49 protein-coding genes, 2 tRNA genes and 2 pseudogenes (2 of these 53 cut by a window edge) are annotated in these 56,774 nt (G+C 72.0%); 23 read left to right on the top strand and 30 right to left on the bottom strand.

The window, feature by feature from the left end:
* Positions 1-829, top strand: partial view of a GlxA family transcriptional regulator gene (locus ACH4T9_RS02945; RefSeq protein ID WP_396669502.1) — the 3' portion only. It extends 113 nt beyond the left edge of the window; the window shows 829 of its 942 coding nt (coding positions 114-942); its start codon lies beyond the left edge, outside the window; it ends in the stop codon at positions 827-829.
* A gap of 99 nt (positions 830-928) precedes the next feature.
* Here ACH4T9_RS02945 and ACH4T9_RS02940 read toward each other — a convergent pair.
* A tRNA-Lys gene (locus ACH4T9_RS02940) sits at positions 929-1,004 on the bottom strand.
* A 186-nt stretch (positions 1,005-1,190) separates the two neighbouring features.
* Here ACH4T9_RS02940 and ACH4T9_RS02935 point away from each other — a divergent pair.
* Together ACH4T9_RS02935 and ACH4T9_RS02930 are read left to right on the top strand one after the other, a co-directional pair.
* On the top strand, positions 1,191-2,462 hold the full coding sequence (locus ACH4T9_RS02935; protein ID WP_396669501.1) for an Ig-like domain-containing protein: 1,272 nt from the start codon (positions 1,191-1,193) through the stop codon (positions 2,460-2,462).
* 210 nt (positions 2,463-2,672) lie between these two features.
* Positions 2,673-3,971 (top strand): Ig-like domain-containing protein, encoded by a 1,299-nt coding sequence (locus ACH4T9_RS02930; protein WP_396669500.1) that lies wholly within the window; start codon positions 2,673-2,675, stop codon positions 3,969-3,971.
* A gap of 58 nt (positions 3,972-4,029) precedes the next feature.
* Here ACH4T9_RS02930 and ACH4T9_RS02925 read toward each other — a convergent pair.
* The 6 genes from ACH4T9_RS02925 to ACH4T9_RS02900 all read right to left on the bottom strand — a co-directional run bounded on the left by ACH4T9_RS02925 (position 4,030) and on the right by ACH4T9_RS02900 (position 9,713).
* Positions 4,030-4,102, bottom strand: a tRNA-His gene (locus ACH4T9_RS02925).
* 144 nt (positions 4,103-4,246) lie between these two features.
* Complete coding sequence (locus tag ACH4T9_RS02920; protein ID WP_396669499.1) at positions 4,247-4,693, bottom strand: hypothetical protein; 447 nt, start codon at positions 4,691-4,693, stop codon at positions 4,247-4,249.
* The gene (locus ACH4T9_RS02915; RefSeq protein ID WP_396669498.1) at positions 4,690-4,998 is read right to left on the bottom strand and encodes a hypothetical protein; all 309 of its coding nucleotides are present in this window, start codon (positions 4,996-4,998) and stop codon (positions 4,690-4,692) included. Before ACH4T9_RS02915 ends, ACH4T9_RS02920 begins: the two co-directional genes overlap by 4 nt.
* Complete coding sequence (locus ACH4T9_RS02910) at positions 4,955-8,932, bottom strand: toxin glutamine deamidase domain-containing protein (RefSeq protein ID WP_396669497.1); 3,978 nt, start codon at positions 8,930-8,932, stop codon at positions 4,955-4,957. The genes ACH4T9_RS02915 and ACH4T9_RS02910 overlap by 44 nt, the downstream gene beginning before the upstream one ends.
* Before the next feature lie 17 nt (positions 8,933-8,949).
* Complete coding sequence (locus ACH4T9_RS02905; RefSeq protein ID WP_396669496.1) at positions 8,950-9,294, bottom strand: hypothetical protein; 345 nt, start codon at positions 9,292-9,294, stop codon at positions 8,950-8,952.
* 5 nt (positions 9,295-9,299) lie between these two features.
* Positions 9,300-9,713, bottom strand: a complete 414-nt coding sequence (locus ACH4T9_RS02900; RefSeq protein WP_396669495.1) for a YbaB/EbfC family nucleoid-associated protein — start codon at positions 9,711-9,713, stop codon at positions 9,300-9,302.
* 86 nt (positions 9,714-9,799) lie between these two features.
* On the opposite strand from ACH4T9_RS02900, the gene ACH4T9_RS02895 reads away from it, so the two are divergent.
* Positions 9,800-11,029: an SUKH-3 domain-containing protein gene (locus ACH4T9_RS02895; RefSeq protein WP_396669494.1), complete on the top strand. Its 1,230-nt coding sequence runs from the start codon at positions 9,800-9,802 to the stop codon at positions 11,027-11,029.
* A gap of 2 nt (positions 11,030-11,031) precedes the next feature.
* On the opposite strand, the gene ACH4T9_RS02890 is transcribed toward ACH4T9_RS02895, so the two are convergent.
* The gene (locus ACH4T9_RS02890; protein ID WP_396669493.1) at positions 11,032-12,471 is read right to left on the bottom strand and encodes an aldehyde dehydrogenase family protein; all 1,440 of its coding nucleotides are present in this window, start codon (positions 12,469-12,471) and stop codon (positions 11,032-11,034) included.
* 142 nt (positions 12,472-12,613) lie between these two features.
* Here ACH4T9_RS02890 and ACH4T9_RS02885 point away from each other — a divergent pair, with 142 nt between their 5' ends.
* The 5 genes and pseudogenes from ACH4T9_RS02885 to ACH4T9_RS02865 all read left to right on the top strand — a co-directional run.
* Positions 12,614-14,050 carry a gamma-aminobutyraldehyde dehydrogenase gene (locus tag ACH4T9_RS02885; protein WP_396669492.1) on the top strand — a complete coding sequence of 479 codons (1,437 nt, stop codon included), beginning with the start codon at positions 12,614-12,616 and terminating at the stop codon, positions 14,048-14,050.
* 3 nt (positions 14,051-14,053) lie between these two features.
* Positions 14,054-15,325: a 4-aminobutyrate--2-oxoglutarate transaminase gene (gene gabT / locus ACH4T9_RS02880; RefSeq protein ID WP_396669491.1), complete on the top strand. Its 1,272-nt coding sequence runs from the start codon at positions 14,054-14,056 to the stop codon at positions 15,323-15,325.
* Between the two features lie 149 nt (positions 15,326-15,474).
* Entirely contained in the window at positions 15,475-16,755 is a 1,281-nt protein-coding gene (locus ACH4T9_RS02875; protein ID WP_396669490.1) for a GAF domain-containing protein, read from the top strand.
* Positions 16,756-16,796: 41 nt separating this feature from the next.
* Complete coding sequence (gene adh / locus ACH4T9_RS02870) at positions 16,797-18,302, top strand: aldehyde dehydrogenase (RefSeq protein WP_396669489.1); 1,506 nt, start codon at positions 16,797-16,799, stop codon at positions 18,300-18,302.
* Positions 18,303-18,416: 114 nt separating this feature from the next.
* Positions 18,417-18,521 (top strand): annotated as a pseudogene (locus ACH4T9_RS02865) (DUF779 domain-containing protein); the annotation flags it as partial.
* A 99-nt stretch (positions 18,522-18,620) separates the two neighbouring features.
* On the opposite strand, the gene ACH4T9_RS02860 reads toward ACH4T9_RS02865, so the two are convergent.
* The 8 genes from ACH4T9_RS02860 to ACH4T9_RS02825 are packed head-to-tail and all read right to left on the bottom strand — an operon-like array spanning position 18,621 to position 26,143.
* Positions 18,621-18,932 carry a helix-turn-helix domain-containing protein gene (locus ACH4T9_RS02860; protein WP_396669488.1) on the bottom strand — a complete coding sequence of 104 codons (312 nt, stop codon included), beginning with the start codon at positions 18,930-18,932 and terminating at the stop codon, positions 18,621-18,623.
* On the bottom strand, positions 18,929-19,324 hold the full coding sequence (locus tag ACH4T9_RS02855) for a type II toxin-antitoxin system RelE/ParE family toxin (protein ID WP_396669487.1): 396 nt from the start codon (positions 19,322-19,324) through the stop codon (positions 18,929-18,931). Before ACH4T9_RS02855 ends, ACH4T9_RS02860 begins: the two co-directional genes overlap by 4 nt.
* A gap of 38 nt (positions 19,325-19,362) precedes the next feature.
* Positions 19,363-20,565, bottom strand: coding sequence for a saccharopine dehydrogenase family protein (locus ACH4T9_RS02850; protein ID WP_396669486.1), 1,203 nt, complete (start codon positions 20,563-20,565; stop codon positions 19,363-19,365).
* Positions 20,565-21,986, bottom strand: coding sequence for an NAD(P)/FAD-dependent oxidoreductase (locus tag ACH4T9_RS02845; RefSeq protein WP_396669485.1), 1,422 nt, complete (start codon positions 21,984-21,986; stop codon positions 20,565-20,567). The genes ACH4T9_RS02850 and ACH4T9_RS02845 overlap by 1 nt, the downstream gene beginning before the upstream one ends.
* Positions 21,983-22,876, bottom strand: a complete 894-nt coding sequence (locus ACH4T9_RS02840) for an ABC transporter permease (protein WP_396669484.1) — start codon at positions 22,874-22,876, stop codon at positions 21,983-21,985. The genes ACH4T9_RS02845 and ACH4T9_RS02840 overlap by 4 nt, the downstream gene beginning before the upstream one ends.
* The gene (locus ACH4T9_RS02835; RefSeq protein ID WP_396669483.1) at positions 22,876-23,790 is read right to left on the bottom strand and encodes an ABC transporter permease; all 915 of its coding nucleotides are present in this window, start codon (positions 23,788-23,790) and stop codon (positions 22,876-22,878) included. The genes ACH4T9_RS02840 and ACH4T9_RS02835 overlap by 1 nt, the downstream gene beginning before the upstream one ends.
* The gene (locus ACH4T9_RS02830; RefSeq protein WP_396669482.1) at positions 23,787-24,953 is read right to left on the bottom strand and encodes an ABC transporter ATP-binding protein; all 1,167 of its coding nucleotides are present in this window, start codon (positions 24,951-24,953) and stop codon (positions 23,787-23,789) included. Before ACH4T9_RS02830 ends, ACH4T9_RS02835 begins: the two co-directional genes overlap by 4 nt.
* Positions 24,954-24,958: 5 nt before the next feature.
* Entirely contained in the window at positions 24,959-26,143 is a 1,185-nt protein-coding gene (locus ACH4T9_RS02825) for an extracellular solute-binding protein (protein WP_396669481.1), read from the bottom strand.
* A 210-nt stretch (positions 26,144-26,353) separates the two neighbouring features.
* Between ACH4T9_RS02825 and ACH4T9_RS02820 the strand changes: the two genes are divergently transcribed.
* Positions 26,354-26,866 (top strand): Lrp/AsnC family transcriptional regulator, encoded by a 513-nt coding sequence (locus ACH4T9_RS02820; RefSeq protein ID WP_387020114.1) that lies wholly within the window; start codon positions 26,354-26,356, stop codon positions 26,864-26,866.
* Between the two features lie 129 nt (positions 26,867-26,995).
* Here the strand turns inward: ACH4T9_RS02820 and ACH4T9_RS02815 are convergent, their stop codons facing one another.
* Positions 26,996-27,205, bottom strand: a complete 210-nt coding sequence (locus tag ACH4T9_RS02815; protein ID WP_396669480.1) for a DUF397 domain-containing protein — start codon at positions 27,203-27,205, stop codon at positions 26,996-26,998.
* Positions 27,196-27,966 (bottom strand): annotated as a pseudogene (locus tag ACH4T9_RS02810) (helix-turn-helix domain-containing protein). The gene ACH4T9_RS02815 and the pseudogene ACH4T9_RS02810 overlap by 10 nt, the downstream one beginning before the upstream one ends.
* Positions 27,967-29,235: 1,269 nt before the next feature.
* Here ACH4T9_RS02810 and ACH4T9_RS02805 point away from each other — a divergent pair.
* Together ACH4T9_RS02805 and ACH4T9_RS02800 are read left to right on the top strand one after the other, a co-directional pair.
* On the top strand, positions 29,236-30,582 hold the full coding sequence (locus ACH4T9_RS02805) for an aspartate aminotransferase family protein (RefSeq protein ID WP_387020110.1): 1,347 nt from the start codon (positions 29,236-29,238) through the stop codon (positions 30,580-30,582).
* Between the two features lie 12 nt (positions 30,583-30,594).
* Positions 30,595-31,971: an NAD(P)/FAD-dependent oxidoreductase gene (locus ACH4T9_RS02800; RefSeq protein ID WP_396669479.1), complete on the top strand. Its 1,377-nt coding sequence runs from the start codon at positions 30,595-30,597 to the stop codon at positions 31,969-31,971.
* Positions 31,972-31,982: 11 nt separating this feature from the next.
* Here ACH4T9_RS02800 and ACH4T9_RS02795 read toward each other — a convergent pair whose 3' ends face one another.
* Positions 31,983-32,369, bottom strand: a complete 387-nt coding sequence (locus ACH4T9_RS02795; RefSeq protein ID WP_396669478.1) for a DUF3499 domain-containing protein — start codon at positions 32,367-32,369, stop codon at positions 31,983-31,985.
* A 176-nt stretch (positions 32,370-32,545) separates the two neighbouring features.
* Between ACH4T9_RS02795 and ACH4T9_RS02790 the strand changes: the two genes are divergently transcribed.
* On the top strand, positions 32,546-32,995 hold the full coding sequence (locus ACH4T9_RS02790; protein WP_387020101.1) for a metallopeptidase family protein: 450 nt from the start codon (positions 32,546-32,548) through the stop codon (positions 32,993-32,995).
* A 100-nt stretch (positions 32,996-33,095) separates the two neighbouring features.
* On the opposite strand, the gene ACH4T9_RS02785 is transcribed toward ACH4T9_RS02790, so the two are convergent.
* From ACH4T9_RS02785 to ACH4T9_RS02775, 3 genes are all read right to left on the bottom strand, one after another.
* Positions 33,096-33,353, bottom strand: coding sequence for a WhiB family transcriptional regulator (locus tag ACH4T9_RS02785; protein ID WP_007074725.1), 258 nt, complete (start codon positions 33,351-33,353; stop codon positions 33,096-33,098).
* A 632-nt stretch (positions 33,354-33,985) separates the two neighbouring features.
* Positions 33,986-36,601, bottom strand: a complete 2,616-nt coding sequence (locus ACH4T9_RS02780) for a bifunctional FO biosynthesis protein CofGH (RefSeq protein WP_396669477.1) — start codon at positions 36,599-36,601, stop codon at positions 33,986-33,988.
* A gap of 190 nt (positions 36,602-36,791) precedes the next feature.
* Positions 36,792-37,826: a hypothetical protein gene (locus ACH4T9_RS02775; protein WP_396669476.1), complete on the bottom strand. Its 1,035-nt coding sequence runs from the start codon at positions 37,824-37,826 to the stop codon at positions 36,792-36,794.
* Positions 37,827-37,926: 100 nt separating this feature from the next.
* On the opposite strand from ACH4T9_RS02775, the gene cofD reads away from it, so the two are divergent.
* Both cofD and ACH4T9_RS02765 read left to right on the top strand, forming a co-directional pair.
* Positions 37,927-38,877, top strand: coding sequence for a 2-phospho-L-lactate transferase (gene cofD, locus ACH4T9_RS02770; RefSeq protein ID WP_396669475.1), 951 nt, complete (start codon positions 37,927-37,929; stop codon positions 38,875-38,877).
* Positions 38,874-39,959, top strand: a complete 1,086-nt coding sequence (locus ACH4T9_RS02765; RefSeq protein WP_396669474.1) for a coenzyme F420-0:L-glutamate ligase — start codon at positions 38,874-38,876, stop codon at positions 39,957-39,959. Before cofD ends, ACH4T9_RS02765 begins: the two co-directional genes overlap by 4 nt.
* A 58-nt stretch (positions 39,960-40,017) precedes the next feature.
* On the opposite strand, the gene ACH4T9_RS02760 is transcribed toward ACH4T9_RS02765, so the two are convergent.
* Together ACH4T9_RS02760 and ACH4T9_RS02755 are read right to left on the bottom strand one after the other, a co-directional pair.
* On the bottom strand, positions 40,018-41,013 hold the full coding sequence (locus ACH4T9_RS02760) for a helix-turn-helix domain-containing protein (RefSeq protein ID WP_396669473.1): 996 nt from the start codon (positions 41,011-41,013) through the stop codon (positions 40,018-40,020).
* 280 nt (positions 41,014-41,293) lie between these two features.
* Positions 41,294-42,328, bottom strand: coding sequence for a hypothetical protein (locus tag ACH4T9_RS02755; RefSeq protein ID WP_396669472.1), 1,035 nt, complete (start codon positions 42,326-42,328; stop codon positions 41,294-41,296).
* 151 nt (positions 42,329-42,479) lie between these two features.
* Between ACH4T9_RS02755 and ACH4T9_RS02750 the strand changes: the two genes are divergently transcribed.
* Positions 42,480-43,022 carry an NUDIX hydrolase gene (locus tag ACH4T9_RS02750; protein ID WP_396669887.1) on the top strand — a complete coding sequence of 181 codons (543 nt, stop codon included), beginning with the start codon at positions 42,480-42,482 and terminating at the stop codon, positions 43,020-43,022.
* A 55-nt stretch (positions 43,023-43,077) separates the two neighbouring features.
* On the opposite strand, the gene ACH4T9_RS02745 is transcribed toward ACH4T9_RS02750, so the two are convergent.
* Both ACH4T9_RS02745 and ACH4T9_RS02740 read right to left on the bottom strand, forming a co-directional pair.
* Entirely contained in the window at positions 43,078-44,169 is a 1,092-nt protein-coding gene (locus tag ACH4T9_RS02745) for a mannose-1-phosphate guanylyltransferase (RefSeq protein ID WP_396669471.1), read from the bottom strand.
* Positions 44,170-44,221: 52 nt separating this feature from the next.
* A complete protein-coding gene (locus tag ACH4T9_RS02740) occupies positions 44,222-45,367 on the bottom strand; it encodes a glycosyltransferase family 4 protein (protein WP_396669470.1) in 1,146 nt (381 codons plus the stop codon).
* A 151-nt stretch (positions 45,368-45,518) separates the two neighbouring features.
* On the opposite strand from ACH4T9_RS02740, the gene ACH4T9_RS02735 reads away from it, so the two are divergent.
* A complete protein-coding gene (locus tag ACH4T9_RS02735; RefSeq protein ID WP_396669469.1) occupies positions 45,519-46,208 on the top strand; it encodes a TIGR03089 family protein in 690 nt (229 codons plus the stop codon).
* Between the two features lie 51 nt (positions 46,209-46,259).
* Here ACH4T9_RS02735 and ACH4T9_RS02730 read toward each other — a convergent pair whose 3' ends face one another.
* Both ACH4T9_RS02730 and ACH4T9_RS02725 read right to left on the bottom strand, forming a co-directional pair.
* Positions 46,260-48,305: an acetoacetate--CoA ligase gene (locus ACH4T9_RS02730; RefSeq protein WP_396669468.1), complete on the bottom strand. Its 2,046-nt coding sequence runs from the start codon at positions 48,303-48,305 to the stop codon at positions 46,260-46,262.
* A gap of 189 nt (positions 48,306-48,494) precedes the next feature.
* Complete coding sequence (locus ACH4T9_RS02725; protein ID WP_396669467.1) at positions 48,495-49,013, bottom strand: acyl-CoA thioesterase; 519 nt, start codon at positions 49,011-49,013, stop codon at positions 48,495-48,497.
* 23 nt (positions 49,014-49,036) lie between these two features.
* Between ACH4T9_RS02725 and ACH4T9_RS02720 the strand changes: the two genes are divergently transcribed.
* The 5 genes from ACH4T9_RS02720 (at position 49,037) to ACH4T9_RS02700 (ending at position 54,058) form a co-directional block, all read left to right on the top strand.
* Positions 49,037-49,696: a hypothetical protein gene (locus ACH4T9_RS02720; RefSeq protein WP_396669466.1), complete on the top strand. Its 660-nt coding sequence runs from the start codon at positions 49,037-49,039 to the stop codon at positions 49,694-49,696.
* Positions 49,697-50,151: 455 nt separating this feature from the next.
* On the top strand, positions 50,152-50,979 hold the full coding sequence (locus ACH4T9_RS02715) for a class I SAM-dependent methyltransferase (protein WP_396669465.1): 828 nt from the start codon (positions 50,152-50,154) through the stop codon (positions 50,977-50,979).
* A 1-nt stretch (position 50,980) separates the two neighbouring features.
* Positions 50,981-52,243 carry a glycosyltransferase gene (locus tag ACH4T9_RS02710; protein WP_396669464.1) on the top strand — a complete coding sequence of 421 codons (1,263 nt, stop codon included), beginning with the start codon at positions 50,981-50,983 and terminating at the stop codon, positions 52,241-52,243.
* Positions 52,240-53,187 (top strand): NAD-dependent epimerase/dehydratase family protein, encoded by a 948-nt coding sequence (locus ACH4T9_RS02705; RefSeq protein WP_387020059.1) that lies wholly within the window; start codon positions 52,240-52,242, stop codon positions 53,185-53,187. Before ACH4T9_RS02710 ends, ACH4T9_RS02705 begins: the two co-directional genes overlap by 4 nt.
* 37 nt (positions 53,188-53,224) lie before the next feature.
* Positions 53,225-54,058: a TylF/MycF/NovP-related O-methyltransferase gene (locus tag ACH4T9_RS02700; RefSeq protein ID WP_396669463.1), complete on the top strand. Its 834-nt coding sequence runs from the start codon at positions 53,225-53,227 to the stop codon at positions 54,056-54,058.
* 82 nt (positions 54,059-54,140) lie between these two features.
* On the opposite strand, the gene ACH4T9_RS02695 is transcribed toward ACH4T9_RS02700, so the two are convergent.
* Complete coding sequence (locus ACH4T9_RS02695) at positions 54,141-55,307, bottom strand: cytochrome P450 (protein ID WP_396669462.1); 1,167 nt, start codon at positions 55,305-55,307, stop codon at positions 54,141-54,143.
* 639 nt (positions 55,308-55,946) lie between these two features.
* On the opposite strand from ACH4T9_RS02695, the gene ACH4T9_RS02690 reads away from it, so the two are divergent.
* Positions 55,947-56,390: a hypothetical protein gene (locus ACH4T9_RS02690; protein ID WP_396669461.1), complete on the top strand. Its 444-nt coding sequence runs from the start codon at positions 55,947-55,949 to the stop codon at positions 56,388-56,390.
* A 66-nt stretch (positions 56,391-56,456) separates the two neighbouring features.
* On the opposite strand, the gene ACH4T9_RS02685 is transcribed toward ACH4T9_RS02690, so the two are convergent.
* On the bottom strand, positions 56,457-56,774 hold the end of the coding sequence (locus tag ACH4T9_RS02685; RefSeq protein WP_396669460.1) for a hypothetical protein. Its footprint extends 792 nt past the window's final position; 318 of the gene's 1,110 nt are visible here — the last part of the coding sequence; its start codon lies off the right edge, out of view; it ends in the stop codon at positions 56,457-56,459.

Genomic DNA, 56,774 nt, shown 5'->3' with positions numbered 1-56,774 from the left:
CCTCGTCTGCGCCGCCACGCCGACGGTCACCACGGGGGCGTTCAGCATCGCGGTGCCGTGGGGCCTGGACGTCCTCGCCGACGCCGACACCGTCGTCGTGCCGGGTGTCTCCGACCCCGCCGCCGCGACGCCCACCGCGGTCCTCGACGCGCTGCGTGCCGCCGCCGCGAACGGCGCCCGGATCGCCTCGATCTGCGGCGGCGCGTTCACGCTCGCCGCCACCGGCCTGCTCGACGGACGCCGCGCCACCACGCACTGGCTCGCCACCGACCAGCTCGCCGCCCAGCATCCGCGGATCCAGGTCGACCCCAACGTGCTCTACGTGGACAACGGCCAGTTCCTCACGTCCGCCGGCGCCGCCGCCGGGCTCGACCTGTGCCTGCACCTGATCCGCCGCGATCACGGTGCCGCCGTCGCCGCCGACGCGGCGAGGTTGTCCGTCATGCCGCTGGAACGCGCGGGCGGACAGTCGCAGTTCATCACGCACGAACCACCGGCCCCCGAGGGGGCGACCCTGGAGCCGCTGCTGGCCTGGCTGCGCGACAACGCCCGGTGTGAGCTGACCCTCGTCGACATTGCCCGCCACGCCGGCATGAGTACCCGGACGCTGAACCGGCGCTTCCGCGACCAGACCGGCACCACCCCGCTGCGGTGGCTGCACCGGGTCCGCGTCCACCAGGCGCAGCACCTCCTGGAGACCACGGCCCATCCCGTCGACCGGGTGGCGACGCAGGTCGGTTTCGGCTCCACCGCTGCCTTCCGAGACCGCTTCAAGCGGATCACCGGCACCAGCCCGCAGGCGTATCGGCGTAGCTTCCGCGGCGGGTGACCACGAACGCGGTGCCGTCTCCGCGAGCGGGCGGTCGGTCCACAAGAACCAAGAAGACCCCGGCCCGGCAGTAACCTGCCGGGCCGGGGTCTTGATCGTTGGTGCGCCGCCAGGGACTCGAACCCCGAACCCGCGGATTAAGAGTCCGCTGCTCTGCCAGTTGAGCTAGCGGCGCTCGTTGGCAACGGGGAGAAGATTAGCATGCCCTCTGGAACGCGCTCCAATCCGATACCCGGCTCCCCTCTTCGGGCAGGCTTACCGGACATACACGCTCAAATCATCGGCTCAGGTGCAGGCAGGCGATACTTCCTGGCCCCTCATGCGGCACGATGTCCGCCAGGACGCGAGAACAGGGGTGGAAATGGGCAGGTTCGCGCGGGTCGGGGCCAGGGTGGGGGCCCTGAGCCTGATGGCGTCGCTGGCACTGAGCGGGTGCGGAGACGACCAGAAGAAGGCGGAGTTCGTCGACGCTGCCCCCTCCGTCGGCAGCAGCGTCGCCGCGGAATCAGGGACGGCCCCGGCCGAGCCGGCCACCAGTGCCGGCCCGCCGCTCACGGTCAGCCCGGCGGACGGCGCCAAGAACAGGCCGGTCAGCGCCGAGATCTCCGCGAAGATCCCCGAGGGCGGCAAGGTGACCGATGTCGCCCTCACCGCCGCCAACGGCGACAAGGTCGAGGGCCGCTGGCGCGCCGACGGCTCATCGTGGGTTCCGAACAGCGCCTTGAAGTACGGCACCCGCTACACGGCCGTCGTCACGGCCGCCGGCGAGGGTGGCGAGACCCGGCAGGGCACCAGCACCTTCACCACGATGGCCAAGCCGAAGTCGACGATCGCCTCCGGGCTCTACCTGTTCAGCGACAAGACGTACGGCGTCGGGATGCCGGTGGTCGCCGAGTTCCACCCGGGCATCCCCGCCAAGGACCGGAAGGCGGTGCAGAAGCGGATGTTCGTCCGCACCGACCCGCCGCAGCCGGGTGCCTGGCACTGGGTCTCCAACGGTACGCAGGCGTACTACCGGGCACCCGAGTACTGGAAAGCCGGCACCACGATCACCGTACGGATCGCGCTGGCCGGCATCCCGTTGAGCAACGGCAAGTACGGCAACGTCGACCGGAGCGCCACCGCCAAGATCGGCCGGTCGTTCGTCATGAAGGTCGACAACGCCACCAAGAAGATGACCGTCTACGAGGACGGCCAGGTCGTTCGCACGATCCCGGTCAGCCTGGGCAAGAAGAGCACCCCGTCCTCCAGCGGCACCATGGTCGTCATGGAGAAGAAGGAGTCGACGACCTTCGACACCCGGGACGATCCGAACCCCGCCAACCGCTACGTCACCGAGATCGACTTCGCCCAGCGGCTCACCTGGGGCGGCGAGTACATCCACGCCGCGCCGTGGTCCGAGCACGTGCAGGGGCGGCAGAACGTGTCGCACGGTTGCGTAAACGTCTCCACGGCGCATGCGAAGTGGCTCTTCTCGCAGACCAAGGTCGGCGACCCGATCACCATCAAGGGCACCGAGCGCAAGCTCGCCGCCGGCAACGGCTGGACGGCCTGGAGCCTGAGCTGGGCCGAGTTCGTCAAGGGCAGCGCGCTGCCGGTGCCGGAGGGCGGCTCCGGCCCGGATCTGGCCTGACGCGACGACCGCCACGGGAGGGCGGGGCACCCGACAAGTCGGGTGCCCCGCCCTCCCGTGGTTTAGGAGCAGCGCTCGCAAAGATCGATATTTTATCAGCATTCGGACATGATGGTCCGCGTGTTTCTCTTCACCCCCCGCAACGGGTACGTGTTCCCGTGCGTCAGTGAGAGACGATGGCAACCGGGGCACCACGACAGTGAGGGAATCATGCGCGCGACGCAGGACCAGCTGAGCCGGCGGGACGGCCGCCGCCGGATGTTCGCGGCGGGGCTGCTCGCCGCCGTACTGGCGGTCACCTCCGCCTGCACGAACGAGGGCGGCGGGGACAAGTCGCCGGCCTGGCAGGGCGGCGGCGAGAGCGCACCGAAGGCCACCGCCACCATCACCGGGCCCACGGCCGACGCCAAGGACGTGCCGGCGTCCACCGGCGTCGCCTTCACCACCAAGGACGCGAAGGACACCACCGTCGAGCTGAAGGACTCCGCCGGCGGGGCCGTCGAGGGCACCGTGGTCGCCGACGGCGGAAGCTGGCTGCCGAAGGGCGCCCTGAAGTACGGCGAGACCTACACCGCCACCGTCACCGCCACCGGCGACGACGGCAAGCCGGCGCAGGCGACCAGCACCTTCACCACGATGGCGAAGCCGAGCAAGCAGGTCCGGATCAGCAGCTTCCTCGGGGACGGCCAGGTCGTCGGCGTCGGCATGCCGCTCATCGTGAAGTTCAGCCGGGCCGTCCCGGAGGACTACCGCGACGACGTCCAGCGCCGGATGACAGTGACCTCAACGCCCGCCCAGGAGGGGATCTGGCACTGGGTCAGCCCCACCGAGATCCGGTTCCGGCCGAAGGAGTTCTGGAAGGCCGGCACTGCCGTCTCGTACCGGATCCAGGCCGGCGGCCTGCCCCTCGGTGACGGCTGGTACGGCCGGGCCGACCTGTCGGTCGACGTCAAGACCGGCCCGGCGGTGATCATGACGGTCGACAACAAGACCAAGCGAATGACCGTCACCAAGGACGGCAAGGTGATCAAGACCATTCCCGTCAGTCTTGGCAAGAAGAGCACCCCGTCCTCCAGCGGCACCATGGTCGTCATCGAGAAGCTGCGCAAGACGGTCTTCGACACCATGGAGGAGCTGGGCCCCGAGGAGGGTTACCGCACGAAGATCGACTACGCCCAGCGGCTCACCTGGGGTGGCGAGTTCATCCACGCCGCCCCCTGGTCGGAGGGGCAGCAGGGCAGCGTCAACGTCTCGCACGGCTGTGTGAACGTCTCGATGAAGAACGGCGCCTGGTTGTTCGCCAACACCCGGATCGGCGACCCGATCACCGTCAAGGGCACCGAGCGTAAGCTCGCCAACGGCAACGGCTGGACCGACTGGAACATGAGCTGGGACGAGTACGTCAAGGGCAGTGCCCTTCCGTACGACCCAGACGCCGCCGCCTCCCCGAGCGCCGAGGCAACCCCCGGCGACACCGCCGAGACCCCCAGCGCCGAGCCGACCACCTGACCAGCAGCCCCGGATACGACGAAGGCCCCCTCCGTGCGGAGGGGGCCTTCGTGCAACGGGTGACTGATGGGAATTGAACCCACGACAACCGGGACCACAACCCGGTGCTCTGCCAACTGAGCTACAGCCACCATGCTCCCCGCGCCGGCTGGGCCGGGCGGCGTGCGGACTAATAATAGCCACACCCCCGCCATCCACGTCCACCGGGTTCCGCACCTCTCGCGCCGGCACCACCTCAGGCGCGCGACGGGGCAGGATGGCGGGAGCGAGCTCCGCTAGAGGGCAGCGACGGTCGGGTCCGCACCGAGGCCGCCCTCGCGCTGCAACTGCTCCTCGAACATGACGAAGGTCTTGCGCCTGATCCCGTGGATGAGGACCCGCTCCTCCGTCGTCAGGCGTCGCCGCTCGGCGACTGCGGCATCCTCGATCGCCCGCACGGTCCCATAAAGGGCGAAGATCGGACCCTCACCTCGGAGGTAGCGGCCACGGTCATGTTCCGTCCACTGAACGAATTCGTCAGGGGCCAGCGGAGTGATTTCGCCGCCGACGGCGAACAAGATATCCTCCACAAGGTCGTCAGCCGGGTCCCAGCCCCCGGATTCCACGGACAGGCGCCACGCCTTGACACCGCCCTCCGCAGAGGCGTTCATCTTGACCGGGGACTTGTAATAACTGAAGTAGGCAGGCAAGACAAGGCCCGGCATCTGCGCCACGTAGATCATCCATCCAAGGTCGACTCCCTCGCCTCCGCGGCTCCCCGGAACCAACCCACCACCTCGGCCTCCCCAGGCAACGCGGCTCCGGTGAGCCTTTCCGCGATTGGCTGAACCTCTGCGGCCCCCAATTCCTCGTACCGACCGAAATTTCGGTAATCGTCGAGAAATCTGACGGCCAGGCCGGGATTGTACGTCCACTCATGGAGGCGGTTGCTCCAGACCAGCGCGTCTCCCGAGTCGACATCCATGATGAAGAGACCAGCCGCCTCACCCTTCTCCTCGGTTCGATAAATTGTGTAGTATGTCAACATTTTCTTTCCCCAAAATTCTCTCTATCCGTGCCGAGATCGGGAAATCCTGTCTCGAAAGACCGAACTGCACAACGACATCGGAAAACGACTCACCTCGGGACTCGAGGTAGCTCAGGTACGTACGCCACGCCACCGGGTTGTCAGAAATCCATTTTGCGAAGCTCGCATCTTTAGGGGAAAAACGTCGCGACAGACCCGGCGGCACAGCATCAGGCATTCCATGCCGCCGATTCACGCTGAGCATCTCCAGAAAGGCGTTGACACGACGGTGTGCGGGCTCCGCCAGTAGGCGGAGTTTCTCGTATGCCTCGTGGGTCCGCTGCCATGCCTCCCGGGACGCATCACTGTGCAGTTGCACTTCAAATAGCTGACCGGAGGGGGCACGCACGGTGCAGTTCAGGCCGTAGAACCTGTTGCCCGCTCTCCAAAAGTTCTTACACTCGCCGTCCTCGACTTGAAACCCGAGGCTCACCAGCGCGGCCAGGGTCTCTTCGACGGCCAGTCGGTATGAGTCAGGCCCCGGCATGGCGAGGGAGAACCGAAGTACGTCGTTCACGTTGTTCGCGAACTCTTCAACCGACACACCGGCGGCGTCGGCCTCGTCCAGGTACTTCCGACCCAACGATCCCAGATCCTTGACCCGGAACTCCAGATCACGCAGCTCGATGGTTTCCCCTAGGCCGAGCGAGGCCGTCACCTGCCGCCCCACTAACCGCAGGGCAGACTCGACCATATCCGCCTCGGTGGCCGCTCTGCCGTGAAGGGTCTCCAGGGCGTTCCTTTCATACGGCGACAACTGACGCCAAGGGTCCGAAGAGAAATCCGCTGACGATGATCCGTCTGGACTGCCTTCGGGCGGGGTCGAGGCGGGAAGGGTCGCCTCCGGGCCTTCGAGCAGGTGGACGCGGTTGACGTACAGCTCCTCGTCCGACGGGTCGTCCGGCCCGGGCCGCCACTGTCGCGACCGGTCGTCCGGCTGCGGCGGTTCGTCCGCCACCCCACCTCGCTGGCTGAACGTCCCCGGCCCTGCGCCGGCCAGCGGCATGGGATGGCCGTCCGGGCCGAGAATCAGGGCGTCGATTCCTGTCACGTTGTGCGGGGCCAGCCTGCTGCTGTGCGTGTAGAGCGGCATGTCCGAGACGGCGCCGCTCTGCGGGTCCAGGTAGAGCACGCTCCCGTTCTGGTTGAGCGCCACCCAGGCGTGCGATCCACCACCCTCGTACGTGGTGATGAGGAACGCGTAGCTGCCGTGACCGCCGGCCCGCAACCGGCCCTCGAGGCTGCCGAACCCCCGGCTCACCGCGCTCCACGTATCGCCCGGGGAGACTTCCTCATCGGGGCCCACAACCTTCTGGAAGCGCCCGCCGGTGGCATCCTCCACCCGCCCCGGGCCGTCGATCTCACCGCCGAGGGGCCGGGTGATGTCCCCGGCGGCGTACCCGTCGAAGGTGCGGGGTGCGGAGACCCGAGGACGCCCGTGCATCCACGTCTCGTAGAGGGAGAGGGTGCAGTCCAGGCAGTTGATGCCCCGGGTGGGGTCGGCGGCCGGGCCACCGTCGTTGGCCAGCCGGAACCAGCCACCCCGCCGGGGGTCGGCGGTCCGCAGGACCCGCCCACCGGCGTCCCGGGGAACAGCCTGTTCGAGGTCCGACTGATGCAGCGCCAGCGGCGGGCGCAGCCCGCCCCACTGCCCGTAGCGGCGGGACCGGTCGATCGGCGGCGGATCGTCGTCACCGGTCAGCGCCGAGGGGCCGTCGCCCTCCACGACGCCGACGATGAGGGAGGGGTCGTCGCTGTTGATGCGCTCGAAGTCCTCCCGGTTGTCCACCTCGACGACCTTGGGGGCGGCCCTTCCGGCAAGCACCTCCTCTGCGAGACCCATCTGCCGGTGGTACCGGCGCTCCGCCTGTCGGCCGTCCCGGATGAACTGGTCGGCGAGCTCACTGCGGCCTTCGCGGTGCAGGCTGTACGCCTCGCGAATCAGCCAGCGCGCCTGCTCGTACCGGTACTCAGCCCTGCCACGAAGCTCGGCCACGCGATGGCGTCGCCGTTTGTCCTCGTACCAGGCACGCTGCCGCTGGAAGTAGTCCCGGTACCGACGCCGGTCGAACGCCTCGCGCTCAGCAGCCCACTGCGCCGCATACCACTCGGGTGACCTCGGCCGGGGAACGGTGGGATCCGTGGGACCGGGGTACTCCGGCGCGGGCTGCGGGATCGATTGCGGAGCCGGACGCGGGTGCGGGTGCCCGGTCTCCAACGGGAGAAACCGTGGCGGCGGAGCCGGATCGTGTCCCGTGACCGGGCTGTTCTGCCCGGTCGCTCCGAGTGGGCCGGGGGTGCCGTACGGGGACGCCGACACCACCGGTGGGAGGGTGGTCGGGTTCGCTCCGGACGCCGCCGCCGAGATCGGCGATGAGTAGGGAGTCGACGTCGCGTTCGCCAGCGGAACGGGGTTCGATCCGCCGGCGGTCGATGAGGTGCCACCGAGGGCTGCCGGCGGCCCTGTCTCCACGCCCCGGCTCCCGGGTTGGGCGGCGTCGGCCGGGATCGACGACAGCATCGGGTGGGCGGGCCCTGTTGCTTGCACCGAACCGGGGCCGGACTGCGGTGCGGAGGGCAGGCCGACTACGGGATCTACCGTGATGGCGGACATGACCGGCGTCGCCGGGAGCCCGGGGGTGTCAACCGGGGGAACGAAGGGCGCCTGCGCATGTGCGGGCGCCGCGGCGATGGCCGGTGACTGAGCGGCAGCGACCACGAGCTCGGGCGGAACGCCACCGTCCACAGGTTGAGGCTGGTCACCCTCCCTGCCCGTCATTCCGGCGGTCATCCCGGCGGCGGGGAGCTGTGCACCGTCCGGCGTCGTCGGCACCGTCACGGCTCCGAGGTCCGTCGGGGCGAAGGACGCCCCGGCGAGGGCCGCCATCCGGCCGTCCAGCCGGTGGTGCAGCGCCGCGTCGGTCTGGCCGGTGGCCGATCCGGTGGCGCCCGACGCCGCCGCCCGCGCCGCGTCCTCCAGGGACATCGGGCCCTGGCCGGTGGCCAGGCGGGCCGCCTGTTCGGCGAACATCTCACCGGTCATCTCGCGGCCGAGGTGCTCGCCGACGCGCGCCGCCCGCCCGGTCGCGTGTCGGCCGAGACCGGCCAGCGGCGCCACCGCCCCGCCCGCCAGGCCGCCGAGCGCGGACATTCCCGCGTCCGCCAGGTCCAGGCCGTGCCGGCGGCCGGTCGTGTTCTGGTACGCCTGCGTGGCGAGCGTGACCCCGGCCTCCTCGGCCGCCTCCGCCAGCCCGCCGAGCGCCGCCTTGCGGGCCAGCCCTCGCACGCCGCCCTCGGCCACCCGCTTGGCGGCGCGTTCCCCGGCCTCCTTCAGGCCCTGCTTGAGGGTCTTGCGGGCCAGTTGGGCCATCAGCCGCTTGAAGATCTGCTGCACGACGAACCGGCTCGCGGTGATCGCGGCGCCGGCGGCGGGCGAGGCGGTGCCCGCAGTGAGCACCGCCGCCACGGCCAACGAGAGCAGCTCGACGACGAGGATGCCCAGCTCGATCCAGACCTCGAGCTTCGCCCCCTCGATGTCGCAGCCGCACTCCTCGACCAGCCGGCCGAGGTCGCCGCTGACGGCCAGCAGGACCGGCAGCGGGGCCTCGTCGCCGTCGGCCACCCGCCGCCAGGCGGCGTCGAACGCCTCCGCAACCGCCCCGATGCCGCCGTACCCGCTGCGCACCTCACCACCCGCGGCGACCGCGTCGTCGCGCGGCCCCGCCAGGGCCTCGGCCACGCCGTACCACTGGTCGGCGAGGTCCCAGACCGCCCGCTCGTCACCCTCCGGCCACTCCACGCCGATCACCCAGTCGAGGGCCTCGTAGACCCAGCCGGGCAGCTCCCACAGCGAGTAGTCGAGGGGGTGCGGAATCGGGCTCGGCAGCAGGCTCACGGCGGTCCTCGGGGTCGTCAGCGCCCGGCGGGCCGCTGGTCGGAGATCCGGTCGAGCCGTCCGGCGCTCCGGGCGTCCGTCGTCACCTCGTTGTCCACGGACCGCACAACGTCCCCGCCCAGGTTCTCCAGGGCACGCCCGACGCCCGTCCAGGCCCGCAGCAGGGTTTCCTCGAATCCGCGGTACTGCTTCTCGAAGGCCGCACCGATGTCGTCGCGGCCCCAGGGACGGGCCGCGCTGGCCGCCGCGATCCGGCCGCCCACCTGCGCGCGCCGGGCGGTCACCGCCTCGCCGGCCGAGGTCAGGTCGGCGCCGCCGCGCCGTGCGCGGCCCGGGTCCAGCCAGAGCTGCCCATCGGCCATGCCGCTCACTCCCCACGCCGCATGACGGCGTCGACCCGGCCCAGCAGGGCCCCGAAGTCGCCGGTACGGAGGAAGTCCACCGAGCCCGATCCGGCCGGTAGGTAGCCGGCGACCAGCTCCTGTGTGGCGGCGACCGCGGCGGCGGTGGCCCGGTGCACCGTCATGGTGATCTTCCGGCTCAGCGCCTTGGCGTCCCGGTCCTGGAACACGGCGGGGTGGACGTCCACCGAGACGAGTTCGCCCCGGGCCCCGGCGACGACGGTCACCTGCCCGTCGTCGGAGCGTTCGGTGACCCGGAGGTGCACGAGTCGGCTCTGGAGTTCGTCCAGTCCCGAGCGGAGCTGTCGGTACTGGCCGTGCACCTCGTCGAACCGGGCCCGCAGCGCCCGGTTGGCGTCCCGGTCCACGCTCTCGGCCACCGCCACCCTCCTCGTCACCGTCACCGTAGGTAGGCCAGAACATACCGGGTGCCACGGAATCCGTGGGGTCCGGTAACTTCAATCGGGTGATCGACCATCAGCAGGCCGAACAACTCGCCGCCGTCTGGGCCCACCGGGACTCCCAGCGCCTCGGCCACGAGTGCGCCCCGCTGGTCGAGGAGTTCGACCTCGGCTTCCTGATCACGTCCACTGTGGCCCAGACCGCCGCCGTGCCTCCCGGCGACCTGCCGACCATGGTGGTGGACAAGGAGACCGGCGAGGTCTCGACCTGGCCCCGCCTGCCCTTCCCCGCCGTGCGGGAGATGTATCGGCGCAGCCGGCCGGAGCGGCCCGCGCCGCGCACCGTGGACCCGGCGAGCCAACTCCTCCGCGAGGTACGCCGCCTGCCGACGCCCGGTGCCGTCGCGCACCTGACCGTCGAGGGGCGTCTCCACCGGGCGCAGGGCGCCAAGGGCGACATCGCCCTACGGCACCACCCACTGGTCCGGGCCTACCTCGACGAGCTGCCTCCGGGCCATCTGGCGCGGGGCGGAGACCGACACGCGGAAGTGATCGTCGTGTCCGACCTGCTGTACGCGTACGACCACCGCCGCGCCGCCGAGGGCGGGGGGCCGATGACCCTGAACGACGCCCACTCCCTTCTCGAGACCTCCCGGCTCGAGGTCCACCGGGTGCGCGAGCCCGGGGACCCGGCGGGGGGCGTGGCCGAGCGGCCCTGCGACTCGTGCGTGAACTTCCTGGTGCACTTCCACGCGCTCGACTGGTCCGATCTCGCCTACACCCGGGAGTGGCGGCCGGAGTCGCAGGTGCCGATCCACCCTGGCCGTTTCCCTGCCGAGGTCAGCGACTCGCTGATGGACGGCGGGTGGGAGGACACGATGTTCAACCCGGCCCTCGCGGCCGGGGCCATCGAGGACACGTGCGAGGTGGCCGGTCAGCTGCACCGGCACGAACCCTTCCCGGCGGCGAGGGCCGCCCTTACCGCGTTCCCGGCCGTCCCATCCTTCCGCCTTGGCCCCGGGCAGGAGGTGTGGATCAGCCGGTTCAACACCAATCCGACGCGAGCGGCGCACTCGGCGGACACCCTCGCCGACTTCGGCGCGGTCCTCGGCAGGCGGCTGTTTCCCCTCGGCGCGGAGGGCCAGGACAGCATCATCGCCATCGACGAGGGGGGCCGGGTGTTCGTGCTGGACCAGGCCGGCGAGTGGTTCCTCGGCGACAACATCGACGCCGCCCTCACCACCCTGCTGCTCGGTCGCGCCCCCGCCCGGGTACGCGACGACGGCACCTGGTAGCGCTACAACTGCACGCCGGTCAGCACCATGACGCGAGCGTCGGTGTAGTCGTCCATCGCGCTGCGCAGGCCCTCGCGGCCGACGCCGCTGCCCTTCACTCCCCCGTACGGCATCTGGTCGGCCCGGTACGACGGCACGTCGCCGACGATCACCCCGCCCACCTCCAGCGCCCGGTGGGCGGCGAAGGCCACGTCGAGGCGGTGGGTGAACACGCCCGCCTGGAGGCCGTACGTCGAGTCGTTGACGGCGGCGAACGCGGCGGTGTCGTTCTCGACCCGGGCGACCACCAGGACCGGCCCGAACACCTCCTCGGCGTGCACCTTCGCGTCGGCCGGCACCCCGGACAGCACGGTCGGCGGGTAGGTCGCGCCGTCGCGCCGGCCGCCCACCTCGATGGTCGCCCCGGCCACCACCGCCTCGTCGACCCACGCCTCGACCCGTTCGGCCGCCGCGACGGAGACCAGCGGCCCGACGTCGGTCAGCTCGTCGAACGGGTCTCCCGTCCGCAGCGCCTGCACCGACGCGACCAGCCTGGGCAGGAAGGCGTCGTAGAGCCACTCGTGCACGTACACCCGCTGCACGGCGATGCACGACTGCCCGGCCTGGTAGTTGGAGAACGTGGCGATCCGGTGCGCGGCGAAGGTCAGGTCCTCGTCGGTGTTCCAGTCCTCGCAGATGACGGCCGCCGCGTTGCCACCCAGCTCAAGGGTGACGTGCTTGTCGGGCACGGACCGACGGACGGCCGCGCCGACGGGCCCGGAGCCGGTGAACGACACCACCGGCAGCCTCGGGTCGGCGACCAGCTCGGCGGCGCGCTCGTTGGGCAGCGGCAGCACCGAGAACATCCCGGCGGGCAGCTCCGTCTCGGCGAGGATCCCGCCGAGCAGCAGCGCCGACAGCGGGGTGGCCGGGGCGGGCTTCACCACGATGGGCGCGCCGACCGCGATGGCCGGGGCGACCTTGTGCGCGACCAGGTTCAGCGGGAAGTTGAACGGCGCGATGCCGAGCACCGGCCCCTTCGGCACCCGCCGGACCAGGGCGATCCGCCCGGTGGCCGTCGGGTCGGTGTCGAGGCGTTGCAGCTCGCCGGAGAACCGTCGGGCCTCCTCGGCCGCCCAGCGGAACGTCGACACCGCGCGTCCCACCTCGGCCCGCGCCCACCTGACCGGCTTGCCGTTCTCGGCGGTGATCAGCGCGGCGACCTCCTCGGCCCGCTCGGCGAGCCGCCGCGACACGTGGTCCAGGGCCGCCGCGCGGGCGTGCGCGGGCAGGGCCGCGGCCTCCGCCGCCACCCCGGCCGCAGCCGCGACGGCGGCCTCGACCTGGTCGGGCGTGGCGAGGGTGGTACGCCCCACCGCCCGCCCGTCGTACGGGTGGGTGACGGTCAGCTCGCCCTCGCCGTGTGCGGGGCGGCCGGCGACGAAGAAGGCTCTCGGCTCCACACCTCGGCAGCCTAGACCACACGCACTCGCACGGAAACAGTCGCTCAAAACCTTGTCTGCCGCGAATTCGGTAGCCAAGATGGCAGTCAGATTCCGATAACCTCCGCTGTCCGCACCCTCGGCCATCCCTCGGAGACACCTGATGAGCGACCAGCAGAAGCTGCGCAACTTCGTCAACGGCGCGTACGTCGACCCGGTGGACGGCGGGTACGCCGACCTGATCGACCCGTGCACGGGCGAGGTCTTCGCCCAGTCGCCGGTCTCCGGCGTGGCGGACGTGGACGCGGCCATGGGGGCGGCCTCCGCCGCGTTCGAGACGTGGCGGGACACCACCCCGGGGGAACGGCAGAAGGCGCTGCTCAGGCTCGCCGACGCGGTGGAGGCGCGGGCGACCGAGCTGGTCGACGCGGAGGTCCGCAACACCGGTAAGCCCCGCCGACTCACCGCCGAGGAGGAACTGCCGCCGGCGGTGGACCAGTTCCGCTTCTTCGCCGGCGCGGCCCGGCTGCTGGAGGGCCGCTCCGCCGGGGAGTACCTGGCCGGGCACACCTCCTACGTACGGCGCGAGCCGATCGGCGTGTGCGCCCAGGTGACCCCGTGGAACTACCCGCTGATGATGGCGGTCTGGAAGATCGCCCCGGCGCTCGCGGCGGGCAACACGGTGGTGCTGAAGCCGTCGGACACCACGCCGGTGTCGACGCTGCTGCTGGCCGAGATCGCCGCCGAGTTCTTCCCGCCCGGGGTGTTCAACGTGGTCTGCGGCGACCGGGACACCGGTCGTACCCTCGTGTCGCACCCGACCCCCCAGCTCGTGTCGATCACGGGCTCGACCCGGGCGGGCATGGAGGTGGCCTCCGCCGCCGCGCCCGACCTGAAGCGGACCCACCTGGAGCTGGGCGGCAAGGCCCCGGTGGTGCTCTTCGACGACGCGGACGTGGCCGCGGCGGCCGAGGCGATCGCGATGGGCGGCTACTTCAACGCCGGCCAGGACTGCACGGCCGCGACCCGGGTGCTCGCCGGCCCCGGCATCCACGACGACTTCGTGGCCGCGCTCGCCGAGCAGGCCCGCAACACGAGGACCGGCGCCCCGGACGACGCCGACGTGCTGTACGGCCCGCTGAACAACGCCAACCAGCTCGCCCGGGTGAGCGGCTTCGTCGACCGGCTGCCGGACCACGCGGCGATCCGGGCTGGCGGCTCCCGGCAGGGCGAGCGCGGCTACTTCTACGCGCCGACCGTGGTTTCCGGGCTGCGCCAGGCCGACGAAATCATCCAGGAAGAGGTGTTCGGGCCGGTCATCACCGTTCAGCGCTTCTCCGACGAGGACGAGGCGGTGCGCTGGGCCAACGGCGTCGACTACGGCCTGTCGGCGTCGGTCTGGACGCGCGACCACGGCCGGGCGATGCGGATGACCCGCCGGCTCGACTTCGGCTGCGTCTGGGTGAACACCCACATCCCGTTCGTCTCGGAGATGCCGCACGGCGGCTTCAAGCACTCCGGGCACGGCAAGGACCTCTCGGTGTACAGCCTGGAGGACTACACCCGGATCAAGCACGTCATGCACAACATCGAGGGCTGACCGGTGGCATCGAGCGAGGAGCTGCACAAGCGGCGCGGCGCGGCGGTGGCCCGGGGCGTCGGCAGCGTCGTCGGCGCGTACGTGGACCGGGCGGGCGGCGGCACGATCACCGACGTCGACGGGCGGGAGTGGATCGACTTCGCCGCCGGCATCGCGGTCACCAACGTCGGCAACTCCGCGCCCCGGGTGGTCGAGGCGGTGAGGGCGCAGGTCGAGCGGTTCACCCACACCTGCTTCATGGTCGCGCCGTACGAGTCGTACGTGGCCGTCTGCGAGCGGCTCAACGCGCTCACCCCCGGCACGTTCGAGAAGCGCTCGGCGCTGTTCAACTCGGGCGCCGAGGCGGTGGAGAACGCGGTGAAGGTCGCCCGGCACGCCACCGGGCGCCCTGCGGTGGTGGTGTTCGACCACGCGTACCACGGCCGGACCAACCTGACCATGGCGTTGACCGCGAAGAACATGCCGTACAAGCACCGGTTCGGGCCGTTCGCCGGCGAGGTCTACCGGGTGCCGATGTCGTACCCGCTGCGGGACGGGGGGCTGTCCGGGGCGGAGGCCGCCGCCCGGGCGATCGAGACGGTGGAGAAGCAGGTCGGCGCGGAGAACGTCGCTGCGCTGCTGATCGAGCCGATCCAGGGCGAGGGCGGCTTCGTCGTACCGGCGCCGGGGTTCCTGCCGGCGTTGCGCGAGTGGTCGACGGCGGCCGGGGTGGTCTTCGTGGCCGACGAGATCCAGACCGGGTTCTGCCGAACCGGGGACTGGTTCGCCTGCGACCACGAGGACGTCGTCCCGGACCTGGTCACCCTGGCCAAGGGCATCGCCGGCGGCCTGCCGCTGGCGGCGGTGACCGGCCGGGCCGAGTTGATGGACGCGGTGCACGTGGGCGGCCTGGGCGGCACGTACGGCGGCAACCCGATCGCCTGCGCGGCGGCGCTGGCGACGATCGAGACCATGCACGAGCTGGACCTGGCCGCCACCGCCCGCCGGGTCGGGGCGACGATGGACGAGCGGCTGTGCGCCCTCGCCGCCGGCGATCCGCGGATCGCCGAGGTACGCGGCCGGGGCGCGATGCTCGCCGTGGAGCTGGTCCGGCCCGGCACCCTGGTCCCGGACCCGGCCGCCGCGGCGGCGGTCGCGGCGGCCTGCCACGCCGCCGGCCTGCTGGTGCTGACCTGCGGCACGTACGGCAATGTGCTGCGTCTGCTGCCCCCGCTGGTCATCTCCGACGCGGAGTTGGCCCGGGGCCTGGACATCCTCGACAACGCCTTCGGCTGACGGGGCCCGCAGCCCGGACGACACCGCCTGGAGGCCCGCGCCCGGCAGCCACCGGGCCTGCGGACGCGACGCCCGGACGAAACCCGGCCGGCAACCGGTACTGGCGATCGGCGGTGAGCTGCGTCACGATGGTCGCGAGGAGGTCGCCGATGGCTGACCCGTGGCTCGCCCTGGAGTTCGGCGCCGATCCGGCGGAGCGGATCGCGCAGGTCGGCGCCGCCCACGAGGCGTTCCTCGCGGGAACCGAGCCGGGCCGGGTGCGGGAGGTGGTCCGCCGGTCCTGGCAGCGCTCGGCGCTGGTCGACCCCGAGGTCGCCCCGCCGGTCGAGCTGACCGACGACGCGCTGGAGGGCTACCGGGCCGCCCACTCGCTGGCCCGGGTGCTGCCACTGTTCCGGGACCTGCTCGGAGGCATCGCCCTGGACGGCGCGCACCTGATGGCGGTCTGCGACGCGCACGGGCGGCTGCTCTGGGTGGAGGGGCATCCCGGGGTGCTCCGGCACGCCGAGCGGATGAACTTCGTGCCCGGCGCCCGCTGGGACGAGGCGCACGCCGGCACCAACGCCCCCGGCACCGCCCTGGCCTGCGACCACAGCGTGCAGATCTTCGCCACCGAGCACTTCAGCCGGCGCGTGCAGCGCTGGACCTGCGCCGCCGCCCCGATCCACGATCCGGCCACCGGGCGGCTGCTCGGCGCGGTCGACATCACCGGCGGCGACCACCTCGCCCACCCGCAGAGCCTCGCCCTGGTCCGGGCCACCGCCCGGGCCGCCGAGGCCCAGCTCGCCGCCACCCGCCCGGCCGAGCCGGACTCGGTCACCGTGCGCGCGCTGGGCCGCGACGAGGCGGAGGTGCGCGTCGGCGGGCGGACCGTCCGGCTCGGCCGCCGGCACAGCGAGCTGCTGGTGCTGCTGCTCGACCATCCCGAGGGGCGCACCGGCGAGCAGCTCGGCCTCGACCTGTACGGCGACGACCGGCTGCATCCGGTCACCCTGCGCGCCGAGCTGTCCCGGCTGCGCCGGGCGCTGGGGGCGGAGCTGCTCGACTCCCGCCCGTACCGGCTGCGCGCCCGGGTGCGGGCGGACTTCCGGACCGTCACCGAGCTGTTGGAACGCGGTGAGGTGGCGGGGGCACTCGACGCGTACCCCGGGTCGTTGCTGCCCTCCTCCGACGCGCCGGGGGTCGCGCGGCTGCGCCAGCTGTTCGACGGGCAGTTGCGCGCCGCCGTGCTGGCCGGCGGCGACCCGACGGCGCTCGCGGCCTGGACCGCGACGCCCGCCGGCACCGACGACCTGGTCGCCTGGCAGGCCCTGGCGCGGGCGCTGCCGCCGGGCGCGCCCCGCCGGCCCCTCGCGCTGGCCCGCGCCCGCCAGCTCGGCATCGAGTACGACCTCCCGCGCGCAACGTCGCTGCAACGTCGGGGTAACTAACCTCGCCGCCGTCACCCCGAGCACCGACGGCGGAGGTACCGATGACGCGCTACGACGCGCCCACCCACTGGCAGTCCCGCTACGACCACTTCATCGGCGGCGAGTACGTCAAGCCGCACGGCGGCCAGTACTTCGAGAATCCCACCCCGATCACCGGCCAGACGTTCTGCGAGGTGGCCCGCGGCACCGCCGAGGACGTCGAACGCGCCCTCGACGCCGCCCACGGCGCGGCCGATGCCTGGGGCCGCACCCCGGTCGCCGAGCGGGCGCTGATCCTCAACCGGATCGCCGACCGGATGCAGGAGAACCTGGAGTCCCTCGCGGTCGCCGAGACCTGGGAGAACGGCAAGCCGGTACGGGAGACCCTGGCCGCCGACATTCCGCTCGCCATCGACCACTTCCGGTACTTCGCCGGTGCGATCCGGGCCCAGGAGGGCAGCCTCGGCGAGCTGGACGACGACACCGTGGCGTACCACTTCCACGAGCCGCTCGGCGTGGTCGGGCAGATCATCCCGTGGAACTTCCCGATCCTGATGGCCGTCTGGAAGCTCGCCCCGGCCCTCGCGGCCGGCAACGCCGTGGTGCTCAAGCCCGCCGAGCAGACCCCGGCGTCCATCCACCACCTGATCTCGCTGATCGCCGACCTGCTCCCGCCCGGCGTGGTCAACGTCGTCAACGGTTTCGGCGTCGAGGCGGGCAAGCCGCTGGCCTCCTCGCCCCGGGTGGCGAAGGTGGCGTTCACCGGCGAGACCACCACCGGGCGGCTGATCATGCAGTACGCCAGCGAGAACATCAAGCCGGTAACCCTGGAGCTGGGCGGCAAGAGCCCGAACATCTTCTTCGACGACGTGAGCGCGGCGTCCGACGACTTCCTGGACAAGGCCCTCGAAGGGTTCACCATGTTCGCCCTCAACTCCGGCGAGGTCTGCACCTGCCCGTCGAGGGCGCTGATCCAGCAGGGCCACTACGCCGACTTCCTCGCCGCGGCGGTGGACCGCACCCGGGCGGTACGCCAGGGACACCCGCTCGACACCGACACGATGATCGGCGCGCAGGCGTCCAACGACCAACTGGAGAAGATCCTGTCCTACCTGGACATCGGCCGCCAGGAGGGCGCGCGCGTGCTCACCGGCGGCGAGCGCGCCGACCTCGGCGGGGAGCTGTCCGGCGGGTACTACGTGCAGCCGACCATCTTCGAAGGCGACAACTCGATGCGGATCTTCCAGGAGGAGATCTTCGGCCCGGTCGTCTCGGTGACCTCCTTCGCCGACCTCGACGAAGCCGTGAAGATCGCCAACGACACCCTGTACGGGCTCGGGGCCGGCGTCTGGACCCGGGACATGAACACCGCGTACCGGGCCGGGCGGGCGATCCAGGCCGGTCGGGTCTGGACGAACTGCTACCACGCGTACCCGGCGCACGCCGCGTTCGGCGGGTACAAGCAGTCCGGCATCGGCCGGGAGAACCACAAGATGATGCTGGAGCACTACCAGCAGACGAAGAACCTCCTGGTCAGCTACTCCCCCAAGAAGCTCGGCTTCTTCTGATGGCCGATCCGGTCGGCGCCGGCGCGCGTTTCCCACCCGACCCGGGCAGCACGTCGTCGCCCGTCTCCCTCACCCCCGCGGCGGCCGAGCTGATCCGGTCGCTGCGGGGGCGGCACGGTCGACGTGGTCCCGGGCCGGGGCAGCGGCTTCAGCCTGGAGGCCCCCGACGGCGTCCGCTTCCTGATCCGCTCCCACCTCACACCCAACCCCACCCCCTGACCGCCCGGTGCGGGAACGACGGAATCCCTCGACCAGCCGATGACCACCCGCTGCCTCAAGCACGAGAAATGTGCTCGGGGCAGCGGGTGGCACCGCTGGTCAGGCAATCTGGCGCAGGTCGTTGCCATAGTCGAAGATGATCCGGAGCCGGGCGCCCAGGGCGGCGGCGTAGCGGCTCAGCGTGGCGACCTCGTTGACGTCGAGGTCACCGTTCTCGATCTGGCTCACCCGGCCCGGGGTGACTCCCATCAGCTCGGCCACCTGGCGCTGAGTGAGCCCGAGCCGCTTGCGCTCCTCAGCCAGGTGGAAGGCGCTCATCCAGGCCTCGGTTCGGGCACGCTCCCGCTCGTACGCGACGTCGTCGTCCCTAAGCTCGTCGCGGATGTCCTCCCAGTCGTGGAACTCGGTCATGGTTCCCCCCTTCGCTGACTCTCATGGTGCAGCCATGCCTTGTAGGAGATCTCGGCCAGCGGGATGTTGTCCCGATACCACCGGGTCCAGTTGTGCGCCTTGTTCCCCGCGACGAGCAGCACGGCCTGAGACCACGGATCGAAGACGAACAACACCCGCACTGCTATATCCCGCCCGGATCGGGGCCGCAGCTCCTTCAGGTTGCTGATGTTCGACCCTCGCAGGGTGTCCACCAGCGGACGGCCGAGCGCCGGGCCGGCCTCCGCGAGCATGTCGATCGCCACGCTCACGGACCGGTAGGTGTCGGGGTCCGTCCGCCGCAGCTCGCGAAGCCACGCCCGGACCTCTCCGGTGACCCGCACAGACCAACACCGATTCGCTGCCGAACCCATGGCAAAACTATAGCCCAAGCTAAACCTGGGATGGTGGGTCAGCGTTCCTGGAGCCCCCAGGGCGAGCCGTAGCCGGTGAGCAGGTCGAGGAACGGGCGCGGGGGCAGCGCCTCCGGGCCGAGCACGCCGGTGCCGGACCACGCGCCGGTGGCGAGCAGTTCCAGGGCGACGACGGGGTTGACGGCGGTCTGCCAGACGACGGCCTGGTGGCCGTACTCGCGCATGGACCACTCGTTGTCGACGACGTGGTAGAGGTAGACCTCGCGGGGCTCGCCCGACTTCGACAGGCCCCGGACCCAAGTGCCGGCGCAGGTCTTGCCGCGCATCTTCGCCCCGAGGGTGGCCGGGTCGGGCAGGCAGGCGGCCACCACGTCGCGCGGGGACATCGGCACGCCGCGCACGGTGACCGGTTCGGTGGAGTCCAGGCCGAGCTTGTGCAGGGTGCGCAGGACCTCAATGAACTCCTCGCCGAGGCCGTACTTGAAGGTGACCCGCCGCGCGTCGACCCAGCGCGGGATGAGCAGCACCTCCTCGTGCTCGACGTTGACGCACTCCACCGGGCCGATCCCCTCGGGGAAGTGGAACACCTCGGGCTCGCTGAACGGCTCTGTGGTGTACCAGCCCCGATCCTTCTCCCAGATCACCGGCGGGTTCAGGCACTCCTCGATCGTCGTCCAGATGGAGAAGGACGGGGCGAAGGCGTGGCCCTCCACGGTCAGGTTCGCGCCGTCGCGTACCCCGATCTCGTCGATCTCGCCGAACAGCTCGTCGGCGGCGTACCGGGCGAAGATGTCCGACAGGCCCGGCTCGACGCCGATGCCGCACAGCGCGAGCCGGCCCGCCCCGGCCCACCGGTCGGCGGCGGCGAACTGGTCGTCGCCGAGCTTCACGCCGGTCTCGGCGTGCGGGCGCTTCGGATGCGGGTGGGACAGGGACATCGCCATGTCGAGGTAGTCAGCGCCGGCCGCGTACGCGCCGTCGAAGATCGGCATGACGAAGCGCGGGTCGACGGCGTTGAGCACGTGGGTGATCCGGTGCTCGCGGCACAGCGCGGCCACCGCGTCGGCGCGGGAGGCGTCGACGGTCGCGGCGACGAAGCGGTCCCCGTGGCCGTCGACCGCGCGGGCGGCGCGGGCGGGATCGGCGTCGGCGACGACCATGGTGTCGAAGAATGTTCGGCGGGCGGCGATGGCGACGGCGGCGGAGCCGACACCGCCGGCGCCGACGAGCAGGATGCGCATCAGGTATCGAACCCCAAACCAAGACGATCGAGCGTACGGAGCCAGAGGTTGCGCCGGCCGTCACGCGCGTCGGCGCGGGCCAGCGACCATCGGGTGAGGTGGATGCCGGCGGCCCGGACGGGCTCCGGCGGGAACGGCAGCGGCTTGCCCCGGACCAGGTCGAGCCGGGTCAGCGGGGTGTCCCCGTCGGCCAGCAGGTCGAGCATCACCCGCGCGCCGAACCGGGTGGCCCCGACGCCGAGACCGGTGTAGCCGGCGGCGTAGGCCAGCCGCCCGTCGTACGCGGTGCCGAAGAACGGGCAGAACCGGGTGCAGGTGTCGATGACGCCGCCCCAGCGGTGACTGAAGCGCACGTCGGCGAGCTGCGGGAACGTGGTGAAGAAGTGCTCGGCGAGGGCGGTGAAGGTGGCCGGCCGCTGCTCCAGCTCGGGGGCGACCCGGTTGCCGTGGTGGTAGACCGCGTCGTAGCCGCCGAACAGGATCCGCCCGTCGCCGGTGATCCGGTAGTAGTGGAACTGGTTGCCGGTGTCGGCGAGCCCCTGCCGGTTGCGCCAGCCGATCGCGTCCCGCTGGGCCGGGGTCAACGGCTCGGTCATCAGGGCGTAGTCGTAGACGGGGACGATCCAGGCGCGCAGCCGGCGCAGCAGTGGCGGGAACGCGTTGGTGGCGAGGACGACCCGCCGGGCGCGGACGACGCCGGGGGCCTGCCCGACGCCGCCGAGGGTGGCGGCGCGCAGGGCGGGGCCGTCGCCACGCAGGCCGGTGACCCGGGTGTGCTCGTGGATGCGCACACCGAGGTCGAGGCAGGCGCGGCGCAGCCCCCAGGCCAGCCGCGCCGGGTCGAGCATCGCCACCCGGTCGCGGTCCCACAGCCCACCGAGGTACGTCGGCGAGTCGACCTCGGCGCGCACCTCGTCGCGGTCGAGCAGCCGCGTGTCGTGGCCGTACCGGCGGGCCAGTTCCACATCCTCGGCGAGCCCGGCGAGCTGGTACGGCTCGACGGCCACCGCCAGTTCGCCCGTGCGCTCGAAGTCGCAGTCGATGCCGTACGCGTCGACGGTGGCGGCGATGTCGGCCAGGTTCTCCCGGCCGAGGCGTTCCAGCTCGGCGATCTCGCCGGGGAAACGGCCCGCCCCGTTGGCCAGCCCGTGGGTGAGCGAGGCGGCGCAGAACCCACCGTTGCGCCCGGACGCCGCCCAGCCGCAGGTGCCGGCCTCGACGAGCAGCACGTCGGCGTCGGGGTCGGCCTGCTTGGCCAGCAGGGCCGCCCACAGCCCGCTGTACCCGCCGCCGATCACCAGCAGGTCGGCGGCGTGGGCGCCGGTCAGCGGAGGCAGCGGGTCGGGGCGTTCCGGCCGGTCGAGCCAGTACGGCACGGGCGCCGCGTCGGCGAGCGCCCGGCCGGTATGCGGGAGGATCATGACGGGTTCTTCGTCCGGCGGTCGGCTGTCGGGGCGACCGGCAGGCCGGAGGCCGAGGTGACCGGGCGGCCTGCTGTCGGGGGGATCGGGAGGGCTACGCGGCGGGACCGCCGCCCACGCAGCGAGGTGAGCCCGACGAGCAGCAGCGCGATCACGAACATCGCCGTGCCGATGACGTTGACCTGCGGCGGGATGCCCCGCTGGGCGGCACCCCAGACGTACATCGGGAACGTGACGGTGGTGCCCGCGTTGAAGTTCGTGATGATGAAGTCGTCGAAGCTGAGCGAGAACGCCAGCAGCGCGGCGGCCACGATTCCGGGGAGCACCAGCGGCAGGGTGACCAGGCGGAACGCCTGCCACGGGCCGGCGTACAGGTCCGCCGCGGCCTCCTCCAGCCGCCGGTCCATCCCGGCGAGCCGCGCCTTGACCGTCACCACCACAAACGACACGCAGAACATGACGTGTGCGATGACGACGGTCCAGAAGCCCTGCGGCACGCCGGCGGAGACGAACAGGGCCAGCAGCGAGGTGCCCATCACCAGCTCGGGGGTGGCCATCGGCAGGAAGATCAGCAGGTTGATCCCGGACCGGCCGGTGAACCGGTGCCGGACCAGCGCGAACGCCATCAGCGTGCCGAGCACGGTGGCGACGACGGTGGAGATGAAGCCGATCTGCACGCTGCGCAGCACGGCATCGCACATGTCGGAGGTGGCGCAGGGCTGCCGCCAGTTGTCGAGCGTGAACTCGTTGAAGTCGTACGACAGGCGGCTGGACGGGCGGTTGAACGACAGGGCCGCGACCACGGCGATCGGCAGGGACAGGTAGCCGAGCACCAGCAGGGCCACGCCCATCACCCAGCGGTCGGCCAGCCAACGGAAGAACCGGCTCATCAGAGGACCTCCTCCGTGCCGGCCCGGCGCAGGTAGCCGAAGACCACCGCGAGGATCGCCGCCATCAGCAGGAACGACAGGGCCGCGCCCTGCGGGTAGTCCAGCCGGACCAGGAACGCCGAGTCGATGACGTTGCCGATCATGTACTCGTTGGGGGTGCCGAGCAGCTCCGCGTTGATGTAGTCGCCGGTGGCCGGGATGAAGAACAGCAGCGTGCCGGCGGTCAGGCCGGGCATCGACAACGGCAGGGTGACCCGGCGGAACGTCTGCACCGGGCTCGCGTACAGGTCGCCGGCCGCCTCCAGCAGCCGGTGGTCGAGCCGCTCCAGGCTCGCGTACAGCGGCAGCACCAGGAAGGGCAGGAAGTTGTACGTCAGCCCGAGGATCACCGCGATCGGCGTGGCCAGCAGCCGACCGTCGGGGCCGAGCAGGTGCACGTCGCGCAGCAGCCCGACCAGAGCGCCGTTGTCGGACAGGATCGTCTTCCAGGCCAGGGTGCGCACCAGGAAGCTGGTGAACATCGGGGCGACCACGCAGACCAGCAGCAGGTTCTTCCACCGGCCGGCCTTCTGCGCGATCGCGTACGCCAGCGGGTAGCCCATCAGCAGGGCCAGCACCAGGGCGATCCCGGCGTACCCGAAGGAGCGGGCGAACTGCGGCCAGTACGCCTGCAACACGTCCGGGTAGTTGCCGAACGCCCAGGTCAGCACGTACCCGGTGGAGAGCGAGCCGCTGGGGTCGTACAGGCTCGCGGCGGCGAGCTGGAACAGCGGCACGGCGAAGAACAGCAGCAGCCAGGCCGCGCCGGGCAGGAGCAGCAGGTACGGCAGCAGCCGGTGCCGCCCGCGACGGGCCGGCGGCGGGGTCCCCGCCGGCCGCCCCGTCGACGTGGGTACGTGGGCCAGCGCCGTCACGAGGACGCACCCACCGGCTCGTCGAGCAGGCCGACGGTGCGGTCGTCCTGACCCGGCTCCCGGGGCAGCAGGAACGCGTGCCGGGGGTCCCAGTGCGCCACCACGGACGCGCCGACCGGCAGCCGGCCGCCGAGCCCGCTGTTCGCCGCGAACGCGGACAGCTCGCCGCCCCAGCCGGTGCGCACCAGGTACTGGGTGCTGACCCCGACGTACGAGGCGTCGGTGACCACGCCGGTGACGTACTGGTGGCCGGCGGGAACCTGATCGGCGGAGTCCGCCAGGTGCAGCTTCTCGGGGCGTACCCCCAGGTAGACCGTGCCCCGGTCGGCACGGGCGCGGTCGGCGGGCACGGAGAAGCCGGCACCGTGGGCGGTGACCGGCACCTCGGACCCGGCGGGACCGGCTGCCTCGGCGGCGAGCAGGTTGGACTGGCCGAGGAAGTTCGCCACGAACGCGGTGGCCGGGTACTCGTAGATGTCGGCCGGGGCGCCGAGCTGCTCGATCCGCCCCGCGTTCATCACCGCGACGGTGTCGGCCATGGTCATGGCCTCCTCCTGGTCGTGGGTGACGTGCACGAAGGTGATCCCGACCTCGGTCTGGATGCGCTTCAGCTCGATCTGCATCTGCCGGCGCAGCTTCAGGTCGAGCGCGCCGAGCGGCTCGTCGAGCAGCAGCACCTGGGGCCGGTTGATCAGCGCGCGGGCCAGCGCGACCCGCTGCTGCTGCCCGCCCGAGAGCTGGGCCGGGCGGCGGTGGCCGAAGTCGTCGAGCTGCACCAGCGCGAGCATCCGCATGACCTCGTCGTCGACGGAGCGGATGCCGCGCCGCCGCAGCCCGAACGCCACGTTCTCGAAGATGTTGAGGTGCGGGAAGAGCGCGTAGCTCTGGAACACGGTGTTGACCGGCCGCTTGTACGGGCGCAGCCGCGCGATGTCCCGGTCACCGAGCAGCAACTGACCGCTCGTCGGCTGCTCCAAGCCGGCGATCATGCGCAGGGTGGTGGTCTTGCCGCAGCCGGACGCCCCGAGCAGGGCGAAGAACGAGCCCTGCGGGATGGTGAGGCTGAGGTCGTCGACCGCGGTGAAGATGCCGAACCTCTTGGTCAGGTTGACCAGCCGCAGGTCGCCGGCCGGCGCGTCGCGTCCCGTCGTCTTCGCGCTCATCCCCATCACGCGCCGATGACCTGCTGGAACTTGCCCTCGTACTCCTTTTCCTGCTTCTCGTCCAGCGCCATGAACACCTTGGACTTCGCAAGCAGGGCGTCGTCCGGGAAGACCAGCGGGTTGGCGGCCAGCTCCGGGTCGATCTTCTCCATCTCGGCCTGCGCGCCCTTGACCGGGCAGATGTAGTTGACGTACGCGGCCAGCTTCGCGGCGACCGCCGGCTGGTAGTAGTAGTTGATCAGCTCTTCGGCGTTCGCCCTGTGGGTGGCCTTGTTCGGCACCATCATGTTGTCGCTGAACAGCATCACGCCGGAGTCCGGTGCCACGAACTTGATCTTCTCGTTCTCGCTGGAGAGCTGGATGATGTCGCCGGACCAGCCGACGCACGCGGCGATATCACCCTTGGCCAGGTCGGGGGCGTAGTCGTTGCCGGTGAACTTGCGGATCTGCCCGGAGTCGACGGCCTTCTTGAGCTTGTTCAGCGCGTCGTCGAACTGGGCGGCGGTGAAGTTCGCCGAGTCGTGCCCGTTCGACTGGAGCAGCAGGCCCATCGTGTCGCGCATCTCGGACAGCGCGGTGACCTTCCCCTTGAGGTCGGGACGGGTCAGCAACTCGTCCACCGTACGGATCTCCTTGGTGACGCCGCCGTTGTAGGCGAGGCCGGCGAGGCCGGACTGCCACGGGATGGAGATCCGGTTCTCCGGGTCGAAGGAGCGGTTGAGCAGCGACGGCAGCAGGTTGGCCGTCACGTTGGGAATCCTGGCCGGGTCGAGCTTCTGGATCCAGCCGAGCCGGATCATCCGGGCGGCCATCCAGTCGGTCAGCACGATGATGTCCCGCCCGGTGCCCTGACAGGCGGCGAGCTGGTTCTGCACCTTGCCGAAGAACTCGTTGTTGTCGTTGATGTCCTCGGTGTAGGTCACCTGGACGCCGCTGGAGGCGACGAACGCGTCCAGGCTGGGCCGCTTCGACTCGTTTTTGTCGTCGACGTCCATGTACTGCGGCCAGTTCGAGAACGCCAGCTTCTTCTCCGCGCCGGAGAGGTCTTCGCTGACGCAACCGGCCTCGGTCTGCTGGGCGCCCTTGGTGCCGCAGCCGGCGAGCGCGCCCGCCGTGGCGAGCATCGCGGCAGATCCGAGGGTGCCGGTGAGCAGACCACGCCGGGTGAGGGGCCGGAGGGGAGTTCGCATGTGACGACTCCTAGGGGGGTCATCGCCGGCGGGCGGGACGGGGGAGGCCCGACGGCGGGAGGGTCTTCAGGCGATGGACGACTGATCCTGACATGAGCTGACCTGCCTCACAAGGGATTCCGTTGCCGCGGTAGCAATCCACCACGAATTACGCCAGACTGCGCCGGGGCACTACGATTCCGTGGAAGAAGCGGACATGGGGAGCGGACGATGGCCATCCGGCAGCAGGAGAGCGGCAACGGCGGGCGACGCGTCGCCGTCCGCGGGGGTGCCAGTCACGCTCTGTTGGACGACGTCGCCAAGCAGATCATCGAGCAGCTCCAGGAGGACGGCCGCCGGCCGTACGCGACGATCGGCAAGGCGGTCGGCCTGTCCGAGGCGGCGGTGCGCCAGCGGGTGCAGCGACTGCTCGACGCCGGGGTGATGCAGATCGTCGCGGTCACCGACCCGCTCCAGCTCGGCTTCCCCCGCCAGGCCATGATCGGCCTGCGCACGGACGGTGACCTGGAGGCGGTGGCCGACCGGCTCGCCGAGTTCGAGGAGGTCGACTACGTGGTGATCACCGCCGGGTCGTTCGACCTGCTCGCCGAGGTGGTCTGCCGCAACGACGCCCACCTGCTGGAGATCCTGCAACGGCTACGCGCCGTCGAGGGCGTGCTCGCCACCGAGGCCTTCGTCTACCTCAAGCTCCGCAAGCAGACCTACAGCTGGGGTACGGCCTGAGCCACCCGGCCCGGCCGCCTGGTCAGGCGGTCGGCGGCTGGTCAGGCGGTGGCTGCGCCGGTCAGGCGGGCGGTAGCTGGTCAGACGGTGGCTGCGCCGGTCAGGCGGCCGGCGGGCGGTGGCTGCTGGTCAGGCGGTCGGCGGGCGGCGGGCGAGGTCCACAAAGGACTGCCAGGCGGCCGGGGCGAAGCTGAGGGTGCCGCTGTCGCGGGCCTTGCTGTCGCGCACCAGCACCCGTCCGGGCAGGTTGTCGGCCACCTCGACGCAGTCCCCGCCGTTGTTGCTGCTGCGGGTCGCGGTGCGCCAACGGGCAGCCGTCGGCGCGTCGGTCAGCTCCACGTCGTCGCCACCTCCCTGATCAGTTCGATCGACCGGCGGCGGGGCAGCGCCTCACCGGTGACGCTCTCCCACCTGCGCCCCAGGCTAGCAACGTCGACCGGGTCGCTCACGACCTGACCGCGAAGCTGGTTGTCGATATACGCCAATTCCGTCCCGTCGGGCAAACGGGCGAGAACGAACGGACCGGCCAGCCCGGTGTGCCACGGGTTCTCGCCGGGAATCACCCGGACCTGCACGTGCTCCCGCTCGGCGATCGCCGAGAGGTGGGTGAGCTGGCCGGCCATCACCGCCCGGTCGCCGACCACCCGGCGCAGCACCACCTCGTCGGTCACCGCGACGAGTTGCGGCGGGGCCTCGGCGGACAGGATCGCCTGCCGGTCGAGCCGGCCGGCCACGATCCGTTCCACCTCGGCCGGCGGAAGGAGCCCGCCGGTGCTCAGCACGGCCCGGGCGTACTCCTCGGTCCGAAGCAGCCCCGGCACCAGCAACGGCTGGTACGACCGGAGCGAGGTGGCGTCCTGCTCCAGCTCGGCCCACGCACGGAACCACGACAGGTCCCGGCGGCGGAACGGTTCCGGCTATAGCTCGGCGACCTCCTTACCGAGCAGGCCGGCGACCGCGAACCGGGTCCGGGGGTGGGGAGTCCGCCCGTCCGCCAGCCACCGGGCGGCCGTCTTCGGGTCGACACGGACCTTCTCCGCCAGCGACTCGGCCGTCTCCCCCACGGCAGCCATCGCCACCCGCAGCACCTCGTTGCCCATCAGACCTCCTGTCACGGATACGCGTCGTGGGCACCATAGCGACGCTCCGTGTCGATGCCGGCCCCGAAACGGCAGGTCGCGGTAGGACCTGTTTCGCGCATTCGGCATGCGCCCGAACCGCCCGGCAAAGGCCCTGGCAATGTCCACCCAGCCCCACTCAGCCCAGCCAGCCCAGCCCGCCCCGGCCCAACTCAGCCAACTCAGCCAGCCAGGCCAGCCCTTCGGCCCAGCCCTCCCACGTTCCACCCGTCCGGCGTCCACAGCGACGGTGGCGGGTTGACGAAGGCCCGTTCGGCGAGCATCGGGAGTCCCCCTTGGGCTCCTTTGGAGCTGCCCCGTCTGTGCTACCGGCGGTGCAGCGCGGGAGACCTCCGCCCGATCCCGCATCGAGCCCCTCGGCCCGACGGGCCGCTCTGGCTAGCCACGCTTGCACCGGGCACCGACGCCCCGTTCCCGCGTCGCCCCTCGCACTGGGCACTGGGCACCGGGCACCGGGCACCGGGGGGATGCCATTGCGCAAAGGCCGGTAGCACCAACGGGGCAGCTCCATAGGGGGTACCGGTCGCACCCCGCCCGCCGTGGCACCACCGACACAGCAGCGCCGTAGCGCCAACGGGGCAGCTCCACAAGGCCACCGGTCGCACCCCGCCCGCCGTGGCACCACCGACACAGCAGCGCGGTAGCGCCAACGGGGCAGCTCCACAGGGGGTACCGACGACCCCGCGCAGCACGCCGAGGGACCGCCTGCCGGAGCGCCGATCAGGAGCGATAGCGCCAAGCAGAGGCAGCAGCGCCGACGAGGCAGCTCTGCAGGGCCCCAACGACCACGCCCGCCCTCGCAAGGGACCGCCCATTCGAGGCAGGCCGCAGCGTGGCGTCGCGGAAGGCTCGGCTCCCGAAGAGCTGCGCGATCCCTTGTCAGCCCTGCCAGCCCCCACGGAACCGGCGGAGCTGACAACGGGAGCGCAGGCACCCGCGGGCCGGGGCAGCGAACGCCGGGGGGCGGGGCAGCGGGCAGCAGGGCAGCGGTCGGGGGCGGGCGGGGCAGACGAAGGCGGGCGGAGGCGGACGGGGCGGGGGCGGGTGGAATCCGAGCGATAGTGCATGATGCGAATTCCGTTGCACATGGCGTAACCACTCGCTGATTCCGTTGCTGTAGGCGTTTGTTGCCACCGATCTCACTTGCTATTCCGGTGATGGCTGTGGGATAACCGTGGGCAGAGCGGCCGGTGCCACCCCTGACCGGCCCCGAGACCCGATGGGGCTGACATGGCCAACGCGACCGACCACCTCTGGATGCACTTCACCCGGATGGCCAGCTACTCCGCCGGCGAGGTGCCGACGATCGTGCGCGGCGAGGGCGCGTACGTGTGGGACTCCCAGGGCCGCCGCTACCTCGACGGGCTCGCCGGGCTCTTCGTCGTCCAGGCCGGGCACGGCCGCACCGAGCTGGCCGAGGCCGCCGCCAAGCAGGCCGGCGAGCTGGCCTACTTCCCGCTCTGGTCGTACGCCCACCCGAAGGCCGTCGAGCTGGCCGAGAAGATCGCCTCGCTGACCCCCGGCGATTTGAACCGGGTCTTCTTCACCACCGGCGGCTCCGAGGCCGTCGAGACGGCGTGGAAGCTGGCCCGGTCGTTCTTCAAGCGCACCGGCAAGCCGAACAAGCACAAGGTGGTCAGCCGGCACCTGGCGTACCACGGCACGTCGATGGGTGCGCTGTCGATCACCGGACTGCCCGGCATCAAGAGCGACTTCGAGCCGCTGGTGCCCGGCGGGATCAAGGTGCCGAACACGAACTTCTACCGGGCGCCGGAGCACGGCGACTCGCCGGAGGCGTTCGGCCGCTGGGCCGCCGAGGAGATCCGCCGAGCGATCGAGCGTGAGGGGCCGGACACGGTCGCGGCGGTCTTCCTGGAACCGGTGCAGAACTCCGGCGGCTGCTTCCCGCCACCGCCCGGGTACTTCGAGCGGGTCCGTCAGATCTGCGACGAGTACGACGTGCTGCTCGTCTCCGACGAGGTGATCTGCTCGTGGGGCCGACTCGGCGAGTACTTCGGCGCTGTCCGCTACGGCTTCCAGCCGGACATCATCACCACCGCCAAGGGCCTCACCTCCGGGTACGCCCCGCTCGGCGCGATGATCGCCAGCGACCGGTTGATGGAGCCGTTCCTCACCGAGACCGGCATGTTCGCCCACGGGGTGACCTTCGGCGGCCACCCGGTCTCCTGCGCGGTGGCCCTGGCCAACCTGGAGGTGTTCGCCCGGGAGGACCTGCTCGGGCACGTCCGGGCCAACGAGGACGCCTTGCGGGCCACCCTGGAGAAGCTGCACGACCTGCCGATCGTCGGCGACGTGCGGGGGGACGGGTACTTCTACGGCATCGAGCTGGTCAAGGACAAGGCGACCCGGGAGACGTTCGACGAGGCCGAGTCGGAGCGGCTGCTGCGCGGCTTCCTGTCCACCGCGCTGTTCCAGGCCGGGCTGTACTGCCGGGCCGACGACCGGGGTGACCCCGTGGTGCAGCTCGCCCCGCCGCTGATCGCCGAGCAGCAGCAGTTCGACGAGATGGAGCAGATCCTGCGCGCGGTGCTCACCGAGGCGTGGGCACGGCTGTAGCGGTCGCCGGCGATGCGTTATCAGGAGCTGTCGTACTGGCTGTCCACGATGGATGAGCCGCTGACGCCCCGCCCCCCACTGGGCGGGGACGCCGACGCGGACGTGGTGATCGTCGGGGCCGGGTACACCGGGCTGTGGACGGCGTACTACCTCGCGGTCGCCGACCCGGCGCTGCGGATCACGGTGCTGGAACGGGAGATCGCCGGGTTCGGCGCATCCGGGCGCAACGGGGGGTGGTGCTCGGCGCTGTTCCCCACCTCGCTGCCGGCGCTGGCCCGCCGCCACGGCCGGGACGCGGCGCTACGAATGCAGCGGGCCATGCAGGAGACCGTCCGCGAGGTGGGACGGGTGGTCGCCGCCGAGGGAATCGACTGCGACTGGCAGCTCGGCGGGACGGTGGTGCTGGCCCGCAGCGAGGCCCAGCTCGGCCGGGCCCGGGCCGAGGTGGCCGAGGCCCGCGCGCACGGCCTCGACCCCGACGACCTGGTGCTGCTCGACGCCGCCGAGGCCGCCGCCAGGTGCGCCGCCGAGGGGGTACGCGGCGGGACGTACACCCCGCACTGCGCGGTGGTGCACCCGGCCCGGCTGGTCCGCGGGCTGGCCCGGGCGGTCGAACGACGCGGGGTGCGGATCCACGAGCGGACGCCGGTGACCGCGATCCGGGCCGGGGCGGCGGTGACCCCGGTCGGGACGGTCCGGGCGCCGGTGGTGGTGCGGGCGACGGAGGGGTACACGCCGGGGCTGCCCGGGCAGCGGCGGGTGGTGGCGCCGGTCTACTCGTTGATGGTGGCCACCGAGCCGCTGCCCGAACAGGTTTGGGCGCGGATCGGGCTGGCGCAGCGGGAGACGTTCTCCGACCACCGGCACGTCGTCATCTACGGCCAGCGCACCGCAGACGGACGGCTGGCGTTCGGCGGGCGGGGCGCCCCGTACCACTTCGGGTCCCGGGTCTCCCCCGGCTACGACCGGGAGCCCAAAGTCTTCGCCGCGCTGCGTCGGGTGCTGGGCGAACTGTTCCCGGTGCTCGGGTCGGAGGTGCCGGTCAGTCACGCCTGGGGCGGGCCGCTCGGGGTCGCCCGGGACTGGTCGGCCTCCGTCGGGTTGGCCGCCTCGACGGGGCTGGCCTGGGCGGGCGGGTACGTCGGCGACGGGGTCGGCACCACGAACCTCGCCGGGCGTACCCTCGCCGACCTGATCCGGGGCGCGGAGAGCGACCTGACCGGCCTGCCGTGGGTGGGTCACCGCTCGCCTCGCTGGGAGCCGGAGCCGGTGCGCTGGCTGGCCGTCAACGCGGGCCTGAAGGTGATGTTCTCCGCCGACCGGGCGGAGCTGCGGACGGGCCGGCCGTCCCGCCGGGCGGCCCTGTTCAACCGCTTCCTGGGCCACTGACCCCGGCGCGGTCAGTGGTTGGGTGGGATCACCCGGAGGTGGCCACGGCGGCCGGTCTGCGGGTGCTGCGGGTGCTGGGGGTACTGCTGCTGGTGGTGCTGGTCGTCCGGAGGGCGGGGCGGCGCGGGCCTGGCCGCCTCGCGGACCGCCTCGGCGAGGGCGACCAGGTCGTCGGCGCTGGGCGGCGGGGGCTCGAACTCGCCCTCGTGGCGGACCACGTTCCAGCCCCGGGGGGCGGTCAGACTGCGGGCGTGCTGCTCACAGAGGTCGTACGTGTGCGGTTCGGCGAAGGCCGCGAGGGGCCCGACCACGGCCGTCGACTCGTTGTAGACATAGGTCAATGTGGCGACCGCTTGCCGGGGGCAGCCGTTTCGGGAGCAGCGCCGTGGTGACCTCACGGCGGGAGGGTATCTCCATTACCGGGTCCGACGCACTGGTTCGCGTTGCGACACGCCCGTCATCGAGATCACAATTCGCAACATCCGACGAGCAGGACAGTGGCCGGGCGGGGACGGCGCGCCGCAGGAGCGACACAGCCGGGGGCCGGGCCGCGCGCCGGGCTACCCTGTAGCGCATGACCAGTCCGGAACACCGCCGCCCCGGCTCCGGCCGGCGCGCCCACCGTGACCGGCACGGGCGGGGCCTGCGTGGGCGGCTGGTGCCGGCGACGGTGCCGCTGGCCCGGACCAAGGCCGAGGTCTTCGACGATCTCGTGCTGGACACCGTGGAGACCCTGGAACGACGGTTCGCGAAGGAGCTGGCCGGCGTCGAGTTCGCGGTGGAGGACGTGCCGCCGGACCTCAACGTGTACGACTCCGACGTGCTGGAGGACGGCGAGGTGCCGCTCGCCCGGCTGCTGCCCGGCCGCCCCGGCCAGCAGGAGGTGCCGCCGCGGATCGTGCTCTACCGCCGTCCGCTGGAGTTCCGGGCCATGGACCGGGAGGACCTGGCCGACCTGGTGCACGACGTGATCATCGAGCAGGTGGCGAACCTGCTCGGGGTCGACCCGGACGAGCTGGCCTGAGCCCACCCGTCGCCGGGCCACGGGCCTCGCGGGGTGACCCCCACCATTCCGGGCCGACTGCCTGAGCCGGGCGGCCCCCACCGCCCCGGCCCGGCAACGCTCAGGCGGCCCGCCGCTTGAGCTTGCGCCGCTCTCGTTCCGAGAGCCCACCCCAGATTCCGAACCTCTCGTCGTGGCCAAGAGCGTATTCCAGGCATTCGGTCTTGACCTCGCACCGCGAGCAGATCCGCTTCGCCTCGCGGGTCGAGCCGCCCTTCTCGGGGAAGAACGCCTCCGGATCGGTCTGGGAGCAGAGTGCCTGCTCCTGCCACTCCGGTGCGTTCCCGAGCAGGTCGGCCACCTCGAGCTGGCCGTCCATCTAAGATGCCTCCTTGTCGCGCACCGGCTCGTCGCCGCTGCAACCCCCCACGCAAAGGCGTGCTTGTCCGTACGGTTCCGATTTGTTGCGTTCCGTGCGAACAACCCCATTCAAATTACACGTGTGTAATACGTGCGCCGTCAAGCCGGACTTGATAATGGAGTCGTCCTCCCGACACGCCACGGGCGACCGCTCCGGCCGCCCGACCTCGCAACCTGCCCTATCGATTCAGACCCCGGACGAGTAACGCCCTCCTCGGCGAGTTGCCCGAGTTTTCTGCCGTGGCGGCCCACCGACCGACACCACCGGATACGCCGACGGCGGCCCCGACGGGGTGCCCCACCACGATGCTGATCTTGGTGGGGGACAGGTTAACGCGCCTCGGCCGTGATCGCCCGTCGAGCCGGGACCGCCGACCCTGCCCCGTCCACATCGTGGACGGAACGCGGCGGTCGACCCTGATCGGAGGATCAGTGCAGGGCCCCTGATTCCCTGCTCGTTCGGGCAAATCAGCCACCGAGCCACCGACGAAGGCCATCGTGTCGATGGTGTGCCCATGTCCCATCAGACGGTATAGACGCCCACTGGCAGGACGTGGTGAACGGCACTGTGGAGAGCGTCGTCCCTCGACGCTACGGCCGGGGGTGGCCGTACGCGGTCGTCCGCTTGCGGGCCGGCCGCCCGGCCGCCGTGGCAATGCCCCGCAACTGCTCCTCACTCCGTGCGGAGCCGTTGCCCGAACCGGCCATCCGGGAGATCGTCTCCTCCATCAGGGTGCCGCCCAGGTCGTTGCAGCCCCCGTTGAGCATCGCCACCGTGCCCTCGTCGCCGAGCTTCACCCAGGAGCACTGGATGTTGGCGATCCGGCCGTGCAGCAGCAGCCGGGACATCGCGTGCACCACCCGGTTCTCCCGCCAGGTCGGGCCGGGACGAGCGATCCCCGCAAGGTAGATCGGGGCGTTGGTATGGATGAACGGCAGCGCGACGAACTCGGTGAAACCGCCGGTGCGGTCCTGCACCCCGGCCAACACCCGGAAGTGGGCCAGCCACTGCCCGGGATGGTCGACGTGGCCGTACATCATCGTGGAACTGGACCGGATGCCCAGCTCGTGGGCCGTGCTGACCACGTCGACCCAGGCGGCGGCCGGCAACTTGCCCTTGGTGAGCACCCAGCGCACCTCGTCGTCGAGGATCTCGGCAGCGGTGCCCGGGATGGTGTCCAGGCCGGCCTCGCGCAGCCCGGTGAGCCACTCCCGTACCGGCACGCCGGCCTTCGCCGCCGCCGTGACGATCTCCATCGGGGAGAAGGCGTGCACGTGCATCCCCGGCACCCGGGCCTTGATCGCCCGGATCAGGTCCGCGTACCCGGTGACCGGCAGCTTGGGGTCGATGCCGCCCTGGAGGCAGACCTCGGTGGCCCCGACGGCCCACGCCTCCTCGGCCCGGTCGGCGACCTGGTCGACGGAGAGCCGGTACGCGTCGGCGTCGCGTTCGCGCTGGGCGAAGGCGCAGAACCGGCAGCCCACGTAGCAGACGTTGCTGAAGTTGATGTTGCGGTTCACGACGTAGGTGACGTCGTCGCCGACGGTGTCCCGGCGCACGTCGTCGGCGAGCCTGCAGAGCCGGTCCAGCGCCGGGCCGTCTGCGGCGAACAGCGCCAGGGCCGCGTCGGTGTGCCGGGGGTCGAGCAGCGCCGCCGGGTCGTCGGCGGCCAGCCGCAGCCCGGCACGCAGGTCGGCGTCGCCCGAGTCGGCGGTCGCCCCCAGGGCAGCGCCGCCCCCGGCCGGGCCCGGCGCACCGGGGCCCGCGTCGGCCTGGGCCGCCCCGGCGGGGGCGGGCCGGGGCCGGGGCGCCCCCGCGAGGCTGGCGTCGGCCTGGAGGGCCACTTCCGACCAGTCGCCGTAGACGCTGTCGAAGTCGCCGCGCCGGTCGTCGGCGCGGCCGGTGGTGTCGATGGTGGCGTGCAGGTCGGTCCGGCCGCCGCCGAAGACCTCCTCCGGCTCCTGCCAGGGACGGCCCACCGGGCGGGCCTCCTCGACCGCGAGCCCGGTGGCCGGATCAGCCAACGCCGACACGTGCGGCAGCAGGCGCGGGTCCAGCCACGGGTCGCCGGCCCGGACGTACTCGGGGTAGATCGTCAGCCGCTCGCGCAGCGTGAAGCCGGCCTGCGCGGTGCGCCGGGCCAGCTCGTCGAGCTGCGGCCAGGGGCGCTCCGGGTTGACGTGGTCCGGGGTGACCGGCGAGACCCCGCCCCAGTCGTCGATGCCGGCGCGCAGCAGCAGGTCGTACTCCCCCGCGATGAGATTCGGCGGGGCCTGGATGCGGGCCTTCGGCCCGAGCAGCACCCGGGCCACCGCGACCGTGGCGGCCAGGTCGTGCAGCTCGGCGTCGGGCATGCCGCGCATCGCCGTGTCCGGCTTGGCCCGGAAGTTCTGCACGATCACCTCCTGGAGGTGGCCGTACCCGCGCTGCGCGCGGCGGATCGCGAAGATCGCGTCCACCCGCTCCGCCGGGGTCTCGCCGATGCCGATCAGGATGCCGGTGGTGAACGGCACACCGACCCGGCCGGCGTCGTCGAGCACCCTCAGCCGGACCGCCGGCTCCTTGTCGGGTGAGCCGTAGTGCGGACCGCCCGGCTCCGACCAGAGCCGGGTGGCCGTGGTCTCCAGCATCATCCCCATGCTCGGCGCGACCGGCTTGAGCCGCTGCAACTCCGACCAGGAGAGCACGCCCGGGTTGAGGTGCGGCAGCAGCCCGGTCTCCTCCAGCACCGCCACCGCGCAGGCGCGCAGGTAGTCGAGAGTGGAGTCGTAGCCCCGCTCGTCCAGCCACTCCCGGGCCGCCGGCCAGCGCTCCTCGGGCCGGTCGCCCAGGGTGAACAGCGCCTCCTTGCAGCCCTGGGCAGCGCCCTCGCGGGCGATGGCCAGCACCTCGTCCCGGTCGAGGAACGCGGCCGGCAGGCGGTGCGGGACCGTGGCGAAGGTGCAGTAGTGGCAGCGGTCCCGGCACAGCCGGGTCAACGGGATGAAGACCTTCTTGGAAAAGGTGACCACGCCGGGGCGGCCGGCCTCGCGCAGGCCGGCGTCGCGGATGTCACCGGCGACGCGGAGCAGTTCGTCCAGGGCCGGGCCCCGGGCGGCGAGCAGCGCGGTGGCCTCGTCGACGTCCAGCGCCCGCCCGGACCCGACTCGGCGCAGCGCCCGTTCGATGCTCATCGCGGTGGGCCCCGACTCCGTGCGATCAACCATCCGTCCAGCCTATGCGCTGGTTCACATACGCCGCTACCGTGCGCGTGCCCACCCTTACCCGGCGGAGCAACCGGGCCGGCGGCACGGGAGCTCCTCGCAGCCCGGGTCCCGGGGGGCGGGTTCACCCGGGCCTCCGGGTGCATCTGTTGTCATTCCCACACAACAGATGCACCCGGAGGGCTGCGGCGGTTCAGTCCTCGCGGTGGAAGCGCTGGGTGCGGTCGCTGTCGGAGTCCTGCTGCCCGTCGGGCGCACCCGCCTCGGTGGACTGACGCGGGATGGCCTGGGTCGGGTCGGCCGACGGCGGCTGGCCGAACGGCGGCGGCGGGGTGAACGGCGGCGCCGACTGGGGCGGGGTGAACGGCGGCGCCGACTGGGGCGGGGTGAACGGCGGCGCCGAGTACGGCGGCGCCGACTGCGGCGGGGTGAACGGCGGCGCCGACTGCGGCGGCGCCGAGTACGGCGGGGTGAACGGCGGCGCCGACTGCGGGGCCGGGGCGAACGACGTGGTCTGCTGGCCGGGCTGGCCATACTGGCCGGCGGCCGGACCGGGCTGGCCCGGCTGACCGTACTGGCCGAACTGTCCGCCGGGCTGGTTGGGGGCCGGGTAGCCGGCCTGCTGCCCCTGGGGGGCCCAGCCGCCCTGCGGGCCGGGCTGACCCGGATGCTGCGGCCAGCCGGGCTGCGGCTGCCCGTACACGCCCGGGGCCGGCTTGGGCTTCGGGCTGAAGTAGAGGGCACGCCAGACCCGGACCACCACGAACGCGACGGTCGCGAAGATCGCCAGCCAGGCGATCCGGGTGAGCAGGCCGAGGAACGCGTCGAGCACCTCCGCCTTGGCCAACCGGTCCACCGTCCAGATCAGCAGGGTGAGCGCGCCGAGCAGGGCGCCGAAGGCGTACTGGCCCAACGCCACCTGGGTGATGAGCTTGGCTCGGGACGCCACCGGGGCGACGTGCGTGGCGAGCAGCACGGCCAGCACCGGCAGCACGGTCGCCTCCAGCCCGGCGAACGAGAAGAAGCTGCTGCCCGCCCGGCTGTAGAAGGTGCTGTAGTCGGTCGGGGCGATCAGCCGGATGAGGCCGACGAAAAGCAGCACGGCGTTTGCGCCGAGCAGGACGAACGCGATCAGCTCGCGTAGCGGATTGGTGAGTTGGCGGGCCGGGGTGGCGGGGTGGGGCGCGGGCGCCGCGTCACCGGACGCGGGCTCGGCGGGGCTGGTCACGAACTCCCCCTAGGAGGCGGTAACGGACAGTTGCCGACGTGAGCCTAGTCTCCCCGGGCACCCGCGCCCTCGGGGCGGGGCGTGCGGAAGGATGGACGGCATGCGAATCGTCGTTCTGACCGGCGGCATCGGGGGCGCCCGATTCCTGCTCGGCGTCCGGGCCTACGCCCGCGAGGTGGGGGCCGAGGTGACCGCCGTGGTCAACGTCGGCGACGACCTCTACCTGCACGGGCTGAAGCTCTGCCCCGACCTGGACAGCGTCATGTACACGCTCGGCGGTGGCGCCGATCCCGAGCGGGGCTGGGGGCGGGTCGGCGAGACCTGGACGGTGAAGTCGGAGCTGGCCGCGTACGGGGCCGAGCCGACCTGGTTCGGGCTGGGCGACAAGGACATCGCCACCCACCTCGTCCGCACCACCATGCTGACCGGCGGGTATCCGTTGTCGGCGGTCACCGAGGCGCTGGCCACCCGCTGGCAGCCCGGCGTACGCCTGCTGCCGGCGACCGACGACCGGCTGGAGACGCACGTCGTGGTGGACGATCCCGCCGGCGGCCAACGGGCGATCCACTTCCAGGAGTGGTGGGTGCGGCACCGGGCGGACGTCCCGACCGACCGGTTCGTCTTCGTCGGCGCGGAGACCGCGAAGCCCGCACCCGGCGTGGTGGACGCGATCGCCTCGGCCGACGTGGTGCTGGTCGCACCGAGCAACCCGGTGGTGAGCGTCGCCCCGGTGCTGGCCGTGCCGGGGTTGCGGGAGGCGGTCACGGACGGGCCGGCCCCGGTGGTCGGCGTTTCCCCGATCATTGGCGGCGCGGCGGTGCGCGGGATGGCCGACCGTTGCCTGGCCGTGGTCGGCGTCGAGTGCAGCGCCGCCGGGGTGGGCGGGCTGTACGGGAGCCGGTCCTCCGGTGGCCTGCTGGACGGCTGGCTCGTGGCACCCGAGGACGCCGACGCCGTGGTGCCGGACGTGACGGTCCGGGCGGCACCGTTGCTCATGACGGACGAGGCGGCGACGGCGGCGATGGTCCGGGCCGCATTGGAGCTGGTGTGAAGCTAGAGATTCTGCCGGTGGTGGGCATCGGCGACGTGACCGAGGGCGACGACCTGGCGGCGCTGATCGCGACCGCCGCGCCCTGGCTGCACGACGGCGACGTGCTGGTGGTCACCAGCAAGATCGTCTCCAAGGCCGAGGGAAGGCTGGTGGACGTGCCGGCCGACGGGCCGGAGCGGCTGGCCGCCCGGGACGAGGTGCTGGCGGCGGAGACCGCCCGGGTGGTGGCCGTCCGGGGGGCGACCCGGATCGTGCAGACCCACCACGGCTTCGTGATGGCCGCCGCCGGGATCGACGCCTCGAACGTCGACAAGACCCGGCTGGTGCTGCTCCCGGAGGACCCGGACGCCTCGGCGCGGGCCCTGCGGGCGGCCCTGCGCGAGCGCTACGACCTGGACGTCGCGGTGATCGTCAGCGACACGATGGGCCGGCCCTGGCGCAACGGGCTCACCGACGTGGCGCTCGGAGCGGCCGGCATACCGGCGATCCGCGACCACCGGGGCGAGGTCGACCCGTACGGCAACGAGCTCGAGCTCACCCAGATGGCCGTGGTGGACGAGCTGGCCGGCGCCGGGGAGCTGATCAAGGGCAAATGCGACCAGGTGCCGGTCGCGGTGATCCGCGGCTACCTCACGACCACCCGGGACGACAGCGTCGGCGCACGGGAGCTGGTCCGCGACGCCGAGCTGGACCTCTTCTCGCTCGGCACCACTGAGGCGATGGCGGCCGGGCTGGCCGCCGCCGCGGTGCTGCCGGACGGCCCGGGGGAGGCCAGGGCCGACCCGGCCGCCGTGCGGCGGGCGATCGCCGCGGTGGCCGGCGTGGTCGCCCCCGGCGCGGTGTTCACCCACGTCACCGACGACGAGATACGCGCCATGCTGGTCGCCGCCGTGCCCCGCTGGCCGGAGCGGGCCACCGACCTGGTGCTCGGCGAGCTGCCGGCCCCGGTCGACCCCGCAGACCTGGTGCGCTTCGGCACGGACCTGCAACGCCTGCGCACCGCGCTGGCCGCCGAGGGGGTCCCGTCGGCGCTGCTGCCGCCGCCGACCGGCAGCACGGCCAGCGCCGCGCTCGCCCTCTGACGCACGGCCAGCGCCGCGCTGACGCGTGGCCCCTGGCCGCTGGCGGGCGGCGTTCCGCTCAGGCGTCGAGGATGGCGCGGCCCAGCGGGGTGAGGGTGTGCAGCACCGTGTTGCGGTCCCGGTGGCTGACCAGCAGGCCGGCGTTGCGCAGCACGGTGGCGTGCTGACTCGCCGCGGCCGGGGAGATGCGCAGGCGGCGGGCCACCTCGCCGGTGGTGCACCCCTCACCGGTGGCCTCCAGCACCGCCGCCCGGGTCCGGCCGAGCAGGGCGGCCAGCGCCTCCCGGCCGCCGCCGGTCGCGCCACCCTCGCCGGGCGCGGGGGCCAGCCCGCCCAGCCGGTCCACCGGGTAGACCAGCACCGGCGGCAGCGCCGGGTCGAGCAGCGCCACCGGAACACCGGCGCAGAAGAACGACGGCACCAGCAGCAGGCCCCGGCCGTCCAGGTGCAGCTCCCGGCTGTTCGGGTAACCGTGGATCTCCAGCACACCCGACTCCCACCGGGCCATCGGGCGGAGGCTGGCCAGCAGCCCCTCGACGCCCCGGTCCAGCAGGGACCGGGCCCGCCGCGTCCGGTCCGCCTCCACCGCGGCCTGGATGCGCGACCAGTACGGGCTGAGCGCCAGCGCCCGGTACTGCTCCATCGACTCGGTGAGATGGCGCAGCATCTCGGGCTCACCCCGGGCCAGCGCCGCCGCCGAGGGGGGCAGGGGATTCTCCGCGACCACCCGGGTGAGGTCCCGGTGCAACAGCGAGGCGGGCGTGCTCCGCACCGCGTCCAGCCCCGCCTCCAGGCCCTGGACGCTGTCGTGCGGGGTGAGGAAGTCGGGGAAGTAGCCCCAGCCCGGGTTCAGCGCGAACAGCAGCCGGAGGTGCTCCTTGCCGATGTGCCGGCGCAGCTCCCGGGAGACGCCGCGACGCCAGCCCGAGGTCAGCGGGTCCTGGCGGCCCACCTGGAGCACGTGCATGCTGAGGATCAGTTCCCAGAGCGGGTCTGCACCCGGGGCGACCCGGGTACGGAGAATGTCCTCGGCAGAAAAGTGGATCTTCAGCATTGGAGCGCTCCCGTGCCTGTGGACAGCGGGCGGGCCCGCTGAGCGTTCGCACTGTACCCGGACGGCACTTATCTCCATTTTTAAGCGTGGACTGAAAAACCTCGACGGCCGGGCCCGAATTCGGCATGCTCTGCTTGCCCCGCAACGGGCCGGTCCGTCGTTCGACGTCGGCCCGGGGCACCGGGGCCGGGGAGGATCCGGCGGCCGGGCGGCACCACGAGGGTCTGCGGCCCTTGTTCCGCAGGGGGTGCCACCCGGCCGTTCGCTCGGGCGAGGGCGGTCAGCCGATCCAGAGCGCGATCCGGTGGTTCTCGTCCGTGACGTACCAGCAGTGGCCGTGCTCCTCGGCCAGCCCTTCCACGTGGTGGAACGGGGCCAGGTCGGCCACCAGTTCGGCCGGGAGCAGATGACCCGCGGCCCTCTCCAGGCGGAACCGGACGTGCCGCGAGGTGACGTGTCCGCCCTGCGGGTGGTCGTCCAGCAGCACCGAGCCCTTGCCCAGCGCGTCGATCGAGCCGACGATCGCTGCGTAGCCGCCGTCGGGCAGCGGGGTCACCGCCCGGAAGCCGGTCAACGCCCCCGGCGGGGTCACCCCGGTCAGCACGTACGCCCCGAGGGCGCGCGGCCAGGCGCCCGCCTCGAACATCTCGGGCACCCCCGCCACCTCGACCAGGATCGGGTCCCCGTCGACGGTGACCGGGAAGCGCAGCCCGAGCAGCGCGGTGCCGTCCGGGGTGAACGCGGCGGCCTCCACGTTGAGCGGCAGGTCCCCCTCGGCGAGCCGGGTCACCCAGCCCTTGGCCCGGGCGGTGCCCCGGGCAACGGTCTCGACGATGAACCGGTCCCGCACCCGATCCCCCGGCGGCAGGGCGGCCAACTCGGCCCCGGCCAGCGCGTCGTTGACCGCGCGGTGCAGCCGGAACCGGTTTCGCACCACCCGGACCGGCAGCCGGCCGCCGACGGCGTCGTCCTCGCGGAACCGGGCCACGAACGCCCGGCGCGGGCGCAGCGGGCCGCCCTTCGACCCGAAGTGGGAGCCGAACACGTACACCCAGCCGTCGTGGTGGGCCAGCGCCTCACCGTCCTCGGTGCGGCCGTTCTCCGGGCCGGCGTCGGCGTCCACGTGCCGGGCGGACCACCCGCCGTCCTCGTGTTCGAGCAGCAGGGCCAGGCAGCGCTCGACCGGCCCCTCGTCGAGGACGGTCCAGAAGCCGCGCCGGGCGCGGTGGGCGGCGAGCAGGGCCGGGGAACGCACCGGCAGCAGATCGCTGGCCTCGTTGCCGGCGACGACGAACTCGACGAGTCGCAGGGTCACGGGGCAAGGGTAGGCAGCGGACGCACGCGCCTAGAGTGTGACCGTGTCAGACGTGAGGAAGGGTCCCCTGGTGACCCCTCGTGACAGCGCCCCGAGCCGCTCCTCCACCGCCGCCCGCACCACACCCGGGGCCGCCGGGGCGTACGCGGCCCTGCACGCCGACGCGACGGCCCTGCTCGCCGGATGGATGCCGACCGGCGCGGCGGCCGGGCGGGCCCGGGACCGCACCCTCGACCTGCTGACCGGCGGGCCGGCGACGCTGGGCCGGGAGCACCGGGCCGGTCACGTCACCGCGAGCGCGCTGGTCCTCGACGCCACCGGCGAGCGGATCCTGCTCTGCCTGCACGGCAAGTTCCACCGGTGGGTGCAGGTCGGCGGGCACTGCGAACCCGGCGACCGGACGCTGGCCGGGGCCGCGCTGCGCGAGGCGGGCGAGGAGTCCGGCATTCCCGGCCTGGTCATCGACCCGGTCCCGATCGACGTGGACATCCACCCCGTGGCCTGCCAGGGCGCTTCGTTCCATCACGACGTGCGGTTCGCGGTCTTCGCCCCGCCGGGCGCGACGGAGCGCGTCAGCGACGAGTCCGAGGCGCTCGGCTGGTTCCCCCCGGACCGGCTGCCCGAGCCGCTGGCCGGCGGCACCGCCCAACTCGTCGCCCCCGCCCTCGCCGCACTGCGCCGCCGAACCAACTGACCGGGGCTGGCCCCGGGTCCGGGCGGCGGGCCGGCCGCCGCCCGGGTCGGAAAGGTCAGATGTAGCTCTCCTCGCCCCGGTTCTTCAGCTCGTCGACGAGAGCCTTCACGTCCTGGGCGCGGTCGCGGGGGCAGACCAGCACCGCGTCCGGGGTGTCGACCACGATCAGGTCGTGCACGCCGAGCACGGCCACCAGCCGACCGGACTGCGGGACCACGACCAGGCCCGTGCTGTCGCGCAGCAGCACGCCCGGTTTGCCGTCCGCGCCGAGCACCACGTTGCCGGCCGGGTCGGCCGGGAGCACGTCGCCGAGGGTGTGGAAGTCGCCGACGTCGTTCCAGCCGAAGTCGCCGGGGACCGTCGCCACCCGGCCGGCGGTCGCCGCGCCCTCCATCACCGCGTAGTCGACGGAGATCTTCGGCAGGGTCGGCCAGACCGTGCCGAGGATGTCGTCCTGCTCCGGGGTGCCCCAGGCGGTGGCGATCGCGGTGATCCCGGCGTGCAGCGCCGGCTGCTGCCGGGCCAGCTCGGCCAGGAACACGTCGACCCGCCAGACGAACATGCTGGCGTTCCACAGGTGGTGCCCCGAGCGCAGGTACGCCTCCGCCACCTCGGCGGCCGGCTTCTCCTTGAACTCCCGCACCGGCCGCAGCGGCCCGTCCCCGACCGGGTCTCCGGTGTGCAGGTAGCCGTACCCGGTCTCGGCCCGGGTGGGGGTGATCCCCACCGTCATCAGCAGGCCCTGCTCGGCACCACGTACCGCCTCGCGGACCGTGGCCACCCACGCGTCGGCGTCCCGGATCAGGTGGTCGGCGGCGAAGGAGCCCATCACCGCGTCCGGCTCGCGCAACGCGATCACCGCTGCGGCGAGGGCGATCGCCGCACAGGAGTCCCGGGGCGAGGGCTCGACGAGGATGTTCTCCTCGGGTAGGCCGGCAAGCTGTCGCGCCACCGCCGTGACGTGCGCGGCTCCGGTGACCACCAGGGTGCGTTCCGGGGGGGTCAGCGGGGCCAACCGGTCCACGGTCGCCTGGAGCAGGGAGGCGGGGGTGCCGGTGAGCGGGTGGAGGAACTTGGGATGGCCCGCACGGGACAACGGCCACAACCTCGTGCCGCTGCCGCCCGCCGGGATGACGGCGTAGAGCATCAGCACATCATGCCCGAACCGCCACGCTACGGACGCACCGTCGGTCGAAGCCTCAGGCGCGGGCCCGGCTCCACGCCGCGATGTGCACCTCGGCGCTGGACTCCCAGGTGAACTCCTTGGCCCGGTCGAAACCGGCCTTGGCCAGCGACAATCGACGTTGCTCGTCGTCCAGCAGGGCGACCAGGTCGGTGGCGATCTGGGCCGGGTCCTCGCTGGTGTAGGCGACGGCGTCGCCGCCGACCTCCGGCAGCGACAGCCGCGGGGTGGTCAGCACCGGGGCGGCGCAGGCCATCGCCTCCAGGATCGGCAGGCCGAAGCCCTCACCGTACGACGGGTAGGCGGCGACCAGCGCCCCGCCGAGGAAGCCCGGCAGGTCGCCGTAGCGCAGGTAACCCGGGCGGAGCAGCCGCAGGTGCGACGGCACCTCGGCGACCGCCCGGTCGATGTCGTCGTCGTGCCCCTGGCCGCCCGCGACCACCAGCGCCGGCGGGTCGGCCCGGTCGGCCACCGCCCGGACCCAGCCGCGGATCAGGTTGGGGACGTTCTTGCGCGGCTCCTTCGCCCCGAGGAAGGCGATGTAGCTGCTGTCGCCGAGCCCCAGCCGGGCCCGGACCCGGGCCTTCTCCTCCTCGCCCGGGGCGTGGAAGGCGGCGTGGTCGACCCCGTGGTAGGCGACGTCGATCCGGGTCGGGTCGGCGTCGAGCAGGCGGATCAGCTCGTCCCGGGTGGCCTTGCTCGGCACGATCACCCGGCTGGCGCGGCGCAGCGAGGTCTTGATCGCGCTGCGGAAGAACGTCCGGCGGGACTTGTCGTAGTGCTCCGGCTCGGTGAAGAACGTCGCGTCGTGCACGGTCACCGTCACCGGGCAACCCGCCCGCAGTGGGCACGTGTAGAACGGCGAGTGCAGCACCTGCGCGCCGACCTGCTGGGCCAGCAGGGGCAGGCCGGTCTGCTCCCAGGCGAGCCGGGCCGGCCGGTGCGCCACCGCGGCCGGGGCGGCGACGATCTCCGCGCCGGGCAGCATCCGGCTGTACCGCTCCAGGTCGGTGCGGAGGCTGACCACGGCCAGGTCGACCCCCTGGCCGCACACCTTGCCGAGGGCACCGAGCAGGCCGTCGACGTATCGACCGACGCCACCACGGTCGACGGGGACACTCGTGGCGTCGATGAGTACGCGGGGCGGGCGACCGGCGGTCACGAGGCAACTCCTTGCAGTGGCGAATCTGTGGGGAACAACACTCCGGGCAAGCCTACGCCGGAGCCAGGTCCGGGCGCTGACTGCGACCCGACGGTACGCCGACTTGTCCGCGTCAACGAGCACGGGCGCGGAGGGCGTATCGTTCGCGCCGATGGCCGACAACATTGCACTGGTGTTCACCGACGCGATCGCGCCCGACCCCACCCGCCCCCTGCTGACCTGGTACGACGACGCCACCGGCGAGCGCGCCGAACTGTCCGGCGCGACGCTGGCCAACTGGGTGGCCAAGACGGCCAACCTGCTCGTCGACGAGATCGGCACCGGGCCGGGCGAGTCCGCCGCGGTGCTGCTGCCCCCGCACTGGCAGACCGCCGCCGTGCTGCTCGGCTGCTGGTCGGTGGGGCTGACCGTGGCCGGCGGCCCGGGTCCCGCCGAGGTGCTCTTCGCCGCCGTCGACCGGGTCGCCGAGGCGGATGCCTGGCCGGCCGGCGAGCGGTACGTGCTCGCGCTCGCCCCGTTCGCCCAGCCGCTGCGCCAGGTGCCCGCCGGCTTCGCCGACTACGTGCTCGCCGTCCGGGCGCACGGCGACCACTTCACCCCGTACCCGAAGGGCGGGCCGCAGGACGCGGAGCTGCTGGCCCGCGCGGCCACCCGCGCGACGGAGCTGGGCATCGCCCGGGGCGACCGGGTCCTGCTGGACGTAGCCGCCCACCCCAGCCCGGTCGACTGGCTGCTGGCCCCGCTGATAGCCGGCGCCACCGTCGTCCTCTGCGCCAACCTCGACCCGGCCCGCGTGCACTCCCGCACGGACGCGGAGAAGGTCACCCTGACCCTGACCTGAGCCGATCCGTGGCGTGCGCCGGTTTCGCCCGGCTCGGAATGATCTACGGGGTCAGGCGGGGGTCGGGGAGCCCGACTCCGAGCGGCGCTGGGCGAAGGCGGCGAAGGCCGTCAGGGACTCCGGGTTGGCCAGGGCGCCCCTGGCCGCCGCGTTGTCGACCGGGGTACCGGTGAGGATCTTCTTCACCGGGACCTCCAGCTTCTTCGCCGACAGGGTGCGCGGGACGGCCCGCACCTGGTGGATCTCGTCGGGGACGTGCCGCGGTGAGAGCGCGGTGCGCAGCTCGCGGCAGATCTTCTTGCGCAGGTCGTCGTCCAGCTCCCGGCCCCCGGCGAGCACCACGAACAGCAGCAGCTCCCCCGCGCCGCCCTCGTCGTCCTCCAGGTGCACCACCACCGAGTCGACGACCTCGTCCAGGCCCTCGACGACGGAGTAGAACTCGGCGGTGCCGAGGCGGACGCCGCCCCGGTTGAGGGTGGCGTCGGAGCGGCCGGTGATCACGCAGCCGCCCCGGTCGTTGATGGTGATCCAGTCGCCGTGCCGCCACACCCCCGGGTAGACGTCGAAGTACGCCTCCCGGTAGCGGGCGCCGTCCGGGTCGTTCCAGAACCCGACCGGCATGCTCGGCATCGGCGCGGTGATCACCAGCTCGCCCAGCTCGCCGACGACCGGGGTGCCGTCGGCGGAGCGGGCCTCCACCTTTGCCCCGAGGGCCCGGCAGGTGATCTCCCCGGCGTGCACCGGCAGCAGCGGCACCCCGCCGACGAAGCCGGTGCACACGTCCGTGCCGCCGGAGAGGGACTGGAGCTGGAGGGCGTCGCCGACGTTGGCGTACACCCAGGTGAAGCCCTCGGCGGGCAGCGGCGCGCCGGTCGAGCCGACCCCCCGCAGCGCGGAGAGGTCGGCGATCTCCCTCGGCACCAGCCCGGCCTTACGGCAGGCCAGCAGGTACGGCGCGGAGGTGCCGAAGTACGTGGTGCCGGTCTCCTCGGCCAGTCGCCACAGCCCGCCCAGGTCGGGGTGGCCCGGGTTGCCGTCGAACAGCACGATCGCCGCGCCCACCGCCGGCCCGGAGACCAGGAAGTTCCACATCATCCAGCCGGTGGTGGTGAACCAGAGGAACCGGTCCGACGGGCCCAGGTCGTGGTGCAGGGCCAGCATCTTCAGGTGCTCCAGCAGGATGCCGCCGTGGCCGTGCACGATCGGCTTGGGCAGCCCGGTGGTGCCGGAGGAGTAGAGCACGTACAGCGGATGGTCGAACGGCACCGGGGCGAAGGCCAGCGGCTCGTCGGTCGGCGCGGCCAGCTCGGCCCAGGAGACCGCGCCCTCGGGCGCGGCCTGCATCCGGTCCGGGGCGCCACTTGGAGGCGACGGGGCCGCATCATGGCCGCCGGCCCCGGCCGGGCCGAGGTATGCGATGCCGACGGTGTGCCGGAGCGACGGCAGGGCGGCCCGGATCGCGGCCACCTCGGCACGCCGGTCGACGGGCTTGTCGCCGTACCGGTAGCCGTCGACGGCGACGAGGACCTTCGGCTCGATCTGCCGCCACCGGTCGGTGACGCTGCGGGTGCCGAACTCGGGGGCGCAGGACGAGAAGACCGCGCCGAGGCTGGCGGTGGCGAGCAGCAGCACGTACGTCTCGGGGATGTTGGGCGCGTAGGCGGCGACCCGGTCACCGGCGGTGACGCCCAGCCGGCGCAGCCCGGCGGCCACCCGGCGGACCTGCTCACGCAGCTCGGCGGCGGTCAGGGTCACCGGCGCCCGGGTCTGGCCGTGCGCGATCACCACGGCGTCGTCGTCGGCCCGGCCCGGCATCCGCAGCACGTTCTCGGCATAGTTGAGCGTGGCGCCGGGGAACCACTGCGCGCCGGGCATGCCCCGGTCGGCCAGGGTCGCGGTCGGCGGGGTGTGCGCGACGACCCCGAAGTGGTCCCAGATCGACCGCCAGAACGCGTCCAGGTCCGTGACCGACCAGCGCCACAGCTCGTCGTAGTCGGCGAAGTCCAGCCCCCGGTGCTCACGCAGCCAGCGCAGGTAGCTCCCGATCCGGGACCGCTCGCGTACGTCCGCCGGCGGCGTCCACAGCACGTCACCCACTGTTCCACTCTCCCCTGGCCCCGCACGACACTGTGAAGTGGGCCGTACGCCATCTTGCCCTACCTCAGAACGCCATTCTCCGCACCCGACCCCCGTCGACGCACGTGCCGACCCACATCCCCACCAGGGGTCGGCCAGTCACCCCTTACCTGCCCCTTCCGGCACGGGAAGGGGCACTCCGCACACCTGTCAGCCGGCTCGGTGGGCCTGGATGGCGCGGCGACGGGCGAGCCGGTGGGCGCGGCGGATCTCCGCCTCCCGGAACCGGCGTTCGTCCTCCGGGCTCTCCGGCAGCACCGGCCGGACCGGCCGTGGCACGCCGCCGAGGTCGACGCCCACGAAGACGAGGTATGCGGTGGCCACCCGGACCGGCTCGTTCTCGGCCGAGTCCCACCGCTCGGCCACCACCCGCACCCCGACCTCCATCGAGGTCTGCCCGGTCCAGTTCACCTGGGCGTGCGCGTGCAGCAGATCCCCGACCCGGACCGCCTCGGTGAAGACGATCTCGTCGATGGCCGCAGTGACCGCCGTACCGCCGCTGTGCCGGGCCGCGGCGGCCCCCGCCACGTCGTCGATGAACTTCATCAGCACACCGCCGTGCACCGTGCCGTAGAGGTTGACGTCGACGGCGGTCATGATCCGGCTCAGGGTGACCCGGGAGTACGAGGTCGGCTTGCCGGTCGGCGCGGTGGAGAGGTGCTCGGTCATGTCGAAAACGGTACGGTGCGCGGATGCGACATCTCTGGAGCTTCCTCGCGGGGTTGGTGGTGGCGCCCGTCACGTGGGTGCTGGTCACCCTCGGGCAGGACGGGTCGGGGCGCACCGTCGACCGTTGGGTCGAGATCGGCACGTCCAACTCGGCCAATCTCATCGAGCCCGCCGCATACCTCGCCGTCGGCGGGGTCCTGCTCGGCCTGCTCGGCACGCTGCGCACCTCACCGCTCGGCCCGCTCGTGGCCGGACTGCTGCTGGCCGCCCCGTACGTGGGGATGTTCGTCTCACCCTTCCAGGTGCGCGACCGCATCCCGGACGGCTGGAAGGTCTTCGGCGACCCCCTGCCGCTGCACGTTCCGGTGGCGAACGGGACGCTGTTCCTGATCGGCCTGCTGCTGGTCGTGGCCACCTTCAGCGGGCAGCGCTGGCGGCGGTGGCCCCGACCGGTGGCCGAGCCGACGCCGACGCCCGCCGAGGGGCCGGACCGCAACGAATTCACGCTGACCGACTGGCCGCCGACCGGCGCGGCCGACCGGGACACGACCCCGCCGAGCCTCGGCTACCCGGACCCGACGCCGACCGAGCCGCTGCCGCGCCGCACCGGCGGGGAGTCACCGTGGTCGGCGCCGCCGCGCGGCACCACCCGGTCGGAGGAGGACACGACCGAGATCCGGTGACGATCCGGCCGTACGCGCGCCGCGCGGCGGCCGACGACGGGATCGGGTGACGATGCGGGCGGGCCGGACGACCGGCCCGCCCGCCGACAGTAGAAGGCACGAAGGGCGGTGGCCCCGGGCGAGGACGACGCCCGGGGCTGGGCGGGGTTGGCGAACCTGCGCGGCAGGGCGCTGACCTGCGGGCACGGGCCTGCGGCGACGGGGGCGGCACGGGCTCGTGGCGGCGGGGGCGACACGACGTGAACACAGCACCGTTAAAACGCCGCTCTAAATGAGCTTCAGAACGAATCGCATATTGACAGGCGGCGGTTGACAGGCGACATGCCCGTTTTTAGACTTCGCCCTCATGCGGAAGACAATTCCGGCTCTTTCTGCTCCCCGGTCCTGCGATGAACGACCGGGTGTACCGCGTCAGTTCACATGGAATGTCGTCGCGACGGGAATCGGTGCCTGACATGAGCGTGACTGAATATCTGGAGTTCATCAGCGATCCGGCCAACGACGACGTGCAGGGCTGGCTGTATCCGACGGACGCCCAACTCCTCTGCGTGATCAACGACGTCCAGGTGAGTCGGGGTCACGGTGGCGACATTCTCGAGATAGGCGTCTACAAAGGGAAGAGCGCAATTCTGCTGGGATTCTTCCCACGCCCCGGAGAGACGCTGATCGCCTGCGACCTGTTTGATTCCGACGCCTCAGTCAGCGAGGAGAACCACCGCGAGAACGCCGTATTCTATCCCGGCCTGCAGCGGGGGGACTTCGAAAAGAACTACCTGCGTTTCCATGATCGGCTGCCGACCGTGCACGCCCGGCCCTCGGCCGACCTGAGCGATGTCGTGCCGGCCGGGTCCTGCCGCCTCGTGCACATCGACGGGGCGCACACGTACGAGGCGACGCGCGCCGACATCGAGACCGCGAGGCGACTACTCGGCCCCGGCGGCGTCGTGGTGGTGGACGACTGGTCGAGCGCACACATCCCGGGTGTCGCCATGGCGCTCTGGGAGCAGTACCTGACCGGCGACCTCATCCCCCTGGCCCTCAGCAAGGGCAAGTTCTACGCCACCTGGGATCCCTCGGGCCTGACCGGCGAGGAGGTCACGGCTGCGGTCGCCGACCGCCCCGACCTCGACGTCAAGGGCTCCGTCCTGCTCGGCCGACGCGCGGCCAGCAACGTCACGATGACCGCGGATGCCTGGCAGAGATACTCGGCCAGCCTGCGGGCGGTGTACTCGAAGGTCTACTCCGGCGGCGGTGCCGGCGCGGCGCCGATGGTGGGTTTCTGACGTGCGCGTCGCAATGACGAGTCACCCGAACCCCAGTCACCTGGTGGGCGTCCTGTCGGCGGCGCGCGTCGCCCGACTCGCCGGTCACGAGGTCGCCGTGGTGTCGGGCCCCAGCGTGGTCGACCACATCGAGCAGGCGGGTTTCGCTGCCCTGCCCGTGGCCAGCCTGATGTCCATGGAAGAGATGGTGGCCGCCCGAGCGGCCGCGGGCGGTACGGTCGCGACGGCCGTACGCCCGGGGCCCCTGCCCTCCGGCGGGCCACCGGCACCCCGGGCGCATCCCTTCATCACCCCCGGAACGGGCCGGCAGGCGGCGGACATCGTGGACGCCCTCCGGGCGTGGGGACCCGACTGCGTACTGCGCGACTCCACCGAACTCGGCGGATACGTGGCGGCCGAAGTCGTCGACGTTCCCTGCGGAACCGTCGACATCGCCCCGTTGTCACCGTGCGCCCGGCCCGGAGCGCTGCAGGAACTCAACCGGCTGCGGGCCGAGTTCAACCTGCCGGCGGTGGACGATCCCTGGCATGCAGTACGTCCCTTCCGGATAGGCCTGATCCCCGAGATCTTCTACCCTGAGGAACTGCGGTGGAGCGGCGCGCACTACTACCGCCCCTCCTCGCTGGACGTAGGCGCGGACCGCGAGCTCGCCGCCGGCCTCTCCGAGCACGCGGGCGACCGCCCTCTCGTCCTGGCGAGTCTGGGGATGAACGCTCCACGCTTCGACCCCCGGGCCACCACCGTGTTGAACGCGGTCATCGAAGCCCTGGGTGAACTGCCGGTGACGGGTGTGGTGGCGATCGGGTCGGACTACGACCCGGACCAGTGGGAAGGAGCGCGGGCGGCCAACGTCCACCTGCGGTCGTTCGTACCGCAACGGGCCCTGCTGCCTCTCTGCGACGTGTTCATCACCCATGCCGGGTTCAACGGGGTACGGGAGGCGTTCAGCGAGGGTGTGCCCATGATCGCCCTGCCCCTGTTCGGGGATCACCCGGCCAGCGCCGTCCGCCTCGCGCGCCTGGGGGTCGCGGTCGAGCTGGACGTCGCCTCGGTCACCGCGGCGGCGGTGCGGACGGCCGTCTCCACCGTCCTGGGCGACCCCGGCTACCGCGGTCGCGCCCAGGACATGCGATGCCGCATGGACGCCCTGCCGCCCCTGGACCGGATGGCGGACGACCTGCTGGCCTTCGTCACCAGCCCTGGCCGCTCAGCCAGGGTCGGACCGAGCATCGTCAGCCGTCGAGTGCGGGAGGGACTTTCATGAAGGTCGGCGTAACCGGAGGAAGCGGCTTCATCGGCACCTACGTGTGCGAGGAACTGGCACAGCGGGGGCACGAGCCGGTCACCTTCGACCGTCAGCGGCGGGCACAGGCACCCCCGTGGGAGGTGATGCTCGGCGACGTCCGCGACGCGACCGCGATGGTGGAGCTCGCCGCGCACTGCGACGCCGTCATCCACCTGGCGGCTGTCCTCGGCACCCAGGAGACGATCCACAATCCGAGGCCGGCGGCGGAGACCAACACGTTCGGCGGGCTGAACTTTCTCGAGGCGATCGCGCAGTACAACCTGCCCGGCGTCTATATCTGCGTGGGCAACCACACGATGAACAACTGCTACTCGATCACCAAGACCACGGTCGAGCGGTTCGTGCGGATGTACAACTCCGAGCGCGGTACGCGGGTCAACTGCGTGCGGGTGGTCAACGCCTACGGTCCGCGCCAGCTCGCCGCGGCGCCGTTCGGGCCGAGCAAGGTCCGCAAGATCACGCCGGCGGCGGTGTGCCGGGCGTTGTCGGGCATGCCGGTGGAGCTGTACGGCGGCGGATACCAGGTCTCGGACATGGTCTGGGTCGGGGACGTGGCACGGAGCCTGGTCTCGGCCCTGGAAGCCGCCGCGGCCGGCCGGATCGTCGACGTGCTCGAGGTGGGCCCCACCGAGTCGAACAACATCCGGCACGCGGCGGAGACCGTCATCGACCTCGTGGCCGAACGGGGCTTCGGCAGGGTGCCCATCGTCGACCTGCCCATGCGTCCCGGCGAGGACCCGGCGACACCGGTCCGGGCCGACGCGGGGACCCTGCGCTCCATAGGCATCGAGCCCGCCTCCCTGCGTGGGCTGGCCGACGGCCTCGCCGAGACCGTCGACTGGTTCATCAAGACCGAGGGCGAGCACTGGACCGCGCCGAACGGTCTGCGTCGAGGCGTCTGACAAACCGATCCGGGCCACCAGGAAAGGCACAACGACCGTGACAGGACTGAGAGCACCAGACGAGGACAGCAGCGCCAGGCAGCTGTACCTGGACCTGCTCAAGCGTTGCGTGACCAACACGATCTACCAGGACCCGCCGATCTCACCGCCGTGGGTACCACAGGCCGAGTTCGACCCCGAGGCCCGGGCCGCCGGTCTTGACTGCCCCAGCGAGGCCCACACCATGGTCGGGTTCGCGCGACTGGACAACCTCCGGGAGCTGACCGAAACGGTGCTCCGCGACCGGGTCCCCGGCGACTTCCTGGAGGCCGGGGTGGGTCGCGGTGGCGCGATGATCTTCCTGCGAGGCGTGCTCAAGGCGTACGGGGTCACCGACCGCTCGGTGTGGCTGGCTGACTCGTTCCAGGGATTCCCGCCACCTCCCGCCGAGGCGCGGTACCAGATGAGTGACGTCTATCCGGAGTTGGCCGGCGAGCAGCGCGAGGAGCAGCGGCAGGCGGCGGAGGCGATGAAGGCGCGGTTCCTCAAGGGCGGCTCCGAGGAGGAGGTACGGGAGAACTTCCGCCGCTACGGACTCCTCGACGAGCAGGTGCGGTTACTGCCCGGCTGGCTCGCCGAGACCCTGCCCACCGCGCCGGTGCGACGACTGGCGGTCCTGCGGGTCGACAATGACCTCTACGCGTCCACGTACGCGACCCTGGAGCACCTGTACCCCCGGGTCTCGCCCGGCGGTTACGTCATCGTGGACGACTACCACTTCCTTGAGGAGTGCCGGCTGGCCGTGCACGACTACCTGAAGGCCTCCGGTGAGCAGACCCCGGACCTGGTCACCATCGACCGGTGCGGGGTGTACTGGCGCAAGGGCTTCTGACCCCGTCGCCGTACCACGGCACCCAGGCCACCTGGTCTCCCTGGACCGACCGGGGCCACCGATCGTGGCCCCGGTCACCAGGTCACCAGGTCACCAGAAGCTCGGCGGGCAGCCGGTTGAACCGGTTGCTGACGATGGGGACGTCCGCCGCCGCCGGGACCAGCCGCAGGCCCGGGAACCGGGCCACCAGCCGGGCGAGAGCCTCCTGAAGCTCGACGCGGGCCAGCGGTGCACCGAGGCAGAAGTGCGCCCCCGCGCCGAACGCGAGGTGGTGGCTCGCCGCGCCCCGGGACAGATCGAACCGCTCCGGGTCGGGCAGACGCAGCTCGTCCCGGCCGGCCGCGTCGGGCGATATGAACACCGCCGCGCCGGCGGGGACCACGACGTCATCGAGCGCCACATCGCACGTGGCGTAGAGGAGACCGGCAAATCCGGTGCCGGACTGGGCGTACCGGAGGATCTCCTCGACGGCGAGGTCGACGGCGACGCCGCCCGAGCGCAGCCGGTCCAGCTCAGCGGGTTGCTGGAACAGGGCCAGTAGCCCGTTGCCGAGCTGCGTCGCCACGGTCTCGTAGCCGGCGATGGTCAGCAGCATCACCGTCGAGACCAGTTCCTCGTCGGACATGTCACCGGACTGCCCGATCATCTGGGACAACGGGTCCCCGCCCAGCTGGCCACGCCTGCGGCGGACCAGCTCGACCGCGGCCCCGTGCAGACCGGCCATCGCCGCGCCGAAGGCGGCCATGGAAGCTCCGCCGGCCCGCATCGCCAGAGCCCATGCCTCGAACGCCGGGCGAAGCTCGTCCGGCACGTCGAAGAGCGCGAAGAGCACCCGCAGCGGCAGCCGGAAGGCGAACCGGTCCATCAGGTCGACCGGACGGGGCCCCGCCTCGCACCCGTCGAGCAGCTCTTCGACGAGTTCGCCGACCCGGACCCGCATGGCCTCGGCCTGCCGGACGTTGAACGCCTGGTTGGTGCGGCTACGCCAGCGGGCGTGGTCCGCCTGGTCGGCGATGAACAGTCCGAAGTCGAACGCCGGAGGTGGCGCGGAGGGGGGCGCCCCGTTGGTGCCCGCGCCCGTCGGACGACCGCCGGAAGCGGCGACCGCCCGAGCCCGCACCGGACGCCGGCTGAATCGCTCGTCGCTCAGCACCATCCGGACGTGCCGATAGCTGGTGACCAGGTACGCGGGTACGCCGCTGGCGAGCTGGACCCGGGCGATCGGTTCCGTACGGCGCAGGCGTGCCATCTCCGGAGGAAGCCGGAAGGGGCACTCCGGGGGAAACGGGTACACCGGTGCCGCAGCAACCGCGCGCGGGGGGGCGGCGGTGGATCCGGCCGACGCTGCGTCCGGGCCGTCAACGGGGCTTACGCTCTCGGCGGCGACCTCGTGACCGGGATGGTTCGGCGATGTCATGCGCGCTCCCTGTCTACGTGGTGAACGACGGTGGGTCATGTCGCCGGCCATCGGCTCGGCGCCTGGCGGTATTCGACGATGAAGAGGCTACGGATTCCTGCGTGAAGAACCGCGGTCCGACTCGAAAAATATCCCGGACAACCAGAAGCAGACAAGTGAAGTTGACGGAGGTGAATTCACATGATAAGCGGTGACGATATGCGCCGGCGTGATGTTCCACCTGCGGACTCGTCAACGATCTCGCTGACGCTGAGGCCCGGGTGTGGCGGTAGGTCGACACAGATAATGCCGTTCTTTAGCCATCCTTGGCCGGCTCTTGAGTGACTACACTCGCCTCCGATCCGGCAGTGACCAGGCCGTCGTCCCGTCAACGACCAACCGCCCGGCGCGCCGCGTCCCGAAACCATTTCGGACTCCGCCGTCTCTCGATAGACTCGCCGGCAGGTTATCGGCCTCATATTGGAGGAAGTCGTGCAGGACAACGGCCTTTACTGCTCCATAATCTTGTGGGACCTGTCCCACTCCGAGCAGACGGTGGCCTCGCTGCGGGCTTACCTACGCGACTACGCCGTCGACGCCTATTCACAGGTGCCCGGGCTGCGGCAGAAGGTCTGGATCTCGTCGACCGGACCGGACGGCGAGACCTGGGGGGCGGTATACCTGTGGGACAACAAGGAAGCCGCCTACGGCGCTCCGCCCGTCGCATCCCGGGTGGGTGAGCTGATCGGCTATCTCCCCACCAGCCGACAGTATTTCGGGGTGGAGGCCGCTGCCGAAGGGCTCAGCGACGTCGGCAAGCTCGTGGCCGGCGTCGGGATGGCCTACGAGGCGCCCGAGGCGGAGCCCTTCGTCCGCCCCGTGGAGCACAACCCGGGCGCCGCTTCGATCATCCCCGTCCACCCCCGGCGCGGCTGAGGCGCCGAGCCCACGTCACGCGACCGACCGGCGGCCCGACCGGGGTCGCGCCGCGGGTCGGTCGCCTCAGGAGAGGTCCTCGAGGACCGACAGGGCATCGGTGCCGCTCAACGATTCGCAGGCTCGACCGATGACGTGGCAGAGGAAGTACCGCTCGGCCAGCGTCAGACCGGCGGTGTGCAGACCGAGGTAGAGCAGGCTGGTGCAGAGGCGTACGGCGAGGAACGCCGGATCACCCTGGATGTACGTCTGCAGCGTCGTCGACGCGCCCGCCTTGCGGTGGAACCGGCTGTGGGCCAGGTCGTTGCCGTGCCGGGTCGGGTCCGGCGGCGCCGAGATCGTCAACTCCGCCGCCCGGAACGCGGACATGAACTCCGCCTTCGC

Origin of the sequence: Micromonospora sp. NPDC020750, from assembly GCF_044334565.1 — a bacterium.
Taxonomy (GTDB): domain Bacteria; phylum Actinomycetota; class Actinomycetes; order Mycobacteriales; family Micromonosporaceae; genus Micromonospora.
This window is presented reverse-complemented; position numbering and strand designations above follow the sequence as displayed.

Coding starts and splice junctions, on each gene's coding strand:
- ACH4T9_RS02830 (WP_396669482.1), bottom strand. CDS start 24,953: ATGAGCGCGAAGACGACGGGACGCGACGCGCCGGCCGGCGACCTGCGG.
- ACH4T9_RS02720 (WP_396669466.1), top strand. CDS start 49,037: ATGCGACATCTCTGGAGCTTCCTCGCGGGGTTGGTGGTGGCGCCCGTC.
- ACH4T9_RS02905 (WP_396669496.1), bottom strand. CDS start 9,294: ATGGCCGATGGGCAGCTCTGGCTGGACCCGGGCCGCGCACGGCGCGGC.
- ACH4T9_RS02805 (WP_387020110.1), top strand. CDS start 29,236: ATGGCCAACGCGACCGACCACCTCTGGATGCACTTCACCCGGATGGCC.
- ACH4T9_RS02695 (WP_396669462.1), bottom strand. CDS start 55,307: ATGGCACGCCTGCGCCGTACGGAACCGATCGCCCGGGTCCAGCTCGCC.
- ACH4T9_RS02760 (WP_396669473.1), bottom strand. CDS start 41,013: ATGCTGAAGATCCACTTTTCTGCCGAGGACATTCTCCGTACCCGGGTC.
- ACH4T9_RS02845 (WP_396669485.1), bottom strand. CDS start 21,986: ATGATCCTCCCGCATACCGGCCGGGCGCTCGCCGACGCGGCGCCCGTG.
- ACH4T9_RS02840 (WP_396669484.1), bottom strand. CDS start 22,876: ATGAGCCGGTTCTTCCGTTGGCTGGCCGACCGCTGGGTGATGGGCGTG.
- ACH4T9_RS02705 (WP_387020059.1), top strand. CDS start 52,240: ATGAAGGTCGGCGTAACCGGAGGAAGCGGCTTCATCGGCACCTACGTG.
- ACH4T9_RS02855 (WP_396669487.1), bottom strand. CDS start 19,324: ATGGGTTCGGCAGCGAATCGGTGTTGGTCTGTGCGGGTCACCGGAGAG.
- ACH4T9_RS02785 (WP_007074725.1), bottom strand. CDS start 33,353: ATGGACGGCCAGCTCGAGGTGGCCGACCTGCTCGGGAACGCACCGGAG.
- ACH4T9_RS02935 (WP_396669501.1), top strand. CDS start 1,191: ATGGGCAGGTTCGCGCGGGTCGGGGCCAGGGTGGGGGCCCTGAGCCTG.
- cofD (WP_396669475.1), top strand. CDS start 37,927: ATGCGAATCGTCGTTCTGACCGGCGGCATCGGGGGCGCCCGATTCCTG.
- ACH4T9_RS02790 (WP_387020101.1), top strand. CDS start 32,546: ATGACCAGTCCGGAACACCGCCGCCCCGGCTCCGGCCGGCGCGCCCAC.
- ACH4T9_RS02930 (WP_396669500.1), top strand. CDS start 2,673: ATGCGCGCGACGCAGGACCAGCTGAGCCGGCGGGACGGCCGCCGCCGG.
- ACH4T9_RS02850 (WP_396669486.1), bottom strand. CDS start 20,565: ATGCGCATCCTGCTCGTCGGCGCCGGCGGTGTCGGCTCCGCCGCCGTC.
- adh (WP_396669489.1), top strand. CDS start 16,797: ATGACGCGCTACGACGCGCCCACCCACTGGCAGTCCCGCTACGACCAC.
- ACH4T9_RS02825 (WP_396669481.1), bottom strand. CDS start 26,143: ATGCGAACTCCCCTCCGGCCCCTCACCCGGCGTGGTCTGCTCACCGGC.
- ACH4T9_RS02735 (WP_396669469.1), top strand. CDS start 45,519: ATGGCCGACAACATTGCACTGGTGTTCACCGACGCGATCGCGCCCGAC.
- ACH4T9_RS02745 (WP_396669471.1), bottom strand. CDS start 44,169: ATGCTCTACGCCGTCATCCCGGCGGGCGGCAGCGGCACGAGGTTGTGG.
- ACH4T9_RS02725 (WP_396669467.1), bottom strand. CDS start 49,013: ATGACCGAGCACCTCTCCACCGCGCCGACCGGCAAGCCGACCTCGTAC.
- ACH4T9_RS02920 (WP_396669499.1), bottom strand. CDS start 4,693: ATGATCTACGTGGCGCAGATGCCGGGCCTTGTCTTGCCTGCCTACTTC.
- ACH4T9_RS02800 (WP_396669479.1), top strand. CDS start 30,595: ATGCGTTATCAGGAGCTGTCGTACTGGCTGTCCACGATGGATGAGCCG.
- ACH4T9_RS02780 (WP_396669477.1), bottom strand. CDS start 36,601: ATGGTTGATCGCACGGAGTCGGGGCCCACCGCGATGAGCATCGAACGG.
- ACH4T9_RS02915 (WP_396669498.1), bottom strand. CDS start 4,998: ATGTTGACATACTACACAATTTATCGAACCGAGGAGAAGGGTGAGGCG.
- ACH4T9_RS02885 (WP_396669492.1), top strand. CDS start 12,614: ATGAGCGACCAGCAGAAGCTGCGCAACTTCGTCAACGGCGCGTACGTC.
- ACH4T9_RS02715 (WP_396669465.1), top strand. CDS start 50,152: ATGAGCGTGACTGAATATCTGGAGTTCATCAGCGATCCGGCCAACGAC.
- ACH4T9_RS02820 (WP_387020114.1), top strand. CDS start 26,354: ATGGCCATCCGGCAGCAGGAGAGCGGCAACGGCGGGCGACGCGTCGCC.
- ACH4T9_RS02875 (WP_396669490.1), top strand. CDS start 15,475: ATGGCTGACCCGTGGCTCGCCCTGGAGTTCGGCGCCGATCCGGCGGAG.
- ACH4T9_RS02860 (WP_396669488.1), bottom strand. CDS start 18,932: ATGACCGAGTTCCACGACTGGGAGGACATCCGCGACGAGCTTAGGGAC.